At 51.8% G+C, this 57,671-nt stretch carries 50 protein-coding genes, 2 tRNA genes and 1 rRNA gene (1 of these 53 running past the window's edge); 41 read left to right on the plus strand and 12 right to left on the minus strand.

Annotation, left to right across the window (positions count from 1 at the left end; translation table 11 throughout):
- Window positions 1-149: 149 nt before the first annotated feature.
- Window positions 150-265 (plus strand): 5S ribosomal RNA (gene rrf, locus AB7038_RS12465).
- Window positions 266-773: 508 nt separating this feature from the next.
- Here the strand turns inward: rrf and umoC are convergent.
- Together umoC and AB7038_RS12475 are read right to left on the minus strand one after the other, a co-directional pair.
- Window positions 774-1,193, minus strand: coding sequence for a lysozyme inhibitor LprI family protein (umoC, locus tag AB7038_RS12470; RefSeq protein ID WP_072871990.1), 420 nt, complete (start codon window positions 1,191-1,193; stop codon window positions 774-776).
- A 56-nt stretch (window positions 1,194-1,249) separates the two neighbouring features.
- Complete coding sequence (locus AB7038_RS12475; protein WP_369453421.1) at window positions 1,250-3,130, minus strand: glycoside hydrolase family 3 protein; 1,881 nt, start codon at window positions 3,128-3,130, stop codon at window positions 1,250-1,252.
- A gap of 174 nt (window positions 3,131-3,304) precedes the next feature.
- Here AB7038_RS12475 and AB7038_RS12480 point away from each other — a divergent pair, with 174 nt between their 5' ends.
- On the plus strand, window positions 3,305-5,449 hold the full coding sequence (locus AB7038_RS12480) for an autotransporter outer membrane beta-barrel domain-containing protein (RefSeq protein ID WP_369453422.1): 2,145 nt from the start codon (window positions 3,305-3,307) through the stop codon (window positions 5,447-5,449).
- A 63-nt stretch (window positions 5,450-5,512) separates the two neighbouring features.
- On the opposite strand, the gene AB7038_RS12485 is transcribed toward AB7038_RS12480, so the two are convergent.
- Entirely contained in the window at window positions 5,513-5,956 is a 444-nt protein-coding gene (locus AB7038_RS12485) for a PACE efflux transporter (RefSeq protein WP_368889818.1), read from the minus strand.
- A gap of 107 nt (window positions 5,957-6,063) precedes the next feature.
- Between AB7038_RS12485 and AB7038_RS12490 the strand changes: the two genes are divergently transcribed.
- From AB7038_RS12490 to AB7038_RS12520, 7 genes are all read left to right on the plus strand, one after another.
- Window positions 6,064-6,960, plus strand: a complete 897-nt coding sequence (locus AB7038_RS12490; protein WP_049245686.1) for a LysR family transcriptional regulator — start codon at window positions 6,064-6,066, stop codon at window positions 6,958-6,960.
- A gap of 41 nt (window positions 6,961-7,001) precedes the next feature.
- On the plus strand, window positions 7,002-7,628 hold the full coding sequence (locus AB7038_RS12495; RefSeq protein ID WP_072871994.1) for an ATP-binding cassette domain-containing protein: 627 nt from the start codon (window positions 7,002-7,004) through the stop codon (window positions 7,626-7,628).
- Window positions 7,629-7,707: 79 nt separating this feature from the next.
- The gene (locus tag AB7038_RS12500) at window positions 7,708-9,288 is read left to right on the plus strand and encodes an alpha/beta hydrolase-fold protein (RefSeq protein ID WP_368889816.1); all 1,581 of its coding nucleotides are present in this window, start codon (window positions 7,708-7,710) and stop codon (window positions 9,286-9,288) included.
- Window positions 9,289-9,371: 83 nt separating this feature from the next.
- Entirely contained in the window at window positions 9,372-10,808 is a 1,437-nt protein-coding gene (gene phoA / locus AB7038_RS12505; protein ID WP_072871996.1) for an alkaline phosphatase, read from the plus strand.
- A gap of 328 nt (window positions 10,809-11,136) precedes the next feature.
- A complete protein-coding gene (locus tag AB7038_RS12510) occupies window positions 11,137-12,792 on the plus strand; it encodes a Na/Pi cotransporter family protein (RefSeq protein WP_368889815.1) in 1,656 nt (551 codons plus the stop codon).
- On the plus strand, window positions 12,764-13,312 hold the full coding sequence (locus AB7038_RS12515; RefSeq protein ID WP_368889814.1) for a GNAT family N-acetyltransferase: 549 nt from the start codon (window positions 12,764-12,766) through the stop codon (window positions 13,310-13,312). Before AB7038_RS12510 ends, AB7038_RS12515 begins: the two co-directional genes overlap by 29 nt.
- Window positions 13,313-13,491: 179 nt before the next feature.
- Window positions 13,492-13,752, plus strand: a complete 261-nt coding sequence (locus tag AB7038_RS12520) for a DUF1435 family protein (RefSeq protein WP_187305401.1) — start codon at window positions 13,492-13,494, stop codon at window positions 13,750-13,752.
- 36 nt (window positions 13,753-13,788) lie between these two features.
- On the opposite strand, the gene AB7038_RS12525 is transcribed toward AB7038_RS12520, so the two are convergent.
- From AB7038_RS12525 to rsmC, 3 genes are all read right to left on the minus strand, one after another.
- Window positions 13,789-13,875, minus strand: a tRNA-Leu gene (locus AB7038_RS12525).
- 48 nt (window positions 13,876-13,923) lie between these two features.
- Window positions 13,924-14,010: transfer RNA gene (locus AB7038_RS12530), tRNA-Leu, on the minus strand.
- Between the two features lie 102 nt (window positions 14,011-14,112).
- Window positions 14,113-15,126 (minus strand): 16S rRNA (guanine(1207)-N(2))-methyltransferase RsmC, encoded by a 1,014-nt coding sequence (gene rsmC / locus AB7038_RS12535; RefSeq protein WP_369453423.1) that lies wholly within the window; start codon window positions 15,124-15,126, stop codon window positions 14,113-14,115.
- Between the two features lie 91 nt (window positions 15,127-15,217).
- Between rsmC and AB7038_RS12540 the strand changes: the two genes are divergently transcribed.
- From AB7038_RS12540 to deoD, 12 genes are all read left to right on the plus strand, one after another.
- The gene (locus tag AB7038_RS12540; RefSeq protein WP_368889811.1) at window positions 15,218-15,628 is read left to right on the plus strand and encodes a DNA polymerase III subunit psi; all 411 of its coding nucleotides are present in this window, start codon (window positions 15,218-15,220) and stop codon (window positions 15,626-15,628) included.
- Window positions 15,597-16,052: a ribosomal protein S18-alanine N-acetyltransferase gene (gene rimI / locus AB7038_RS12545; RefSeq protein WP_349418951.1), complete on the plus strand. Its 456-nt coding sequence runs from the start codon at window positions 15,597-15,599 to the stop codon at window positions 16,050-16,052. The genes AB7038_RS12540 and rimI overlap by 32 nt, the downstream gene beginning before the upstream one ends.
- Before the next feature lie 111 nt (window positions 16,053-16,163).
- Window positions 16,164-17,396, plus strand: a complete 1,233-nt coding sequence (gene fliB / locus AB7038_RS12550; RefSeq protein ID WP_369453424.1) for a flagellin lysine-N-methylase — start codon at window positions 16,164-16,166, stop codon at window positions 17,394-17,396.
- A gap of 124 nt (window positions 17,397-17,520) precedes the next feature.
- Window positions 17,521-19,110 (plus strand): peptide chain release factor 3, encoded by a 1,590-nt coding sequence (gene prfC, locus AB7038_RS12555; protein WP_369453425.1) that lies wholly within the window; start codon window positions 17,521-17,523, stop codon window positions 19,108-19,110.
- A gap of 260 nt (window positions 19,111-19,370) precedes the next feature.
- Complete coding sequence (locus tag AB7038_RS12560) at window positions 19,371-19,775, plus strand: BON domain-containing protein (protein WP_004242077.1); 405 nt, start codon at window positions 19,371-19,373, stop codon at window positions 19,773-19,775.
- A 32-nt stretch (window positions 19,776-19,807) separates the two neighbouring features.
- Window positions 19,808-20,872 carry a patatin family protein gene (locus tag AB7038_RS12565; RefSeq protein WP_368889808.1) on the plus strand — a complete coding sequence of 355 codons (1,065 nt, stop codon included), beginning with the start codon at window positions 19,808-19,810 and terminating at the stop codon, window positions 20,870-20,872.
- Window positions 20,873-20,876: 4 nt separating this feature from the next.
- Entirely contained in the window at window positions 20,877-21,659 is a 783-nt protein-coding gene (locus AB7038_RS12570; RefSeq protein ID WP_369453426.1) for a TatD family hydrolase, read from the plus strand.
- A gap of 372 nt (window positions 21,660-22,031) precedes the next feature.
- Complete coding sequence (locus AB7038_RS12575; RefSeq protein ID WP_186849687.1) at window positions 22,032-23,297, plus strand: NupC/NupG family nucleoside CNT transporter; 1,266 nt, start codon at window positions 22,032-22,034, stop codon at window positions 23,295-23,297.
- Window positions 23,298-23,743: 446 nt separating this feature from the next.
- Window positions 23,744-24,523: a deoxyribose-phosphate aldolase gene (deoC, locus tag AB7038_RS12580; protein ID WP_369453427.1), complete on the plus strand. Its 780-nt coding sequence runs from the start codon at window positions 23,744-23,746 to the stop codon at window positions 24,521-24,523.
- Window positions 24,524-24,615: 92 nt separating this feature from the next.
- Entirely contained in the window at window positions 24,616-25,938 is a 1,323-nt protein-coding gene (deoA, locus tag AB7038_RS12585; RefSeq protein ID WP_368899303.1) for a thymidine phosphorylase, read from the plus strand.
- 62 nt (window positions 25,939-26,000) lie between these two features.
- Window positions 26,001-27,224: a phosphopentomutase gene (gene deoB / locus AB7038_RS12590; RefSeq protein WP_024475052.1), complete on the plus strand. Its 1,224-nt coding sequence runs from the start codon at window positions 26,001-26,003 to the stop codon at window positions 27,222-27,224.
- 68 nt (window positions 27,225-27,292) lie between these two features.
- Window positions 27,293-28,012 (plus strand): purine-nucleoside phosphorylase, encoded by a 720-nt coding sequence (gene deoD / locus AB7038_RS12595; protein WP_024475051.1) that lies wholly within the window; start codon window positions 27,293-27,295, stop codon window positions 28,010-28,012.
- An 837-nt stretch (window positions 28,013-28,849) separates the two neighbouring features.
- Here the strand turns inward: deoD and AB7038_RS12600 are convergent.
- The 5 genes from AB7038_RS12600 to AB7038_RS12620 all read right to left on the minus strand — a co-directional run bounded on the left by AB7038_RS12600 (window position 28,850) and on the right by AB7038_RS12620 (window position 37,716).
- Window positions 28,850-31,636, minus strand: coding sequence for a M16 family metallopeptidase (locus AB7038_RS12600; protein ID WP_369453428.1), 2,787 nt, complete (start codon window positions 31,634-31,636; stop codon window positions 28,850-28,852).
- On the minus strand, window positions 31,626-33,326 hold the full coding sequence (locus AB7038_RS12605; protein WP_368889804.1) for an ABC transporter ATP-binding protein/permease: 1,701 nt from the start codon (window positions 33,324-33,326) through the stop codon (window positions 31,626-31,628). The genes AB7038_RS12600 and AB7038_RS12605 overlap by 11 nt, the downstream gene beginning before the upstream one ends.
- Before the next feature lie 42 nt (window positions 33,327-33,368).
- A complete protein-coding gene (locus tag AB7038_RS12610) occupies window positions 33,369-36,149 on the minus strand; it encodes a secretin and TonB N-terminal domain-containing protein (protein ID WP_369453429.1) in 2,781 nt (926 codons plus the stop codon).
- A gap of 65 nt (window positions 36,150-36,214) precedes the next feature.
- Window positions 36,215-37,177 carry a FecR family protein gene (locus tag AB7038_RS12615; RefSeq protein WP_368889802.1) on the minus strand — a complete coding sequence of 321 codons (963 nt, stop codon included), beginning with the start codon at window positions 37,175-37,177 and terminating at the stop codon, window positions 36,215-36,217.
- On the minus strand, window positions 37,174-37,716 hold the full coding sequence (locus AB7038_RS12620) for an RNA polymerase sigma factor (protein WP_368889801.1): 543 nt from the start codon (window positions 37,714-37,716) through the stop codon (window positions 37,174-37,176). The genes AB7038_RS12615 and AB7038_RS12620 overlap by 4 nt, the downstream gene beginning before the upstream one ends.
- Before the next feature lie 192 nt (window positions 37,717-37,908).
- On the opposite strand from AB7038_RS12620, the gene AB7038_RS12625 reads away from it, so the two are divergent.
- From AB7038_RS12625 to AB7038_RS12710, 18 genes are all read left to right on the plus strand, one after another.
- The gene (locus AB7038_RS12625; protein WP_369453430.1) at window positions 37,909-38,685 is read left to right on the plus strand and encodes an energy transducer TonB; all 777 of its coding nucleotides are present in this window, start codon (window positions 37,909-37,911) and stop codon (window positions 38,683-38,685) included.
- A gap of 670 nt (window positions 38,686-39,355) precedes the next feature.
- On the plus strand, window positions 39,356-40,951 hold the full coding sequence (locus tag AB7038_RS12630) for an ABC transporter substrate-binding protein (protein ID WP_368889799.1): 1,596 nt from the start codon (window positions 39,356-39,358) through the stop codon (window positions 40,949-40,951).
- Entirely contained in the window at window positions 40,951-41,919 is a 969-nt protein-coding gene (locus AB7038_RS12635; RefSeq protein ID WP_368889798.1) for an ABC transporter permease, read from the plus strand. Before AB7038_RS12630 ends, AB7038_RS12635 begins: the two co-directional genes overlap by 1 nt.
- On the plus strand, window positions 41,916-42,722 hold the full coding sequence (locus tag AB7038_RS12640) for an ABC transporter permease (RefSeq protein ID WP_072872014.1): 807 nt from the start codon (window positions 41,916-41,918) through the stop codon (window positions 42,720-42,722). The genes AB7038_RS12635 and AB7038_RS12640 overlap by 4 nt, the downstream gene beginning before the upstream one ends.
- Window positions 42,722-43,519 (plus strand): ATP-binding cassette domain-containing protein, encoded by a 798-nt coding sequence (locus AB7038_RS12645; protein WP_368889797.1) that lies wholly within the window; start codon window positions 42,722-42,724, stop codon window positions 43,517-43,519. The genes AB7038_RS12640 and AB7038_RS12645 overlap by 1 nt, the downstream gene beginning before the upstream one ends.
- Before the next feature lie 423 nt (window positions 43,520-43,942).
- On the plus strand, window positions 43,943-44,245 hold the full coding sequence (locus AB7038_RS12650) for an urease subunit gamma (protein WP_024475040.1): 303 nt from the start codon (window positions 43,943-43,945) through the stop codon (window positions 44,243-44,245).
- A gap of 29 nt (window positions 44,246-44,274) precedes the next feature.
- On the plus strand, window positions 44,275-44,697 hold the full coding sequence (locus AB7038_RS12655) for an urease subunit beta (protein WP_004237083.1): 423 nt from the start codon (window positions 44,275-44,277) through the stop codon (window positions 44,695-44,697).
- Window positions 44,698-44,764: 67 nt separating this feature from the next.
- A complete protein-coding gene (locus AB7038_RS12660; protein WP_369453431.1) occupies window positions 44,765-46,483 on the plus strand; it encodes an urease subunit alpha in 1,719 nt (572 codons plus the stop codon).
- 56 nt (window positions 46,484-46,539) lie between these two features.
- Complete coding sequence (gene ureE / locus AB7038_RS12665) at window positions 46,540-47,223, plus strand: urease accessory protein UreE (RefSeq protein ID WP_025153859.1); 684 nt, start codon at window positions 46,540-46,542, stop codon at window positions 47,221-47,223.
- A 24-nt stretch (window positions 47,224-47,247) separates the two neighbouring features.
- Complete coding sequence (locus tag AB7038_RS12670) at window positions 47,248-47,934, plus strand: urease accessory protein UreF (RefSeq protein WP_004237086.1); 687 nt, start codon at window positions 47,248-47,250, stop codon at window positions 47,932-47,934.
- A gap of 33 nt (window positions 47,935-47,967) precedes the next feature.
- Window positions 47,968-48,603, plus strand: a complete 636-nt coding sequence (gene ureG, locus AB7038_RS12675; RefSeq protein WP_004237089.1) for an urease accessory protein UreG — start codon at window positions 47,968-47,970, stop codon at window positions 48,601-48,603.
- Window positions 48,600-49,565, plus strand: a complete 966-nt coding sequence (locus AB7038_RS12680; protein WP_015422437.1) for an urease accessory protein UreD — start codon at window positions 48,600-48,602, stop codon at window positions 49,563-49,565. Before ureG ends, AB7038_RS12680 begins: the two co-directional genes overlap by 4 nt.
- Before the next feature lie 93 nt (window positions 49,566-49,658).
- Window positions 49,659-50,651, plus strand: coding sequence for an urea transporter (gene yut, locus AB7038_RS12685; RefSeq protein WP_004237091.1), 993 nt, complete (start codon window positions 49,659-49,661; stop codon window positions 50,649-50,651).
- 12 nt (window positions 50,652-50,663) lie between these two features.
- Window positions 50,664-51,830, plus strand: coding sequence for an NAD-binding protein (locus tag AB7038_RS12690; RefSeq protein ID WP_368889796.1), 1,167 nt, complete (start codon window positions 50,664-50,666; stop codon window positions 51,828-51,830).
- Window positions 51,831-51,842: 12 nt separating this feature from the next.
- Window positions 51,843-52,925, plus strand: coding sequence for an FUSC family protein (locus AB7038_RS12695; RefSeq protein ID WP_369453432.1), 1,083 nt, complete (start codon window positions 51,843-51,845; stop codon window positions 52,923-52,925).
- Between the two features lie 40 nt (window positions 52,926-52,965).
- Window positions 52,966-53,349: a fluoride efflux transporter CrcB gene (gene crcB / locus AB7038_RS12700; protein ID WP_004237097.1), complete on the plus strand. Its 384-nt coding sequence runs from the start codon at window positions 52,966-52,968 to the stop codon at window positions 53,347-53,349.
- A gap of 170 nt (window positions 53,350-53,519) precedes the next feature.
- Window positions 53,520-53,957, plus strand: coding sequence for a hypothetical protein (locus AB7038_RS12705; RefSeq protein ID WP_369453433.1), 438 nt, complete (start codon window positions 53,520-53,522; stop codon window positions 53,955-53,957).
- Window positions 53,958-53,961: 4 nt separating this feature from the next.
- The gene (locus tag AB7038_RS12710; RefSeq protein WP_108655540.1) at window positions 53,962-54,534 is read left to right on the plus strand and encodes a hypothetical protein; all 573 of its coding nucleotides are present in this window, start codon (window positions 53,962-53,964) and stop codon (window positions 54,532-54,534) included.
- A gap of 149 nt (window positions 54,535-54,683) precedes the next feature.
- Here the strand turns inward: AB7038_RS12710 and AB7038_RS12715 are convergent, their stop codons facing one another.
- Complete coding sequence (locus AB7038_RS12715; RefSeq protein ID WP_004237098.1) at window positions 54,684-55,352, minus strand: YtjB family periplasmic protein; 669 nt, start codon at window positions 55,350-55,352, stop codon at window positions 54,684-54,686.
- Between the two features lie 101 nt (window positions 55,353-55,453).
- Between AB7038_RS12715 and serB the strand changes: the two genes are divergently transcribed.
- Window positions 55,454-56,431, plus strand: a complete 978-nt coding sequence (serB, locus tag AB7038_RS12720) for a phosphoserine phosphatase (protein ID WP_004242106.1) — start codon at window positions 55,454-55,456, stop codon at window positions 56,429-56,431.
- A gap of 25 nt (window positions 56,432-56,456) precedes the next feature.
- Window positions 56,457-57,671 carry the 5' portion of a DNA repair protein RadA gene (radA, locus tag AB7038_RS12725; protein ID WP_368889792.1) on the plus strand. Its footprint extends 174 nt past the window's final position, so 1,215 of the gene's 1,389 nt are visible here — the first part of the coding sequence; the start codon lies at window positions 56,457-56,459; its stop codon lies beyond the right edge, outside the window.

Genomic DNA, 57,671 nt, shown 5'->3' on the forward strand with positions numbered 1-57,671 from the left:
TGCGTTGAGCTGACCAGTACTAATGAACCGTGAGGCTTAACCTGACAACACCGAAGGTGTTTTGAGTTGAGAGACGAGAGAATTTTTCAGCACAGTGAAGAGACAGAAGTCATTTACTGTGAAAGCTTGTTTTGGATTAAACGAATTTGCCTGGCGGCCGTAGCGCGGTGGTCCCACCTGACCCCATGCCGAACTCAGAAGTGAAACGCCGTAGCGCCGATGGTAGTGTGGGGTCTCCCCATGTGAGAGTAGGGAACCGCCAGGTTATTATTAAGTGAAGAAGCCACCCTTTGGGTGGCTTTTTTGCGTTTGGGGAAAAGAAAAATTACAGCCTGCGCCGGATTACAGGGGTAACCTGCTACCTGTGCTGATTACATTTTATCTATCATCACAACGATATTTTCATCATCCTGATATTCTCCAGATTTTATTTACTTAAAATCACCCGGACAAACTGAATCACCTGGTCAGCAGACATCCGGATAATCAAATTAACAATGGTATCCTGCCTATAATAGGGATACTGCTCTTAACTACCTTAGTTATTTCAGGAAAAGACAGAGGGGGCGGTTACACAGCAGTAATAAATATTACCGGGGATGATCAGTATGGTAAGTAATCCGTGTCAGTATCTGATAAATACCTGATGACATTTGCAGGATGGATTTGTAAAATTAGTTAATAAAAACAGTAGGTTAATAAGGGCTGTGGTTTAAATATTCAGGTCAGTTATTTGTGTCATGAATAACATGACCTGCTGTTTTTTCTGTAAATTAATTTTCCTGCAGCTGTTTTATCCGCCAATTTGTTAATTCAATCTGACAGGCTTTCATGATATCGCCGGCACCACTACCGCCGAGAGTTGCATCATAGCGATACCGGCATTCAGCATCGCGAAAAGCAATAAAGGTAGAGTGTGACAGGTTTAGTGACTGAATAGCTTGTTCACTTCCGGCGGAATTGAGTGATGCAATTTCCTGTTTTTGCTGTGCCAGAATCGTATTCAGCCGGGCATTTGCGGTATTCAGCTTTGCATCCAGGCAGCCTGCAATTTTTGTCCGTGGTGCATCCCCGACAGACTGATAGCATTGCTCCAGAGGACTCGATCCTTTTTCCTCCGCCACTGTTACAGCAGAAAAGCTGATGCTCAGACCGGCGATACCCAATATTACAGCAGTACGGGATAAATTCATTTTTTGCTCCTTATTTCAATGTTACTGGTTACAGAGTAAATTCAACAGGTATCTTTTCAATCCTGCCTATCATAGGTTTCCCCTGTGCCATAATGGTATAAAATAATACCACTTTCCGGATCTTTAATATCTACGGGTAAACGTCCGCCGGGATAATTAAGCGGACAGGCATTTTTACCTGAGAATAACGTCCGTAAGCCACTCCGGATATTAGTTTCCAGTGCATTACGCTGACCATTTGTAATATCAAATCCGGTAATACCATAGATAGCAATATTGGCTTTTACATTACTCAGATTCGCAATATCGTATGGATCCCGTGACGATATCACGACTAAAGGCATATCTGCATTATTAGCGGAGTTGATGATAAATTGCGCATTTGTATCACGCTCTCTAAGGTTGTAGGTGACCAGTAAAATAAGATCCTGCCCGCTGATCATAGTGCTTACTCTCTTTTCAGAGAACGTTTTCTGATCCGTTTTTATTTTTTGTGTAGTGACATGAATACGGGTTTCCGTTTCCCGTGCAATATCATTCAGATGTTTTTTAATTAACTGATTACGTGGATATTCATCGGAAATTACCAGAATTTTATTCTCCGGTTTCAGTTGGTAAGGCAGGATGTCGTCATTTTTTATAACAGTAACAGCCTGTTCCGAAATCTTATTTTCCTGATTTTTATGCTGTACAGAAGCAACAATTTTTTGCGCTTTCACCGGATCTGCCGGTGCCGCGCTGAGGGCGTTATTCAGTTTCATCAGAACCACCCGTTTTGCTGATTCATCGATACGTTGCTGCAGTTCCGGATTTTTTTGTGCCTGTTCATCCAGATAGCGGTATAAAGTGGCAAGGCGCTTCACCGCTTCTTCATCCCACATTTTTACCGGCATCAGAATAATATCTGCGCCTGCGGACAGAGCGTGCTCAACGGCAAAATTGAGCTCAAAGTTATCAGTGATGGCTTTCATATCCATGGCATCTGTAATTATCAGTCCCTGAAAATGAAATTCATTGCGTAATATACCGGTCAGAATAGGTTTGGATAATGTTGCCGGTGTACCCGCTTCTGAGCCGTCACGGGTTTTTATTTTTGTGTCGTCCAGTGCCGGTACAATAATATGTGCAGTCATAACTGCGTCTGCACCATGTTGCAGTGCATAAATAAATGGCGGTAATTCTGTCTGCCGCCAGCTTTTCTCATCTGATGTGACAACCGGAAGAGCGACATGTGAATCTGCTGAGACATTACCGTGGCCGGGAAAATGTTTCAGAGCAGTGATAAGCCTGTACTGATGAATACCACGGATATAGGCGGCTGACAGGGTTTCTGTCAGCTCTTTTCTGTCTGAATAAGCCCGTACACCAATAACCGGATTATGTTGATTATTATTGATATCCACAACCGGGCCAAAATTCATGTTAAATCCCAGAGCGGATAATTCACTGCCATGAATTTCACCGGTTAATCTTGCTGATTCCGGATCACGGGCAGCACCCAGAGCCATATTTCCGGGCATTTCTGTACCGACCCGTAACCGGGTGATATAACCCCCTTCCTGGTCAGTACTGATAAATAACGGAAGACGATAACGGGAGGATTGAATATCATTAATCAGTTTTACTGTTTGCGGAGTATCAATTAAATTTTCTCTGAATAATACAACCCCTCCTAACCTGTAATGATAGATAATATCTTTGATATCGTTATTTATATTAATAACAGGAATAGGAACAGGACTCCGGAACATATCCCAATAGCGAAAGTCAAGCATCATCAGCTGACCGATTTTCTCTGTCTGGTTCATTGCTGCAACAATTTGTTCAGCTGCCTGCTCAGGATTTTTTCTCAGTGTATTCAACTCATGAGGCGTTAGTGGTTCAGCAATTACCCTGAAACTGAATAGTATTATAAATAATAATATTGATTTTCTCATAATGACATCCTTTTCATGATGTTCTTTCAGTTGTTTATTATTGCCGTCTGTTTTTATTTTCTGAGTTATCAGACTGCTAATAATTCCTTTTATCCTGATAGCGTCATCCGGCGAATTTTTGTTCTAATTTCTGTTTGTCAGCAGGATATAACGGATGAATAAGGAAATCAAAAGATGATGCAAAAGACAGTATTGGCAAATGCAATCTGCGGCGTACTTTTAGTCAATTCAATGACAGCGTCGGCGGCGATAACCTATCAATATGAAAAGGATGTGACGAATAAGACCGTTATCGATAATCAGGTTGGTATTAAGCCGGGGTCTGGTGATGACGGGAGACAGACGATTGGTAAGGGCGGAAAGTCAATCAACAGCTGGATTTTTGATCATGGCAGTGTTGAGGTGGATGATGGCGGTATCCTGGATAAAGCCAAGGTAGGTGCGCCGAGAACCGCTTCTGAACTGAACAGCGGAAGCCGTCAAAATTTATATGTGCCGGCAAACCTTGATGGACAGGTCTATATATTTGGTGGCGGAAAGGCAACGGACACGCAAATTATTGGTAAGGGAATTGTTAATGTTGATAAAAATGGTCTTGTCAGTAATACATCAGTAGGTCAAATGGGGGTTCTGCGTTTTTTTGTTGGCGGAGAAAGCCGGGGGGCTCTGAATGTTGACCGGCAGGCATTTATTATTCTGGATAATGATAATTTTTATAGTAATGACAAAAATACAGTAATAGAGAAAGTTAATCTTTCTGGTAATCTCTTAATTCAGGATAAACTAACAGAGGAAAGGAATGAGGATTATAATATAAAGTGGGAAGGTCGTGATATTAATGTTAATCCGATAAATTATTTTCAGGTCGCTAATATTGATAAGCTTCATTTAGATCATGGCTCCGTCAGTCTGAACCCGAAAATAAAGGGTGCGGATGCAATATTTAATGAATTAGTGGTAAAAAATCTCAGCGGACAGGGGGCGTTTTCATTTCATTCTCAGATTGCTGATGATGTCAGTGATAAGTTAGTGGTAACCAATAATGCCACCGGTGATTTCAGTGTTAATGTTTATGATACCGGTAAGGATATTGTTGATCCGGATGAAACAGTTGAACTGATTGAAATTAATAAAGGTGATGCTGAATTCAAACTGGCCGGAAATAATGGCGTGATTGATTTGGGGATTTATAAATACCGGCTGATTAAAGGTATAAAGAGTAACGGGAAATCAACCTGGTATTTAGCGACAAAAGCAGACCATATTCCGTACCCGGATATTGATCCTGACGGAGAAACTCAGGGCGAACCGGATATTGATAAAAACGATGAGTATATTCAGGAAATTGATACAGAAACCGGAAAGGATATTACTGATGATACCAGTATACCTGAGCTACGGGATGTACTGTCCAACAGCGCACTGGCCGGGTTATCAATGGCATCAGTGAATCGTCAGATACTGCGCAGTGAGAATATATCCGGCCCGTCACGCCGTCATATTACAGACAGTTTGTCAGATAAAAAATATGGTGCATGGGCAAATTACCGTTATGACAACGCAAAGTTCAGTGACAGTAAAAGCAGTGCGTTCAGAAACAGCCTGAATATTCTGGAAATTGGTTACGATAAAGTCAATAAAGCGCGTTACGGTGATATTGCATTCGGTTTATTTACCAGCGCAGGGAAAACCCGATCGACATTTGATTATACGCCGGGGCAGGGAAATACGGACAGTTTTGCTATCGGTGGCTATACCCACTGGCAATATCAGGATTGGTATATCGCCGGTATGCTGAAAGGCTCGCATTTTAAAAATCGTGTTAGTACTCAAAGCAGTGGTGGCGGAGCAGTTGACGGCTCATTTAAGCAAAATGCGCTGACCGTTAGTGCGGAAGCCGGAAAAAAACTGGATATTACACCGGAAATCAGCTTAACGCCTTACGGGCGGATAGATTACAGCCGTTTCAGTGAGGCAAAATATCAGTTATCGAACGGAATGGATATTCATGCGCATAACAGTGACAGTGTAAACGGGGAAGTAGGGTCACGTCTCAGCATGAAGACGAAAATTAATGACATCAGCGTCAGTCCTTTTGTGAATATCGGTGTTTCACATGAGTTTGTGAAAAATAATAAAGTGACACTGAATAAAAAAGATTTTTCCGCAAGAAATGAAACCACTACCGGTAAATATCAGATGGGGGCAACGATTGAACTGACCCCGGATACCCGGATAACCGGCAGCCTGGGTTATCGTCACGGGGATAAAAATGAATCACCGATCAGTGCTTATATCGGATTAAAAGTCAGTTTCTGATGTTTATTTTTATCAGATAAAAAGCCATACCGTTTCTCAGGTATGGCTTTTTTAATATCGTTATTAATGTGTGACTGTCTCTTCCCGGGGTAATGCAGAGGCCGGAACCCCAAAGAGTTTGTCAAATGCCCAGTTAAAGAAGAATGTATAAATCGGGATAAAAATAATCAGGGCAAAATCCAGCAGGAAAGCCTGTATTAAACTGACCGATAACCACCATGCAATCAGCGGGATAAGGAACACCACCAGCGTCAGCTGAAACAGAATGGCGTGTACGCATCTGCGGCGGAATGTCCGGATGCGGGAAATCTGGCGGGATTCCCAGAATTCAAACAATGTATTAAAGATAAAATTCCAGCTGACGGCGATGGTGGTAATTGCCAGCGCCAGCGGCCCGGTCACACCGGCTGAATTGCCGGAAAGTATAGCCAGCGCAACTGATGAAATGACCCAGCCGATGAGTTCATAAGCGGTGATAAAGACCAGTTTTCGTTTTAAACCCTGCATATTGATATCCTGCTGCTGTTTACTGTAAAGAATGCAGGGAAAGTAAATCAATAGAGATGATAATAAAAGTCAGCTACTATCAGATTTTCTGACAGGCAGGAGGGGAAATGCCGTTTAACAGTGATAATTTACAGCTTTTTCTGACAGTGCTGGAGAAAGGCTCATTTTCAGCCGCCGCAAGGGCACTGCACCGGGTGCCGTCAGCGGTCAGTATGGCGGTGAGTAATCTGGAGGCTGAACTGGGTTTTGCACTGTTTGAACGTTCGGGCAGAGCGCCGGTACCGACAGAAAGAGCCCTGGCGCTGGCACCGTATGCCAGAGAGATAACCGATAAAATTCATCAGCTGAATGTGTTTACCCGCGAGCTGACGCAGGATGTGGAGAGCACACTGGCGGTGGGGGTTGCAACCTGTGTGAATCCGCAGGATCTGTTTTCTGCACTACAGATACTGAATCAGCGTTATCCGCTGCTGAAAACGGAAATTTTATCCGGGTCACAGGATGACATTCTGCCGCTGCTGCATCAGGGGCGGATCCAGCTGGCACTGGTTTTCGGCGGGCTGTATGTGGATCCGCGCGAGCAGTTTCACTGTATCGGTCATGAGGCCCTGGTGGCCACCATTTCAGCCACGCATCCTTCTTTATCTCAGCAACAGTCTGTTTATATTGAGGATTTGGTACAGGCGAAACAAATCGTTATTGCCAGTCTTCACCATTCTCTCACTGATGTGCGTTCACAGATGGCGACGAAAACCTGGCAGACTGATAATTTTTCGATGGCTTTGGGACTGGTTAAGGCGGGTATCGGCTGGGGGAATCTGCCGGAATCGATGATCCGGGCGGAAGTGGCGTCCGGAACACTGAAGGTGCTGTCATTCCGCAATACCCGCAATGGTCTGGTGCTGCCGGTGCATATTGTCAGCCGGAAAGGGGATGTGCTTAAACGTGGTGCTCAGGAGTGCATCGGGTTGCTGACGGAAAGCCGTGTGTCTGCGGGAAATTAGTTGTTATGATAACGGGATAAATCAGCAGAGAGGAAAAGCGTATGTTTGAAATCCGCGATTTACAGGTTATCCAGGGCGGAAAAACATTGTGGAACGGCCTTTCTTTCCGGCTGAATGCCGGTGAGCGTCTGGGGATCTCCGCACCCAGCGGGTTCGGGAAAACAACGCTGGGGCGGATCCTGGCACAGTGGCAGCAACCGTATGCCGGGGAACTGCTGCTCGACGGCAAGCCGGTACCGAAAACCGGCTATTGTCCGGTACAGCTGGTACCGCAGCATCCTGAGAAGTGTTTTAATCCGTACCGTACGACCGGTGCCGGGTTATATGATGCCTGGAAACCGGATGCAGAATGGCTGGAAAAGCTCAGCATTGAGCCCCACTGGCTGGAACGCCGTCCGGATGAATTATCCGGCGGGGAACTGGCAAGAATCGCACTGCTGCGGGCATTGGATCCGCGTACCCGCTTCCTGATTGCCGATGAGGTGACCGCGCAGCTGGATGCACATATTCAGGCGCAGATCTGGCAGGTACTGATTGAAGAATCAGAGAGACGGCCACTCGGGCTGGTGGTGTTCAGTCACAATAAGGCATTGCTGGAAAAGGTATGTACATCGGTATGGGTTGCCGGAGAGCCGGAAGAGAGCCTGCTGTCTGATGTGGCGGTTTGACTTTTCCGTCCGGTGGCATAAAAATACGAAGCTGATAAATAATAATGATAATTATTACTGATTTTAAAGGATCAGCGACGTGAAAAAAACTCTGCTCTGCTGCGCGGCATTTTCTGCATTTTCCGCGCAGGCCTCTTCTTCCTGTCAGTCGCTCTCAGCCCCGGATGAGAAACAGACGATGATGATTACCGGCACGTTTGATCACAACGGACAGGCCTGTGTGCAGTTGCCGCTGTCTGAAAAACAGGTTGTGACCGCTGAAAGTGAGAATATCCGTGATTTGTCACTCTATGACAGTCAGATGACACCCCGCCGGATGCTGCTTACCGACAATCCTGTCACAGAAATGCAATCTGTGACATTTACATTACCGTTTGATGACACCTGGACGCTGACCTCACAGGGGGTACCGGGCTCTGAATGGAAGTTAGCGCTTACTAACTATCCGTATCAGCCGCTGGTTGAAAACCTCTCCCTGCCGGTGGACAGTGTTCGCCTGCAGCAGCTGATAACGCTGGTTAACGGGGGTGATACCTCGGCTTTCTGGCAGGCGGTGACAGAAACTCCGCTGGTTGAGGAGTATGACGAGCACCACAAACGGATCACTTTCCTCTGGCGTGGTGCAAAAGTGAATGCTTACATACTTGGTGCACCTTCCGGACAGCATGATCCGATGGCCAGACTGAATGATACCGATATCTGGTATCGCTCCTACATTGTTCCCGCAGAGACTGTCAGCCAGTATAAAATCGCCCCGGATATTCCGCAGCTTGACCGTTCTGTTGAAGGTGCCCGCCGCAAAGCGCTGCTGAGCACTGCACAGGCGGATCCGCGTAACCCGCTGAGTGCGGGTGCAGACGGGGCGGATGAATTCAATCGTCATGCCATTATCGCGTTAGATAACAACAGAGTATGTGACTTCCGGACGCCCGGACAACAACCGGTTTTTGGTACGGTGGCACTGCATCAGCTGCACAGCGATATCCTGAATAACCAGCGGGAAATTGCGGTGTATACCCCGCCGGAGCCGGGTGCGGAGCCCTGGCTGCTGGTGCTGTTTGACGGGCAGATATACCGCAAAAACTATCATATCGTCACATTTATTGATCAGTGGGTGAAGCGCGGGGAAATCCCGCCGCTGTATGTGGTGATGGTGGACAGTATCAGCAGTGAGCAGCGCGGCAAAGAACTGCCGCCGAATGAGCTGTTCCCGCAGTTTCTGGACAAAGAACTGATGCGGTGGCTGGCACAGCAGGGTATTAATATCCCTGCAGCGCGGACCATTGTTTCCGGCAGCAGTTACGGTGGTCTTGCATCTTCCTGGAATGCGATGAAATTACCTCACCGTTTTGGCAATGTGTTGAGTATGTCCGGCTCTTACTGGTGGTCACCGGAGGGAGAGCCGCCGGAATGGCTGATTCGCGAGTTTGCAGGTACTCACAAACTTCCGCTGCGGTTTTTCCTTGAGGCCGGTGTGTTTGAAACCCGTGCCGGTGCCGGCGGGATTTTGCATAACAACCGGGCGCTGCATCAGGTTTTACAGGAAAAAGGTTATGAGGTTACCCGTGAAGAGCGTCCGGGCGGACATGACTATGTCTCATGGTGCGAAACCCTGCATTCCGGACTGATGTACCTGACTGACACAAAGAGGTCACAATAGTGTCACGCTGATGTCATAAGAGCGGATTAGGCTGTCCTGCGTTGATAACTGACTACTTTTTATTAATGACAAGGATTCTGCTCATGCTTCATGCGACGATGAAAACACGGGTTGCAGCTGCCGTCCTGGCACTGCTGACGGGCTCTGCATTACCGGCAGTTGCAGCGGGGAATGCAGATGCGATTCTGGCACAGGATCGCGCCGCCAAAGGCAATATTACGGAGTTCGGCGGTGCGCGCCGTCTGTCATCCGATCAGACTGAGGCACTCAAAGCTGCTATCGGTCAGACCAAAGCAAAAAATGTGATTCTGTTTATCGGCGACGGAATGGGTGATTCCGAAATTACCGTGGCGCGTAACTATGCAGAAGGCGCGGGCGGCGTGTTTAAAGGGATTGATGCCCTGCCGCTGACCGGCCAGTACACCACGTATGCGCTCGACAAGAAAACACAGAAACCGAATTATGTTACTGACTCCGCTGCCTCTGCGACTGCCTGGGCGTCCGGCGTGAAAACCTATAACGGGGCGCTGGGCATCGATGTTACCGGCAAACCGCACACCACCATTCTTGAGCTGGCAAAGAAAAACGGCAAAGCGACCGGGAATGTCACCACATCTGAAATTCAGGATGCCACGCCGGCAGCCCTGATCTCACATATCAGCCAGCGTAAATGCTACGGCCCGGAAGAAACCGCAGAGCGCTGCAGTGCGGATGCACTGGAAAACGGCGGGTTGGGCTCTATCAGTGAGCAGCTGCTGAATGCCCGTGCAGATGTCACGCTCGGCGGCGGCGCGAAGAGTTTCCGTCAGACAGCCAAAGCCGGGGACTATGCCGGGAAAACCCTGGAAGAGCAGGCGGCGGCACGCGGTTATCTGGTTGTGAAAGATGCAAAATCACTGGCGGATGTAAAAGCGGCAAACCAGGATAAACCGGTGCTCGGACTATTCAGTGACGGCAATATGGAAGTGGCGTGGGAAGGCCCGAAAGCTTCCTACCGCGGTAACCTCGATAAACCTGTCGTGGAATGTAAACCAAGTTCAAAACTGGACCCTAATGCCCCGACACTGGCTCAGATGACTGAAAAAGCCATTGATCTGCTTAAAGATCATGAAAAAGGCTTCTTCTTACAGGTGGAAAGCGCCTCTATCGATAAACAGGATCACGCGGCAAACGCCTGCGGCCAGATCGGCGAAACTGTCGCGCTGGATGAAGCTGTGCAGATCGGTATGGAATACGCGAAAAAACATGGTGATACGCTGGTGATTGTCACCGCTGACCATGCTCATTCCAGCCAGATTATTGAAGCGGATGTAGTCTCACCGGGGCTGACTCAGGCACTGCTGACCAAAGACGGCAGCGTGATGGCAGTTAACTACGGTAACTCGGAATCAGATTCGCAGGAGCATACCGGTGCCCAGCTGCGTGTGGCAGCTTACGGTCCGGGTGCGGCGAATGTGGTGGGTCTGACGGATCAGACTGATTTGTTCTTCACCATGCGGGACGCGATGGAACTGAAGTAATCTGCGGTACCTGATATTCACACTGTTCTGAAGTGCTTTTCTTCATGTTGATTGTATCATTTTGCTGATTTCAGCAGTGGCTGCCGCCGGTACTCTGTGCCGGCGGTTTTTTATTATTTTTTGTAACATGATGATTTTTGAAATATATTTACCATAAGGTATACTTATCCGATGTCCCGGCTCCGGGACAGATATCCTGTATTCCGTAAAACTGTGTGTTTTATGCGATTTTTTTCTTCTGATGGCGGCGGTGTTTATTACCATTATCACATTGTGGAACAGTACCTGTGTGATATACCGTTGATCTGATCGTTTTAACGGGACCCTTATGCTGACATTACTCCATCTTCTTTCATCGGTTGCGCTGCTGGTCTGGGGGACACACATTGTCCGGACAGGGATTATGCGTGTCTTTGGCGCGGATCTGCGGCGGCTGCTCGGAAAGAGCATCCGGAAAACATCACGGGCGTTTCTCGCCGGTCTGGGGGTAACTGCGCTGGTGCAGAGCAGTAATGCCACCGCATTGCTGGTGATCTCGTTTGTGGCGCAGGGCATGATAGCGCTGCCGCCCGCCCTGGTGATTATGCTGGGGGCGGATGTCGGGACGGCACTGATGGCACGGGTGCTGACGTTTGATCTTTCCTGGCTCTCACCACTGCTGATCCTGGCGGGGGTCACTACGTTTCTGAGTCAGAAAAAGAGCCGGACAGGGCAGCTCGGGCGGGTTGGTATCGGGCTGGGTCTGATTATCCTGGCGCTTCAGCTTATTGTTGCCTCCGCAGAGCCGATTACACAGGCATCCGCTGTTCAGGCTATTTTTACTTCACTGAGCGGGGATGCGGTGCTGGCGCTGCTGGTGGGGGCATTATTCGCGATGGTCAGCTACTCCAGCCTGGCCGCGGTTCTGCTGACGGCCACACTGAGTGCCACCGGTCTGGTGCCGCTGCATATCAGTCTGGCGATTGTCATCGGCTCCAATCTCGGCAGCGGGTTCCTGGCCATGCTGAGCAGCCGCGGTCAGAATGCGGTTGCGCGTCAGGTGGTGCTCGGCAGTATGCTGTTCAAACTGATTGGCTGTGTGCTGGTGCTGCCGTGGGTGAAACCGCTGGCGCTCTGGGTCGGCCAGTACAATCTGCCGGCGGCGGAAGTCGTTATTTATTTCCATGTGGTCTATAACCTGGTCCGCTGTGTACTGATGCTGGCATTGGTGAAACCGATGGCGCGGCTGTGTCAGCGGCTGATCGCCGAACCGGAGGCGGAAGAGGACAGTGCAGCCCCCCGTTATCTGGATCAGAGCGCGCTGGATACCCCGTCTCTGGCACTGGCTAATGCGGTGCGGGAAACCCTGCGGCTGGGGGATGTGATTGAACAGATGCTTCAGCGTTTTGACAGTCAGCTGGCGGGAAAAGGTGAGCAGAAACGGCTGATCGGCCACCTGGAAGAAGAAGCGGAGCTTCTGCACAGCAGTATCAAGCTCTATCTGGCACAGCTACAGCAAACCGAACTGGGGGAAAGCGATTCCCGGCGCTGGGCAGAGGTGATTGATACCGCGATGTCACTTCAGCAGTCCTCCCTGATTATCGGGCGGATGTCCCACGATGTGGCGAACCAGACAACCGACCCGCAGCGTATCTTCTCGAAAGACGGCTACGGTGAACTGACTACCATGATGTCGCGGTTGCAGAATAACCTCAATCTGGCGATGTCAGTGTTTGTTTCCGGGGATGTGGATAATGCGCGGCGGCTGCGCCGGGCAAAACACCGGTTCCGTCTGCTTAATCAGCGTTACTCTTTTGCCCATGTGGAGCGGCTGCATGTCAATAATCTGCAGAGCATCGGCAGCAGCCGGTTACATATCGGGCTGCTGGGGGATATGAAGCGTCTGAACTCTCTGTTTTGCTCTGTGGCATATCATGTGTTAGAAGGTGTCGCAGATATAAAAACAGAGACAACAAATGATGACACTTCTCACGAGACAGCTTGAGCGGCAGGAAATACCGCAGGTCTGGTCAATCGACCGGACTGAACTGATTGAACATCTGTATCTGCATCAGCACGGGGAGCTGGTGCTCTCCGCGCAGCGCTTTGACATGCGCGACTGGCCGGAGGGCGAGGCGGAGCATTACACGCCGATCCTGCTGGACAGTTTTGATCGCGGCGCACCGTTTTCCGGGGTATTTGACGGAGAGACGCTGGTGGCTGCTGCCAGTGTTGATCCGCGCCCGGTGGCATTTGAGGAAGATGAAACGGCGCTGCGTCAGCTCTCCTTCCTGCATATCAGTAAGGCGTACCGTGGCCGGGGGATTGGCCGTCAGCTCTTTGTCTGCTGTGAAACGGCAGCAAAAGAGATGGGCGCAAAGGGATTTTATGTTTCATCCATTCCGTCAGAAAATACCGTGCATTTTTATCAGCATCTGGGATGTGAACTGATCGCAAAGCCGGATCCGGCGCTGTTTGCCCTTGAACCGGAAGATATTCATTTTGTGTTTCTTTTCCGGAACTGATCATTTAACACATTAATATCCGTTCAATTTATAGACGCATTAATTATAGGTGTATGATTTTCAGGTATATAATCATGTGCCTTTTTTGCATTTTATGCGAAAAATCGGTTGCAACAGGCGGCAGATTACTTATGATAACGGGAATGATTCTCATTTCGTTATTGTAAGGAGTGGCTGTGATGCAAATCAAACACCCGCTTTCATCGTTTTTCTGGCAGCAGTTAACCGGGGTCGGTGGCATGATGCTGGCGCTGATACCGGTCGTGTTGTTTTTATCACAGGGGCATGAACAGAATGCTGCCCGTATTGCGTTAGCAGTGGTGATCCTGCTGACAATGCCGATGCTGTATAACCGTGTACTGCGTCATTTCCTGCTGATACCGGCAGGGATTGCGTTCGTTCTGGGAAGTCTGCTCTGGTTCGAGCATCTGAGGATGTGATATCCGGGAGGTGGTGTCAGAAGATTGTCATAACAGTGGTGCGAAGGGGGGGACTTGAACCCCCACGTCCGTAAGAACACTAACACCTGAAGCTAGCGCGTCTACCAATTCCGCCACCCTCGCAGGTACTGTCATTCAATCTGCTGTCAATTGTGTGTGATAAGATCTGATTGGTGCGAAGGGGGGGACTTGAACCCCCACGTCCGTAAGGACACTAACACCTGAAGCTAGCGCGTCTACCAATTCCGCCACCCTCGCAATTCAGAACTATCTTGTAACTGATAGCATGGAGGCGGATTTTAGCGGTTTTATCCGCGCCGTCAATAATTTTTTATCAAAATTGGTGACTTCGCTTACTTATTAGGCATTTGTAGCCAGGTAGACCTTAAATTTACCGGTTTGCGCCAGAACCTTATGCTGACCAAATGTGCTGTCCAGCAGATCCGGATACGGTAAAAAGGCGTTGGCCACGATACACAATTTTCCGCCGCGGTTCAGGCGGGCTTTGGCACCGGAGATAAGGCGCTGTGCGGCACTGTAGCTGGTGTTCAGACCGTCATGGAACGGCGGGTTGGCAACAATCCAGTCATAACGGTCACTGATATCCGAATACACGTCACTGGCGATCACGCGGCCTTCCAGCTGGTTCCGTGCCAGTGTTTCACGTCCGGCTTCAAGGGCGGCGGCTGAGACATCACTGAGCGTCAGGGTCAGTCCCGGGTTACGTTTTGCCAGTACGGTCGCGATAACGCCACTGCCGCAGGCAATATCCAGCAGTGACCCGGTCACCGGCTGATTCAGTGATTCCAGCAGCAGTGCACTGCCGACATCAATATTGTCCTGGCTGAATACACCCGGCAGCGTCACGATTTGCGCCCCTTCCGCAGTATAACTGCCGATCCAGTCTTTCAGGGCAAAGTGTGCCTGAGTGGTCAGCTCGCCGTAATAGAGGCCGCAGCGGCGTGCGCTGTCAATTTTGCGCAGTGCGGTGAACGGTTCTGTCATTTTTTCCGCGCTGCGGACACCACTGCGGTTTTCACCGACAATAAAAATATTACTGCCAACCGGCAGGCAGGAAAAAATTTGTGTCAGCTGGAACAGCGCTTCCTGTTTACTCTTCGGCCAGAAATAGATCAGTGTGTCGCACTGTGCGGCGGCTTCCGGGCTGACGGTCAGCGCAAATGCGGTGCGATCACCCAGCGGGGCACGCAGGGCCTGCCATTGATGATACTGGCTGGTGCTGACATACACTGACTGCGCGGAAAGCTGTGCAGCAAGGGGATCCTGAATGTCCCCGGCAAGCAGGACACGGCTCCCGGTAAATTCGTCTGCATGACGTAAAATCACTTCACTGGCCGGGGTAAGCATGGACATCCGTTAACTCCTGTAAATCATAATTCGGCAGCATTGGCGCAGGCAGCGCGCTTTGCTAAGATAGTGTCGTTTGTTATTTCAGGGATACATTATGACGCGACGAGACAGAATGCTGGCTCAGATGGGGATCACCCACTGGACACTGCGTCAGCCGCAGCGCCTGAAAGGGGAACTGTCTGTACAGATCCCGGCTTCGGCACGTCTGCTGATCATAACCGATGAGCAGGCAGATCTCACCTGTGATTTACTCAGCGATATATTCCGCAGCCTGAATATCACCGCGGATGATGTTTACTGCATCACACCGGATAATGTACAAAGTATCCCGGCGCAGACAAACTGCCTGTGCTGGCTGCCGGGAACGGAAGCTGAACTGCCGGATTCACTGCCTTCATTACACTCCCCCCGTCTTGCCGACCTGTATCAGGATGCACAGGCAAAACGCGGATTATGGACACAAATTTATCATTATGACCAAACTGTCACCGCTGCTTCCCGCTGATTTTGCCGCCGCATTCCGTATTGAACAGGCCGCTCACGCTTATCCCTGGAGTGAAGCCACATTCCGCAGCAATCACGGCGAACGCTATCATAACCTGAAACTGGAAACAGACGGGGAACTGGCCGGATTTGCCATCAACCAGACGGTACTGGATGAAGCAACGCTGTTTAATATTGCGGTTTCACCTGACCATCAGGGAAAAGGTTATGGCCGTCAGTTACTGGAAAAAGTGATTGAAGACCTGACAGCAAAAGGGATTGCGACACTCTGGCTGGAAGTCAGGGCATCAAACAGCCCGGCGATTGCGTTGTATGAATCGCTCGGTTTTAATGAAGTCTCTGTGCGGAAGAACTATTATCCGGCGGCACAGGGTAAAGAGGATGCGCTGATTATGGCGCTTTATCTGAGCTTCGGAATGTCATAGCGCGAAATGTAATAGAGCGATAAGTCAGATAAAACGGCGTTTTTTTATCCCTTTCGGTAATTTTCTGCGTGTTACTGTGATGGTATATATTTATCACAGGCGCGCCTTGTCATGTTTATCCGTAAAATTGTCACACCGATGTTTATCCGGCGCTTTGAATGCGTCGGTTCCGAATGCCTGTCACACTGCTGTCAGGATTGGTTTATCAGTATTGATAAAAAGACCTATAAAAAATATCACAGTGCTGACAGCATTGAAATTAAACAGATTTCCCGGGAGCATGTCCTCAAGTCAGAACGTGCCGGTGCTTATGCGTATATCCGGCTGACGGAAGAAAAAACGTGTCCGTTTCTGACGGAGAAAAAGTTGTGCGGGATCTACAGCAAGCTCGGCCCTTCGGCAATGAGTGATACCTGCCGTGAGTATCCGCGCAGTGAAATAAAATATCAGAACGCGACGTTTAAACGTTTGTCACTTTCCTGTCCGGAAGTTGTCCGTCAGTTGTTGTTTTCCGCCGATGCCATGCAATTGACAGAAGAAGAGCAGTATCTGAAAAAAGTACCGCAGGATGCGGTACTGACTGATCCGCAATACCTGGTGTACCTCTGGTGTCTGAATCTGGTGCAGGCTCCGTCGCCGGAGTTTGAGGATAACCTCTATGCCGTTATGCAGCTGCTGACGTTTATCAGTAGGCTCAATTATGACATTGAAGCGAATTTTGATCGTATTCAGGGCGTGTATGAATTTCTGCTCAATGCAACAGAAAACGGGGAACTGACGGCGGAGCGCAGAGCACTGCCGCACCCTGTCAGTTTTCAGACCGCAGTATTAAGTGTTTACGGCAAATTTATTCCGACCCTGTCCCGCAGCGGCAGTTTTTTACTTTCCACTTATATCAACACGCTCACACAGCTGGGGCTGGATGAGCAACAAACCACAGAACGCACGGAAGAAAACATGGCGCGTCTGCAATCGGAATGGAAAATACAGCAGCAGAGCAGTTGTCTGAATCAACCGTACACACTGCGTAATCTGTTTTCCTATCTGCTGTATCACAGTCAGTTTCCGCACACGGCTAATTTCGCCGGTGATGTTACCGGTTCCCGCAATGCCTTGTCTCACTTCAGTCTGCTGGTCATGGATTATTTTTACTTGCGGACCAATCTGGCGGCGCTGGCGGCCACGGAGGAACGGGCACTGCAAGAGAGTGATGTTCAGCTTTTGCTGGGCGCCTATTTCTCACTGAAAATGCATGTGAGTGATATTAATGCAGATTTACTGGCACTGATGGAACGTTGTCAGATGAGTGACGCAATCGCCTGTATCTGCCTGCTGGATAACTGACGGAGCCGGATTTTCAAGCTTTTGTTGTTTCACGGGGCAAACCGGGCGAAAATAAGCACCATTAATGAGAAATCAGAGGCGGAAACCGTGTGTTTCTGCCTCGCAGCCCCAGAAGAACGCCCAGATGTCAAATAATGCATTTTTACAGGAAGTGGCCAAACGCCGCACCTTTGCGATCATTTCGCACCCCGATGCCGGTAAAACCACTATTACCGAAAAAGTCCTGCTGTTCGGACAGGCTATCCAGAAAGCAGGTACAGTCAAGGGCCGCGGCTCTAATCAGCACGCCAAATCTGACTGGATGGAGATGGAAAAACAGCGCGGGATCTCAATCACCACATCCGTGATGCAATTCCCGTATCACGATGCCCTGGTGAACCTGCTGGACACCCCCGGGCACGAAGACTTCTCCGAAGATACCTACCGCACCCTGACGGCGGTGGACTGCTGCCTGATGGTCATTGATGCGGCAAAAGGGGTTGAGGATCGTACCCGTAAGCTGATGGAAGTTACCCGTCTGCGTGACACGCCGATCCTGACCTTTATGAACAAACTTGACCGCGACATCCGTGACCCGATGGAGTTACTGGATGAGGTGGAAAACGAGCTGAAAATTGCCTGCTCGCCGATTACCTGGCCTATCGGCTGCGGTAAGCTGTTCAAAGGGGTTTATCACCTGTACCGCGACGAAACCTATCTGTATCAGACCGGCCAGGGGCATACCATCCAGGAGGTCCGTACCGTAAAAGGGCTGAATAACCCGGATCTGGATGCGGCTGTCGGTGAAGAGCTGGCAGCACAGCTGCGTGATGAGCTGGAACTGGTACAGGGCGCATCCCATGAATTTGATGAGGAACTGTTCCTCGCCGGTGAACTGACGCCGGTCTTCTTCGGCACCGCGCTGGGGAACTTCGGGGTGGACCATATGCTGGACGGCCTGGTTTCCTGGGCACCGGCACCGATGCCGCGTCAGACGGATGTCCGCGAAGTGACAGCAAAAGAAGAAAAATTCACCGGTTTTGTTTTTAAAATTCAGGCCAATATGGATCCTAAACACCGTGACCGCGTGGCTTTCCTGCGCATTGTCTCCGGTGTGTATGAAAAAGGCATGAAACTGCATCAGGTCCGCCTCAAAAAAGATGTGGTAATTTCTGATGCGCTGACCTTTATGGCCGGAGACCGTGCGCATGTGGATTGCGCCTATCCCGGTGATATTATCGGGCTGCATAACCACGGTACTATTCAGATTGGTGATACCTTCACGCAGGGTGAGATTCTGAAATTCACCGGTATTCCGAACTTTGCACCGGAACTGTTCCGCCGTATCCGTCTGCGTGATCCGCTGAAACAGAAACAGCTGCTCAAAGGGCTGGTTCAGTTGTCTGAAGAGGGCGCGGTGCAGGTCTTCCGTCCGCTGGCCAACAACGACCTGATTGTCGGCGCGGTGGGTGTGCTTCAGTTTGATGTGGTGGTTGCCCGTCTGAAGAGCGAGTACAACGTCGAAGCGATTTATGAGGCGGTTAACGTCTCTACCGCCCGCTGGGTGGAGTGTGACGATGTGAAGAAACTGGAAGAGTTCAAACGTAAAAATGAACTGCATCTGGCACTCGACGGCGGCGATAACCTCTCTTATATCGCACCGACCATGGTGAACCTGAATCTCACCGCAGAACGTTATCCGGGTGTGAGTTTCCACAAAACCCGTGAACACTGACAGAAAAATGACGCGCCTCCGGGCGCGTTCAGGCCGTTGTCAAACCCGCAGGGATTGGCGACGACCGACAGAGGTTGTAAAAATAAACCAGGAAAATCAATCTATTGATTTTCGGCTGATAACACAAAGCAGGAAAAACCACGTTTTATCCTGCTTTGTCAGCAATCTCACGCGCCTCCGGGCGCGTTTTTTTTATGCCGGAGTTAAGATACACTGACAGACAGATGATGTTCATCATAAAAATGAAGAAGGAGATGATAATGCGCAATACCATGAAATCACTGGCCGTCCTGCTGGTCAGCGGCGCGCTGTTCAGTGCATCCGCCATGGCGGGGGAATCTCTGAGCCAGAAAGCCGGTCAGGCGTGGGACAGTGCTTCTCAGTCTGCGGAAGATTTGGGTAAGCAGGCTGAACAGAAATTTGATGGTGCGGTAAAAGATGCCTCGCTGCTGGTGGATGACAGCACGATCACCGCCAAAATCCGCGGTCAGCTGCTGAGCGCGGATGATATTGACAGCAATGATATCGCCGTGAAAACCATTAACGGTACTGTGTATCTCTCCGGGTTTGTTACCACGGATGCGCAGCGTACAAAAATTATCGATATTGCCAAAGGCGTTCCCGGTGTCCGTGCCGTGGAAGTCAGCATCGGGCAGTATAAATAACCGGCAGGTAATCTGCGCCGGGGGAAGACAGGATGGGAACGTATATCCCGGTAACACCCGGGAAAATCGCACCGCTGGCCTGGTTGCCTGATCCGCTTCAGGAGACCGGTAAACTGGCGCTGGTCTGTGAAGGCGGCGGCCAGCGCGGGATTTTTACGGCCGGGGTGCTGGATGAGTTTCTCAAAGCCGGATTTAACCCGTTTGATTTGCTGATAGGCACCTCTGCCGGTGCGCAGAACCTGTCGGCCTATCTGTGCGGTCAGCGCGGCTACGCCCGTCATGTCATCACCCGTTACACCACCGACAAACAATTCTTTAATCCGCTGCGTTTTATCCGCGGCGGAAATCTTATCGATCTTGACTGGCTTATTTCTTCAACCTCTGCGGAATGTCCGCTGAATATTGCGCATGCACTGCGGCGCTTTGAACAGGGGCAGGAATTTTATATGTGTGCCAGCCGGGCGGATAATCTGAATGCCGCGTATTTCAGCCCGCAGGCAGAAGACTGGCTGGAATATATCAAAGCTTCCAGCGCCATCCCCGGATTCTACCGTGAAGGGGTGGAGATTGACGGCATCACGTATCATGACGGCGGTATCAGCGATGCGGTACCGGTTATTGAGGCATGGCGGCGGGGCGCGACCCGGATTGTGGTGATCCGGACAGTGCCGTCACAGCTCTATTACACCCCGGAATGGGTGAAACGGATGGAGCGCTGGCTGGAAAAAAGCCATCTGAAACGGATGGTTGCCATGATGAAACAGCACGCCAAAAGTTATTACCGGACACAAAAGTTTATTCAGTCACCACCGCCCGGGGTTGAAATTGCTGAAATTTATCCGAATGCACCACTGGCAAGTAACGCGCTCGGCAGCCGGGTAAAAACGCTGATGCAGGATTACCGGCTGGGCCGCCGCAGCGGACGTTATTTTCTGGCAACACTCGGTGAGCGCTGGGCATCGTATGAACCGGTACGAAGTTCCGTACTGAGGGTTCCTCCCGCATCCAACGACAGCGACTCACAACTGCCGGTCACTGACGGCACCGCCGCTGTATTACATTCACCGGAACGCTCACCGGAAAGGCCGGCGGACTGAATAAATGCAATTTATTGATACCCACTGCCATTTTGATTTCCCGTTTTTTACGGATGATCTTACCCGCCACAAGGCCGCCGCGGCACAGGCCGGGCTGACCGATATTATTATCCCGGCGGTCAGTCACTGGAACCTCACTACTGTCGCCGGGTTGTGCCGGACATCCGGAGATACCTTTCCCCGTCTGCATGCGGCATTTGGTCTGCATCCGCTTTATATTGCGGAACACACCCCTGAACATCTGGAACAGCTTGAGTCGCTTATCACCGGAAGCGGGACAGAATGCGTAGCGGTCGGGGAAATCGGGCTGGATCGCTATATGGCGGATCCGCTGTGGGATAAGCAGCTGGATTTTTTTATTGCTCAGCTGAAACTGGCCGCGCGGACAGATAAACCGGTTATTCTGCACTCCCGCAAAACCCATGACACGCTTGCCGCTGTTCTGCGCCGCCACCCGGTACCCCGCAGTGGTGTGGTTCACGGCTTTGCCGGCAGTTTTGCCCAGGCGGATGCCTTTGTGAAGCTGGGTTATTACATCGGGGTCGGCGGGACGATTACTTACGACCGGGCTCAGAAAACCCGGCGGGCAATTTCACAACTCCCGCTCTCTGCGTTGCTGCTGGAAACCGATGCGCCGGATATGCCGCTCAGTGGTTTTCAGGGGGAACCGAACCGGCCGGAGCGGATTGTCCGCACGTTTGAGGTGCTTTGCTCTCTGCGCAGTGAGTCTCCGGAGGAGATTGCTGCTCAGATTTATCGCAACAGCTGTACACTTTTTTCCCTGTAATCATCTGATTAAGATTCCTGAATCGATTTTCCCGCGATTTTGTCCTGTTACGGCCTGCATTCTGTGTGTCAAATCACCTGAAATCACTTACAATTGTAAGCGTATGTTATTTCATGTTCGTCATCTGGTTAAATACCCGCCAATTCCCGGCTTTACGGGAGGATTTTCAGATAAAAACAGTTGAATAATGTGATTATCATCATATTTTTGTATTTTTTGTTACTTTTTTCAGTCGTTATTTGTGACGCAAGTTGATTGTTCACCGGACTGACCGGGTATAATCAGCGCCACAGGGTCCTGCTCTGAGCTGCATGCGGAACAGGGCTATTAATCTTCATTATCGTGAACAGGGATACTTCCATGCAACTCCTTATGAGTCTGGTCGGGATGGCTGTACTGATCTTTATCGCAGTACTGTTTTCCAGTGATCGCCGGGCAATCAAGCTGCGTACTGTTATCGGCGCATTTATTATTCAGGTGCTGATCGGCGCACTGGTTCTTTATGTCCCGGTGGGACGCAAAATCCTCCTGGCAATGTCTGACGGTGTCGCCAGTGTTATCGGCTACGGCCAGAAAGGGATGGACTTTATTTTCGGCGGCCTGGTATCCGACAAAATGTTCGAGGTATTCGGCGGCGGCGGTTTTGTCTTTGCTCTGCGCGTTCTGCCGGTTATTGTTTTCTTCTCCTCACTGATTGCCGTTCTGTATTACCTCGGCATTATGCAGCTTGTGATTAAGATCCTCGGCGGCGGCTTACAGAAACTGCTGGGCACTTCCCGTACCGAATCCCTGTCCGCGACAGCCAACATCTTTGTGGGACAGACTGAGGCTCCGCTGGTGGTACGTCCGTATATCTCCGGAATGACCAATTCAGAACTGTTTGCGGTAATGTGTGGTGGTCTGGCATCCGTGGCCGGCTCTGTTCTTGCCGGGTATGCGCAGATGGGTGTTCCGCTGGAGTACCTGATCGCCGCATCCTTTATGGCAGCGCCGGGCGGTCTGCTGTTCGCGAAACTGATGGTACCTGAAACTGAGCACTTTGATGATCGCACCGAAGCGATGGCCGGTATGGCGGAAGAAGAGCGCCCTGCCAACATTATCGATGCGGCGGCAAGTGGTGCCTCTTCCGGTATGCAACTGGCGCTGAACGTGGGTGCAATGCTGCTGGCGTTTATCGCGCTGATCGCCTTAATCAACGGTATCCTGGGCGGCGTCGGCGGCTGGTTTGACTATCCGCAGCTGTCACTGGAACTGATCCTCGGCTGGGTCTTCTCGCCAATCGCATTCCTGATCGGTGTGCCGTGGAGCGAAGCCATGACCGCCGGTTCGTTCATCGGACAGAAAATTGTGGTCAACGAATTCGTGGCCTTCATGAACTTCGGTGAATACATGAAGCCGGATGCACAGGTGATTGCTGCCGGTTTACAGCCGCTGTCTGATCACACCAAAGCGATTATCTCCTTTGCCCTGTGCGGCTTCGCCAACCTGTCTTCTGTTGCTATCCTGCTGGGCGGCCTGGGCGGTATGGCACCTAACCGCCGTAAAGACGTGGCACGTCTCGGTATGAAAGCTGTGATGGCCGGTACTCTCTCCAACCTGATGAGTGCAACCATCGCCGGTTTCTTCCTGGCGCTGTAATGTTCTTCCTGCACAGGTGAACCCGGTTCACCTGTGCACTTCACCGATTCAGTGTACTTGTCTTTCTGTCACTCCCTGTTTATCCCTTTCCTGCGCTATACTATGCCGTGAATATGTGCTGTCATTTTGCGCATACCAGGCCATTAACGTGATTTTTATCACATAATTGTATGTATTGATGTAAATGCTGTTATATAAACGTGATGAAAGGCACGTATTATAGCGCCGGGACATGCTCAAATACGGCATGGATACCCTATAACGGATTCGGTGATTCTGTTTACCAGTCACCTGTATTACAGCGCGGTGAGAAGGATCTCAGCGTTAACTCTTATCTTAAGAGAGACAACGTCTTCACGGAACCAAGTCCCGCTCGCCAACACATTTTGCATCGTTCAGATATTGCGTCTGCCCGGCAACGGCGCAGACATACGTTGGAGAGTTTTATGACCGATTTAACCGCCGCAGCGCAGCGCGCGCTGTCCTTAATGGATTTAACCACCCTGAATGATGATGATACTGACGCGAAAGTCACCACGCTGTGTCATCAGGCGAAAAGCCCGGCCGGCCAGACTGCGGCCATCTGCATTTATCCGCGTTTTATCCCGCTGGCCCGTAAAGTTCTGCGTGAGCAGGGTACGCCGGAAGTGCGTATCGCGACGGTCACCAACTTCCCGCACGGTAATGATGACATTGAGATTGCACTGGCTGAAACCAATGCTGCGATTGCTTACGGCGCAGATGATGTGGATGTGGTGTTCCCGTACCGCGCACTGATGGCCGGTAATACACAGGTTGGTTTTGATATGGTGAAAGCCTGCAAAGAAGCCTGTGCGAAACACAATGTGCTGCTGAAAGTGATCATCGAAAGCGGTGAGCTGAAAGATCCGGCGTTAATTCGTCAGGCATCCGAAATCGCCATTAAAGCCGGTGCTGATTTTATTAAGACCTCCACCGGTAAAGTGCCGGTCAACGCCACGCCGGAAACAGCGGAAATCATGATGACTGTGATCCGTGATATGGGCGTTGGTAAAACCGTTGGTTTCAAACCGGCCGGTGGTGTCCGTACTGCGGAAGAAGCCGCACTGTATCTGGCGATGGCTGACCGTATCATGGGCGAAGGCTGGGCTGACTCCCGTCACTTCCGCTTTGGCGCATCCAGCCTGTTAGCCAGCCTGCTCAACGCACTGGGTTACGCAGACGCCAAATCTGACAGCAAGTATTAATCTCGCTTTCCGGGCCGCTTTTGCCGCCCGGCTTTCTGATTAACCCGGCACCTCCGGTGCCGGGACGGATCAGGTATTTTAAGGAGATCTCTGTGTTTCTGGCTCAGGAAATCATTCGCAAAAAACGGGACGGACATCCGCTCTCTGATGAGGAAATCCGTTTCTTTATTAACGGCGTGCGTGATAACTCAGTCTCTGAGGGACAAATTGCCGCACTGGCGATGACGATATATTTCCATGATATGAACCCGCAGGAGCGTGTCTCGCTGACATTGGCGATGCGGGATTCCGGCTCGGTGCTGGACTGGAAAAACCTTGATTTACCGGGCCCGGTTGTGGATAAACACTCCACCGGCGGCGTGGGGGATGTGACCTCCCTGATGCTTGGCCCGATGGTGGCTGCCTGTGGCGGCTATATCCCGATGATCTCCGGCCGCGGCCTGGGACATACCGGCGGCACGCTCGACAAACTGGAAGCTATTCCGGGCTTTGATATTTTTCCGGATGATGAAACCTTCCGCCGTATTATCAAAGAGACCGGTGTGGCGATTATCGGCCAGACCAACTCACTGGCGCCGGCGGACAAACGTTTCTATGCGACCCGCGACATTACGGCAACCGTGGACTCCATTCCGCTGATCACCGCCTCTATCCTCGGCAAAAAACTGGCCGAAGGACTGGATGCGCTGGTGATGGATGTGAAAGTCGGTTCCGGGGCATTTATGCCGACTTATGAATTATCAGAGCAGCTGGCGCAGGCGATCGTACAGGTTGCCAACGGCGCGGGCTGCCGGACCACTGCACTGCTGACCGACATGAACCAGGTGCTGGCATCCAGCGCCGGTAATGCGGTGGAAGTGCGTGAAGCGGTGCGTTTCCTGACCGGTGAGTACCGCAATCCGCGCCTGTATGAAGTCACTATGGCGCTGTGCAAAGAGATGCTGGTTTCCGGCGGACTGGCGGCTGACCGCACAGAGGCGGAAGCAAAATTACAGCGTGTGCTGGATAATGGTAAAGCAGCGGAAGTTTTCGGACAGATGATTGCCGCACAGCGCGGACCGGCTGATTTTATCGAGCGTTATCCGCACTATTTGCCATCGGCAGTGCTCAGTAAACCGGTCTATGCTGAGACCGAAGGAATTGTGACCGCAATGGATACCCGCGCACTGGGGATGGCGGTTGTCTCTCTGGGCGGCGGACGCCGTAAGGCCAGCGACCCGATTGACTACAGTGTCGGGTTAAGTGATATCGCGCCGATCAACTGTGTTGCTGACGGACAGATGCCGCTGGCGATGATCCATGCCAATAATGAAGATGCGTGGAATGAAGCGGCTCAGGCAGTGCGTCAGGCGGTCACACTCAGTGAGAGCCCGGTTACAGATACCCCGCTGATTTACCGCCGGATCAGCGAATAAGAACAATTTTGTTATTCACGCGGAGCCCTGCATCCTGACGTGATCTGACACAGGAGAGAAGTATGAAACGTACATTTATTATGGTGCTGGATTCATTCGGTATCGGTGCTGCACATGATGCCGCTGATTTCGGTGACACCGGCGCTGACACGTTAGGTCATATCGCACAGGCCTGTGCCCGCGGTGAAGCAGACAAAGGCCGCAAAGGGCCTCTGCATCTGCCGAATCTGTCCCGTCTGGGGCTGGGTAAAGCCGCAGAAGAATCCACCGGACACTTCCCGGAAGGTCTGGATAAGAATGCGGAGATTATCGGCGCATACGGCTATGCCGGTGAGTTATCCTCCGGTAAAGATACCCCGTCCGGCCACTGGGAAATTGCCGGTGTTCCGGTTTTGTTTGACTGGGGCTATTTCAGCGATCATGAAAACAGTTTCCCGCAGGAATTACTGGATATTCTCGTTAAACGTGCCAATCTGCCGGGTTATCTCGGTAACTGCCACTCATCCGGTACTGTGATTCTGGATCAGCTCGGCGAAGAGCATATGAAAACCGGCAAACCGATTTTCTATACCTCTGCGGATTCCGTTTTCCAGATTGCCTGTCACGAAGAGACGTACGGCCTGGAGAAACTGTATGAACTGTGTGAAATCGCCCGTGAAGAACTGACCAAAGGCGGTTACAACATCGGCCGTGTGATTGCACGTCCGTTTACCGGCGAAAAAGCCGGTTCATTTGAACGTACCGGTAACCGTCACGACTACGCGGTAGAGCCGCCGTCAGCCACTATGCTGCAGAAGCTGGTGGAAGAGAAGCAGGGCGAAGTGGTCTCCATCGGTAAAATCGCGGATATTTATGCCCATGTCGGTATCACCAAAAAAGTAAAAGCGACCGGCATCGATGCGTTGTTTGATGCATCACTGGAAGAGATGAAACTGGCGGGTGATAACACCATCGTGTTTACCAACTTTGTTGATTTCGATTCCTCCTACGGCCACCGCCGTGATGTGGCGGGTTATGCTGCTGCACTGGAGTTGTTTGACCGCCGTTTGCCGGAAATGCTGAAGCTGGTGAAAGAGGACGATATTCTGATCCTGACCGCAGATCACGGCTGTGACCCGACCTGGCCGGGTACCGATCACACCCGCGAACATATCCCTGTGCTGGTGTACGGGCCGAAAGTTAAACCGGGCTCACTGGGCTATCGTGAAACCTTCGCTGACATCGGGCAGACTGTTGCATCCTATTTTAATTTATCCCCGATGGATTACGGTAAAAACATGCTGTAATGTGTCTCTTTTTTCGGGCAGGCTTTCAGTCTGCCCTTTCCCTTTGGATTGACTGAAAGGATTTTTTTATGGCTACCCCTCACATTAATGCCGAACGTGGTGATTTTGCTGATGTTGTTCTGATGCCCGGCGATCCGCTGCGTGCGAAATACATTGCAGAAAATTTTCTGGAAGACATTAAACAAGTCAACAATGTGCGTGGCATGCTGGGTTTTACCGGAACCTATAAAGGCCGCCGTATCTCCGTGATGGGTCACGGTATGGGGATCCCGTCCTGCTCTATTTATGCCAAAGAGCTGATCACTGAGTTTGACGTGAAAACCATTATCCGTGTCGGCTCCTGCGGGGCTATCAGCCGTGATGTCAAACTGCGTGATGTGGTTATCGGCATGGGCGCGAGTACGGATTCCAAAGTGAACCGTCTGCGCTTCAAAGATAACGATTTCGCGGCTATCGCGGATTTCGGGCTGGTACGTAATGCGGTTGAAGCGGCAGAAACCGCCGGGATCCCGGCGCGTGTCGGTAATATCTTCTCTGCGGATTTATTCTATACACCGGATCCGCAAATGTTCGACGTGATGGAAAAATACGGCATTCTGGGCGTGGAAATGGAAGCCGCCGGTATTTATGGTGTAGCGGCAGAATTCGGTGCGAAAGCACTGACTATCTGCACTGTTTCTGACCATATCCGTACCGGTGAAAATTTACCGGCAGAAGAACGTCAGACGACTTTTAATGAAATGATCACTATCGCGCTGGAATCTGTTTTACTGGGCGATAAAAAGTAATTTATTTCAGTCATTATAAAAACCGCTGCCGGCATTATTTTTCGGCAGCGGTTTTTTTTATTGTTTACTGTTATCCGGTTCGGTATAAACTTCTGAAACACCATTTCCTATCGCAATTTTAAAACTAAAATCACAGGTTTTATTGAGAATTTTGGCACAGGCTATGAATATAATTAACGTCAATAATACTACTATAAAGGATAAACTGATTGTTCTTGCGGCGGATATTATAAAGTTAAAAATAATTATGGATAATTCTGGTATTTTTATCATATTAAAAGGGCACGTGAGTAAGTTAATAAGAAAGTAAAATAAGGTGCCTGATTAACCGCTACCTGTAACAGAGAGAAACGGGGGGATTTCTCCCCCCTCAGCACTAGCTGCCCTTATGAGGTGGCTGCGCCTGTACCAGTATATTCGAGCTATCAAAAGATAGCGACAAATAGCCTGTTATGTTAATTGTGACTGTAACGAAAAACATAAAGCAGAGTATAATTACAGTTGAATCTTTAACAGGTAATCTGGTCATTTCTCTTGACTCCTTTAATTTAAGGAGGCAGAATCCCTATTGTTCTGGTAGAGATTCGGCCCCGGTTTATGTTGAAAAACGTAATCGGGGCTTTCTTCTATCCGGAACAGGGAAAATATAACCTGATCCGGACAGAATCAGGCACCCGCAGAAAATATAACAACTGTGTTTTTCTTTATCTCTACCCCATTCGGGGGATAATACGGAGATATATCACAAAATATATTCTCATTATCCGTTAATACAATGATTGTTATTTTTTTCATTTAACGGAAATAATAAAACCGCTGTTAAGCGGCTTTATTTTATTATGGTGGTGTAAGCATAAATAATTTTTCATTCTCACCGCTGTAGCGGGATAATACCCGGTTTATATCCTCTGCAGTAATCTGATTAATTAACGCCTCTTCTGCGGTTATCCGCGTAAACGCATTATCGTCCCCGGCAATCTGCGCCAGTGATTCTGTCCAGAATGCAGCACTCTGGTAAACCTGCTGTTTTTCCAGTAACCAGTTGGCTCTGGCTTCTTTCAGGGCATTGTCACTGACACCGTCTGTTTTCAGGGTTTTCAGCACATTCCGGCTTAATGCCGTCATCTCTGCGGCGCGCTGAGGATCGGTGGTGAAATTCAGCCGGGCGCTGTAGTACGGCGACGGCAGTTTTGCCAGCATAGAGGAGAAACTCAGGGCATAAATACCGCCCGCCTGTTCCCGTAATGCACCGCGTAACTGTTTGCTGATGATGCTGTCGGCCAGTTGCAGTGTCAGGCTTTCTTTCTGTGACCACTGCGCCGGAGCGGCATACTGAATACTTACCATGGTTTTATCAGAACTGGCTATCGGGTAAGTCCGGCTGAAGGATTGCATTTTGGGTGCGATAGCCGGATCCCGCCACTGCAGGCGCAGCCCGGAAGCAGGCAGGGTGGCGATCCATTTCTCAACAGCCTGTTTTATCTGTTTTTTATCTGCCGCACCGCTGATCACCAGTGTCATGTCCTGTACCGGGCTGAGCAGGAGACGGTGATTTTGCTGTAACTGTGCGGCAGTAAACTGACGCCAGCCGCCGTTTTCATTTATTACCAGACGTTCGCCATTAGTATGGCTTTCGCGGTTGATGGCATCCAGGAAGCGGCGCTCCACCGGGGTGCTGTTCAGGCTTTCCAGCGTCAGCTGCTGATTGCGGCGTAATTTTTCGCCGCTGAACTGTGGCTGTGTGATCTTCAGATGCAGCAGTTTCAGCAGGGTATCCAGCTCTTCCGGCGGCGCTTCACCCCGGAATCCGTGGTTCAGCAGTTCGCTGTATGGCCGCAGACTGAGGCTGTGCTGTTTGCTGAATAAGGCCAGCTCACGGGCGCTCAGCTCACCGTAGCCGCTGCTTTCCGGTAGTTTCAGTGCCCAGTCGGTCAGTCCTTCCTGTCCGGCCGGCTCCAGTGAACGGCCGCCCGGAATGCGCAGATTGATCTGAATATTATCTTTCAGGCTTTTATCCTGATGCACAATCACCCGCAGACCGTTGGATAACTGCCACGATTCTGTGGACGGCAGCGGCAGTGCCTGCTCCTGAACGATAGTACCGGCTGCTGCCGGGGTAACATTCAGCGCAACCTGCCGCACGGTCAGGGAAAATGGCCCGGGATCGGACTGCCGGATCTGCTGCCAGCGGTCAGTGAACGCTTTCTCATCAAAACGGGCCTGTTCGCTGTCCGGCCCGAGCAGTGCCAGCCATGGTGATGCCTGATTCAGAAATCCGTTCACATGGGTTTTCAGCGTATCCGGCGTGACCGGTTTGAGCAGTTCCCATGCCGTGGTGAGCTGCTGACGCTTGTCCTGAACCGGCATTCGGTATTCCAGTGCGGTGGTGATGGTATCGGCGAGATAATCATTGCCGTAGCGGGATTCCACGGCAGCCTGCTGACTGAGTTTCGCCAGCAGACTCTGCCGGGCATCGTCCAGCTCTGCCTGTGTGACGGGCTGTGTCGCCAGGCGCTGAATTTCTGTCCACAATAAGGTGATACTGCCGGGGTAATCCGCGCCCTGCGGATGCACTATCATCAGTTGCTGAAGGCGGCGGCTGTCCAGCATAGCGCCCTGCGGGTTGATACTGGCGGCAGGCAGCTGTCCGTTATCCACCAGCGCAGTCAGGCGCTGATTGAGGATAGTCACCCAGAGATTATCCAGCAGGTCATCATATTGCCCGTCACGGGTATTGAGCGGTGCGCGGATATCTCTCTGCAGCGCGAACTGCATGATGCGCTGTCCCTGCTCCTTATCAAAGATTGGCTTTACCAGCAGCTCCGGCTGTGGTGCAAAACGCTGACGGGCCGGATCATCCTGTGCGGTATCTTTTTTGGCGGGCTGATTAAAATACGCCTCTGCCAGATTACTGACTTCATGGCGGTTAAACTGTCCGATAACCACCAGACTCATCCGCTGTGGCTGGTACCAGGTCTGATAATAGTCTTTTGCTGTGCTGACCGGCGCATGGCGGATCACATCCAATAACCCGATCGGGTCACGCTCCGCATAGAGACTGCCCGCATAGCGCAACTGCTCAAGGGCATTATTGATGCGGAAGCCGATGCCCTGGCGCAGCCGCCACTCCTCAATAATCACGGAGCGTTCTTTATCAAACGCAACAGGGTCAAAGGTCATGCCCTGTGCCCAGTCGGCGAGCACCTGCAAACCGGTCTGAATCTGTTCCGGCGTGGCCTGCGGCAGTGACAGTTTATAGACAGTCGAATTGAGGCTGGTGGCGGCATTGACATGGCTGCCGAGGTTCAGTCCCTGTTTTTCCAGCTGTTTAAAACTCTGCGTGTCCGGGAAATGCGTGGTGCCTTTAAAGGCCATATGTTCGGTGAAATGCGCCAGGCCGCGCTGCTCTTCTGTTTCCTGTAATGAACCGCTTTCCACCAGCAGCCGCAGCTCTGCGCCGGGTTGCGGGCGTGACAGAAGATACACATTCATGCCGTTTGCCAGGCGAATGTGCTGTAAATCACTGCGCTGCGGCAGCGGACGGTTATCTGTACCGGTTGTGCTGACAGCGGTACAACCGGTGAGGATCAGCACCACACCGGCAAAGGTCAGTTTATAATGCATATCGGACTCCTGATGTGCAGGTGGCGGCAGGGGAGGACAAGGCGATCACGCGATCTGCCTCCTGCTGAAGAAAACGCTGGTGGCTGACCAGCAGAAGTGTGCTGTCCGGCAGACGCTGACGGAGCAGACGGATCATGCGGACCGCATTGTCATCATCCAGTGCGGAGGTAATCTCATCGAGCAGCATCAGCTTCGGCTGACTGAGCAGCAGACGGGCGATCAGCAACCGCTGCTGTTCACCGCCGGACAGGCGCTGACGCCAGTCGGCATCGGTATCCAGCTGTGGTATCAGTGCGGTAAGCCCGGTAACGTCCAGCACCTCGCGGTACGCTTCCGGCGTGAACTGTGCGGCGGCATGCGGATAGGCGAGCAGGGATTTCAGTGTCCCGGATGGCAGATAAAGTGACTGCGGCACCCACATCACATCCTGTTCACGGCTGATATTGCCCCGGTAATAAGGCCAGTGGCCGCTGAGCGCGCGCAGCAGGGTCGATTTACCCAGCCCGGAGCGGCCGCTGATAATGGCAAATTCCCCGGCGTGCAGAGAGAGTGAAAAATTCTCCAGCAGCGGACGGTTATCCGGCAGCAGAATATCGGCGCAAACATCCAGGCGTACTGCGGAGTGACAGGTTTCGGTGACATCAGACACCGCGTCATTTTCCAGCAGGCGGACGAAATGGTACAGACGGGTTACCGTCGCCTGCCAGGCTGCTATCTCTTTATAGGCAAAAATAAACCAGCCGAGTGACGTCGCGACACTGCTGAATGCCTGACGCAGCTGCATTAATCCGCCCAGCATCAGTTCCCCGGCGAGGAATTTCGGCAGTGCAAACAGGATCGGTGCCAGCGCGGTTACCTGCTGATAACCCACGGTATAGAATGATAAATTCCGCTCGCAGCGGATCAGCTGATTCCAGTTGGCTGCCACCCGGGCAAAGCGGGCCAGTAACTGCTGTTTATCCTGCAACTCCCCCCGCTGCCCGGCAATGGCATCACCGTGCTGTCTGCGGGTGATCAGTGCCGCACGGTAATCCGCCTCACGCTGCTGTTTTTCCATATTCAGTTTGCGCAGCGGCCCGCCGATAAGCTGTGTCAGCGCAATACCCACGAGCGTGTAGGCGATACAGGCCCAGAACATATAGCCGTCGATGCGCCAGTCAGTACCGGCGACAGAGAGCATAATACTGCCGGAAAGCTGCCAGAGGATGGCGGCAAAGGAAATCAGGGTCAGCAGCGAATGCAGGAAGGTGATCAGCAGACTGAGGGTGGATTCCACCAGCAGGCGGACATCCTCGGCAATCCGCTGATCCGGGTTATCCGGCTCGCGGGCGGTCAGGCGCAGCAGGTAATGACGGCTCTGCGGCGACAGCCAGCGGCTGAGGATCTGTTCTGTCATCCCCTCCCGCCAGCGGATAGCCAGTTTCTGCCGGAAATACGTACCGAGCACCACCACCAGGATCAGTCCGCTGACCAGCACGACGAAAAATTTGATCAGCTGATACAGCGCCGCGCCGTCCAGCTTTTGCAGTGCATTGTAAAAATCCCCGTTCCACTGGTTCATGCGGATATTGAACCAGACGGAAGAGAGTGTCAGCCCGAGAGACAACAACAGTAAGAACCAGCAAAACAGGGCGGCACGCCGCCCCCAGAACGGCTTCACCAGCCAGAAAAATTGTTTTATTGTTTTCATTGATTATTCATAACGTTAAGAGACATTGCTCACATGCTCAGATTAAAAATCGTAATTCAGCTGTAACCAGAACTGACGGCCCGGATCATAGGCAATCACCTTGTTACCGGCATAGATAAAGGTATCCGCGACATTTTTGTTATTCAGGACGTTATTCACTTCCAGCGAGACAGACGCGCCGTAAGCAAACTCCGGTTTCCAGTTCACGCGGGTATCCCAGGTGAATTTGGATGCGAAATGCTCTTTCTGATAGACACGTAACTCGCCGTACTGCGGATCACGGACCACTTCGTTGTCATGACGGACAGCCTGATTACGCGCGCCCCACCATTGCAGGCGGTTGTACCAGGAAATATTGTAGTTATCCCAGTCACTGGTCAGCTCAACGTTCAGCTTCAGCGGTGAGTTAAAGTTGCTGGCAGGCAGATCACTGACATCGATCACTTTACCGCCGTACATCACTTTGTCGGAGTTAATAGCAGTGCCCGGCTCAAAGAAGGCATAGCCCTGGTCAGACGGGAAGTTGGTTTTGGTATCCTGCCAGACGATTGAAGAGGTAAAGACATGGGTTGCCTGTCCCCATTCCCACGGCTGGCTGTTACTGACGGCCAGGGTGACGGAGTCATGCTTGCTGCGTCCGGCATTATCAAAGGTTCGGATTTTTCCTTTATCGGAGTATTTATCCGACCCGGTCAGGTTGTTGTATTTGGTGCGGCTGCGGACTTCATCGTAACCTTCACGGTGGACATAGGTCAGGCGCCAGGTGGTGCTGAGGATTTCCTGTTGCAGGCCGAGGGAAATCTCATCGTTATACGGGGTTTTCAGTGAATCCAGGCCTTCATAATCATTGGTTTTATCCCAGGTCGGATCCATGCCCATAAAGCCGCACATATAGCATTTTTCCAGCCCGGCATTCTGCGCACCGTACAGGGCGTAGGTCAGCATAGAGCGGCCGTAATAACGGTTGGCACCGGCGATCAGCAGTGTTTCTTTATTGCCGGACAGATCATAAGTGGCGGCCAGGCGTGGTGCGACATTGGTGCGCTGAACAAAATCATCCCGATCCACGCGGATACCCGGACGCAGTGTCAGACGGCCAATCTCAATATTGTCATCGGCAAACAGCGCGTAGTTGTTATAACTGACAGAGGCTGTTCCCGGCAGGAAACGGTGGATATTGGTCATCTCCATGCCCATATCCGCATAAGTGGCTTTGTCATCACTGGTGTGATAATGCGATTTATCGCGGATATAGCGGCCTTTGGTATGGGTGGATTCCATCCCGAGTGTCGGGCGGTGTGTTATTCCGAACCCTTCTGCCGGCAGGAAACGGGCAACGGCTTTGGTGGTGACATTGTCCTGCTCTGTCCGCAGATCACCCAGTCCGCCCATTTTGGTGTTAACAATCGTTTTGCCGTCCGGTAACCGGTTCTTCATTTCATAGAAATTCTGCTCGTCATTCACGCGGTTATCTTTCAGTTTCTGATAACCCAGGGTGAATTCCAGATCAGCCAGGCTGGTCTGGTGCTTCAGAACACCGGTCACACCTAATCCTTTGTGGTTATTGTCATAACCGGAGTTGGCAATATTGGAGGCGAATAAACGGGCTTTATAATCGGAGTAATTCAGTGAAATATCGGCGGTGGTGACCGGCGAAAGATCCATCGCATACTTCACAAACAAGTTGTCTGAGGTGCGTTTCTGGTTGCGTTTGCGCTTATCAAATTCATAACCGACCAGATCATAGCCGTCCATCACTGCCATCAGTACCGAGGTATTGGCCGGGATGGTGGAGGTTCGGCGGGAGGCAGATACCGTGAGGCCGCTGTTTTCGGTTACACCGACTTCAAACCAGCCGCCGAAATCGTGTTTGTTATATTCATTCTGGAAACGGGCCGGGTGGCTGATATCATTTTTTGATGAATCAATCGGCTGTGAGGAATCCTCAAACAGATGATTCCAGGCGGAGCGGGTGGTGCGGTAATACATATGGCCGCTGTTTTCGCCGTTCCAGCGGCGGCTGGTGACATCCACACTGCCGCCGGTAAAACCGCCGAACTCCACCGGGATGTTGTTATCGTAAACCGTCACGCTGTCGATCAGACGGCTGTCGATATACATGCCCTGGTCGCCGCTGTCCAGACGGGTGGAGGTTTCGCCCAGGGTATCTTTTGCCGGGTCGAAATCGTTGTTAAAACTGATGCCGTCAAGTTTATAGGCGTTCTGGAAACTGGACGCGCCGTGAATGGAAATCCGTGACGGTTTGATTTCGCCCTGATTGAGGGACGAGCTGTCATTACCGGCGAACTGCACCGCCGGATTGGTGCGCAGCAGCTCCGTGACGTTGCCGTCACCGGTATTGCGCTGGCGGATCTCCTCCGCAGTAATGTATTGCGGGGCCGACATGACATCGGTGGCCGGATGGTAAGCCAGTTCGCCCTGAACCCGGGTTTCCGGGATTAAAATGGTTTCCGCTTCCGTGGTCAGCGGGCGGATAACATAGCTGCTGCCCTGCTGTACCAGTGTCAGGCCGGAGCCTGCCAGCAGTGTCTGAATGGCGGTCTGCGCGGAATAGCTGCCGTGCAGAGCCGGTGCCCGCAGTGCGCCGAGCTGCCCGGCATCATACAGTAACTGGATTTGTCCCTGCTGCGCGATGGTGTTCAGCGAACGGCTCAGTGCCTGTTCCGGCAGATCAAGCGTGAGATCCGCCGCTCCTGCCGGTGCCGCTGTCAGCCCGAGTGCCAGCACAATGGCGGAACTGACAGCCCTGATGCTGAATGGTGATGGTTTTATTGTCATTTTTATCATTTCCGGAAGTGTCATAGTTATCCCCTGTATCAGAAGACGCGGAAATGAGAATTATCCTCACCTGATAATTATTCTTTTTTTCATTTATTTTTATTTTTCTTCACAATCAACAGGCTGCCGTCATGCAGTTCTGTAACTTCAACCGGTAACAGCAGCGGCAGTGCGGTGAAAAAGGCATCAGTTTCGGAGAGGGTGACCCGGCCGGAGACGGTCAGATCCGCCGCATTGGCGGCAAGTGAGACGGGGCGGTTGCTGTATGGTGCGAGGCGGTCAACAACATCACGCAGCGGGGTATCGGTGAGGGTGATTTGTCCGTTGCGCCATTCCCCGGCCTGTTCCGGCGGGATATGGCTGAGCAGCAGAGCCGATCCCTGCGCAGGGCTGACGGCTTTATCCCCGGCACGCAGATACACCGGTTTTTCATCCGGCGTATCCCGCAGGGCGACAATCCCGTTTGCCACAGAGACCGCCACTTCCGTTCCCCGGCGGCTGACATCAAATTCCGTACCGACAACGGTTATCTCTCTGCCGTCCGCGCGGATAACAAACGGCCGCCACGGGTTGGATTTCACCTGAAAAAAAGCGGTACCGCGCACCAGGGAAATGCGGCGGTGCGTCTGTTCGTAGGCAATATCCGCTTCGCTGTCACGGCTGAGAAAAATACGGCTGCCGTCCGGCAGGATCATGGATTTGCTTTCTGAGGCGGTGGCGAGCGTCAGGTTATCCATCAGCAGGGCGGGTAACTGACTGTAGGGCAGAAACAGCATCACCAGGATAAACAGCCCGGCGAGGGTATGGCGCAGCGGACGCAGAAGCGGAAAAGCCCCGGCGGGTGCCGGCTCCGTGATTTCCGGGCGCGGCAGGGCCGACATCTCCCGCCACAGCAGCGCCATATCATCAAACGCCTGCCGGTTTTCCGGGGAAGCTGCCAGCCATGTCTGTAGTTCCCGCTGCTGCTGTGCCGTCATGCTCTGGCTGTGCCAGCGTGTAAACCACAATGCGGCGGCGTCTTCCCGTTCGTCCTGCTCCCGCCGGTCTGTCATTCCCCGTCCTTCTGTTCTGCGGCATTCATGGCGCGTTTACATTGCAGCAGGGCGCGGGCGATATGCTTTTCCACCATACTGACAGAAATATCCATCCGTTCGGCAATGTCACTTTGCGAAAGTCCGTCAAACCGGTAAAGCACAAAGGCTTCCCGCTGACGGGGCGGCAGTTCATTCAGCACCTGATACAGCCGGTCCAGCCGCTGCCGGTGTTCGAGCTGTATCTGTGGATCAGCGTGTGCCTGTGTCACTTCCGCGGTCAGTGAATCATCCCACTCACTGACCTGATCGCGGCCCTTCCGCCGGCTGTGACGCCAGTGGTCGGTCAGCACATTGTTGGCGATCTTAAACAGGAACGCGCGGGTTTCCTGCACAGAGGTCTCGTTGCCGCCTTTGAGCCAGCGGGCAAACACATCCTGCGACAAATCCCGTGCATCCTGACTGTTGCCCAGCCGCTTATGGAAGAAGCGGACAAGCTGATGGTAGGTTGAGTGATAAGCGCCGGCGATAAGCCTGCTTACCGATTTTTCAGTCGTCATTTTTCTGGTGTGTATCGAAGTCATCGTAATTGAAGGAGTCATTACGCATTGCTTAGAAAAATCCAAAAAATCTCATTGTTGTTATTTGAATTATTATTTAATAATAAAAAGCAATATCATTTGCGTTATCATTATGCCTGTAATTTTACAAATTGAAATACGTGAATAACGATTAAAAAAGTGAGTTGAGTGATGTTGAATGTGGCTGCGGCCTGTTATCAGAACAGGCGATATTCAGTCGGCGGCACCGCTGCCAGTGTGGGGGCTCACGCGCTGCTGCTGGCACTGTTTCTGGGCTGGCTGAGTTTTTCAGCGGACGAGCCGAAAGGTATGCTGCCCCCGGCGTTTGTACTGATGCCGGGAGTTTATCAGCTGGAAAGTGCACCGCCGGAAAAGGCGGAAGGTGTCAGACAGGTGATGTCACAACCGGCACCACAGCCGGTGGCTGAGCCGGAGCGGGAATCTGCTGTCGATAAACTGGCGGTTTCTGATCAGGGCACATGGACGCGGAAAGCGGAGAAACCAAAGAAAAAAGCAGAGAAAAAGCCTGTAACGGAGATCAAAATGCCGGAAACGGATAACCCGTCCCCGGTACTGGCAGAAAGTACTTCCGCGCCGCGTCAGGGCGACAGTTCCGCGAGCCGTGCGGATTTTACCAGTCATGCGCCGCAGCCGGTCAGCGGCAGTACCGGCTGGGAAAGCACAGTGTATTCGCATCTGGCGAAGTACAAACGCTACCCGCGCGCACTGCTGCGCTATAAATCCACCGGCGTTTCTCATGTGAAAGTGACACTGAACATGCAGGGAAATGTTGTTTCTGCGGAGCTGGTTAATTCATCCGGCACAAAATTGCTGGATAAAGAAGCGCTTGCCACCGTACAACGGGCATCACCTTTCCCGCTGCCGCCACAGGAACGCGGCAGAAACGGCCATATTGAGATAGTCACTCCCATCGGTTTTTACCTGTAACCAGCAGACAATTCCCGAAGTTACGTTTTTATTACCAGGAATTGTCTGTATTTTCCGCGTTTTTATTTCCTCCGTTATCTTTTCTCTGCTTAATATTTCGGTTTTTCTGTGGGTTTTCTTAATTTATCTGAATGAGTTTCAGTTACTCATATTGCAACAGGCGCAGTAAAGCGAGTTCAGACCTGGATAAAATCCTGTGATGACGTGTCATGATTATATTTTCCGAAAGAAAATAGTTAATTTTATTAATTAATAATGCTGAAGAGAATTCAACCGTTATAATCAAAAAGAGTGTGCTAAGCTGTTAAGAAATGTGTGACTGTCATGCTGATAATATTGCCTGCGAGCCCGTGTGTAAGCATCATAATACCTTGGCAAATAATCATTTTTAGTCTGTTTACGGGTAGATTGTTACAAAATATTTCATTCTGAAATTATCAGAGAAATATGTAATGATGTTATTATTCAGCAGCATTATTTAATAAAAGAATTTAATATATGAGAAATCCGATTTTTACCACGATTCATTAATATGCATCATTTTCGGACGTGATTTTAGTGGTATAAACTCTGTTTTCTTTGGTAGATTAATTTTTTATAGGTGATTTTGCGTAACGCCGGATTAACTCAAAATTAAACATTGTCAATTTTAGTTAGGTAAGGACAAGTAATGACTAAAAAGTCAGTTTTTGCAAGAACACTCGTCTCTCTGCTGTTAGGTACAGCAATCAGTGCTTCAGCGCTGGCTGCGGCAGAAAATACCGGTCATACATTGCGGCTGGCCATCGGCGCAGAACCGACAGAAGGGTTTGACCCGATGCTCGGCTGGAGCCACGGCAGTTATCTGTTACTGCACAGCCCGCTGCTCAAACAAAAGGCCGATCTTTCCTGGCACAGCTATCTGCTGGACAGCTACGACCACAATGCCGACGGCAAAGAGTGGACACTGAAGCTGAAAAAAGACCTGAAATTCTCTGACGGCTCCCCGCTGACCGCCAAAGATGTGGCGTTCACCTATAACAATGCGGCCGCCGGCGGCGGCAAAATCGACATGGGTAACTTTGCCAAAGCGGAAGAAATTGACCCGCTGACAGTGAAAATTACCCTGTCCGAACCTCAGAGTACGTTTATCAATGTGCTCGGCTCTCTCGGGATTGTGTCCGCTGATAAATATGATGCCAGAGAATATGCCCAAAAACCGGTGGGTGCCGGGCCGTACCGTCTGGTGGCTTTCCAGCCGGGCCAGCAGCTGATTGTTGAGGCTAACCCGTATTACGCGGGGCCGAAAAATGACTTTAATAAACTGGTGTTTGTCTTCCTGGATGAGGATGCCGCCTTTGCTGCCGCACAGAGCCGTCAGCTTGAGGTTGTCCGCATTCCGCCGGTGATTGCCGCGACCGCCGGTGATGTCAAAGGGATGAAACTGGTGGAGCGCGCCAGCGTGGAAAACCGCGGTATTGTCTTCCCTATCCCGAAAGCCGGTGAAAAAGATGCACAGGGTTACCCTGTCGGTAACGATATCACCTCTGATGTTGCCATCCGTAAAGCTATCAACTATGCGATTGACCGCAAACTGCTGTCTGAGCAAGTGATGGAAGGGTACGCCGTACCGGCCTTTACCGGTGTTCACGGCCTGCCGTGGAACAACCCGGAAGCCGCCTTTAAAGATGGTGATGCGGAAAAAGCAAAACAGATCCTGGAAGAAGCCGGCTGGAAACTCAATAAAGACGGGCTGCGCGAGAAAGACGGCAAAGTCGCCAAACTGACGCTGTGGTACACCAGCGGGGATACCACCCGCCGTGACCTGGCACAGGCTATCCGCGCCTTCCTGAAACCTGTCGGCATTGAACTGGATTTACAGTCCGGCAGCTGGGAAACCGTCGAACGCCATATGCACGCCAACCCGACACTGTTCGGCTGGGGCAGTCTGGATCCGATGGAGTTAGTCCATCACTACAGCAGTAAAGCGGCGGGCGTGGAATTTTACAACCCGGGCTATTACAAAAATCCGCAGGTGGATGCCATCCTTGAAAAAGCCATGAGTGCACCGGACCAGGAAGCGGCTATTCCTGTCTGGCAGCAGGTGGACTGGAACGGCAAAACCGGTACCGGGATTAAAGGGGATGCCGCCTGGGCGTGGCTGCTGAATGTGCAGCATACCTATGTGGTGAGTGATTGTGTTGATTTGGGCAAGGGTGCACCGGAGATCCACGGATCATGGTCACTGCTCAACAGCGTGGATGCCTGGGCCTGGACCTGTAAATAATGCGCAGTGCCCTGTTCCTTTTCGTGCGGTTTGTTTGTCTGCTGACGGTCACGGCGGCGGGGGTGTTTATCCTCCTCAGTTATTCGCCCATTGACCCGATCAGAGCCTATATCGGAAATGATCTTCTGCATGTGCCGCCGGAGCAGTATCCGGCAATCGCTGCCCGCTGGGGGCTGGATCAGCCGCTGTGGCAGCGGTTCTGGATCTGGTTCTCACAGATGCTGCGGGGTGATCTCGGTTACTCCATGCTGTATAACGCGCCGGTGTCAGAGGTGATTTCGGCGCGGCTCGGGCCGTCACTGGCACTCCTTATCAGCGCCTGGCTGCTTTCGGGCATTGCCGGGCTGCTGCTGGGGCTGGTGGCCGGGCGTTACCTGAACCGCTGGCCGGACAAAATTATTTCGGCGCTGTCGTATCTGCTGGCTTCGATACCGACATTCTGGATAGGGCTGCTGCTGCTGTCGCTGTTTGCGGTCACCCTGAACTGGGCACCAATCTGCTGTGCCTGGCCGATGGGCGAGGATGCGGACACGGCAACCGTCGGGCAGAAAATTCATCACCTGATTCTGCCGGTGCTGGCACTGGGCTTACTCGGTGTCGGTAATATTGCCCTGCACACACGGGCAAAAGTGGCGGAAGTGATGGGGACCGAATTTATCCGTTATGCGAAAGCGCAGGGGGATAAAGGCTGGCCGATGATTAAATTTCATGTGTTGCGTCACGCCATTACCCCGGCACTCTGTTTACAGTTTGCCTCTGTGGGGGAACTGCTGAGCGGTTCGCTGCTGGCGGAGAAAGTGTTCGCTTATCCCGGACTGGGACAGGCGACGATAGACGCAGGGCTGCGGGGGGATATCCCGCTGCTGATGGGTATTGTGATGTTTTGCGCGATCCTGATTTTTATCGGTAACAGCACGGCGGATATTTTACTGCGCCGCGTGAATCAGGGAGTGATCCGCGAATCATGACACATAACCCGAACCGTGCGCTGTTAAAACTGACGGGCACATTACTGATGCTGATCCTGCTGGGCGTGTATGCCATCTGGATCACACACACTGATATTGATATGGATTTCCTGGCGCGGCGGCAGGCACCGTCTGTCACGCACTGGTTCGGCACTGACAGCCTGGGGCGTGATCTGTGGGATCGCACCTTTCAGGGCATGGCAACCAGTCTGCAGATCGGACTGATTTCCGCCCTGACCAGCGGGCTGGTGGCGCTGACGATGGCCGGGTTATCAACAATTAATAAAGGAACAGATTATCTGGTGCGCGGGGTGATTGATGCACTGCTGGCACTGCCGCACCTGCTGCTGCTGATTTTAATCTGTTTCACTCTGGGCGGCGGAAAATCCGGCGTGATCTGGGCGATAGCGCTGACACACTGGCCGAAACTGACGCTGATCCTGCGCTCGGAAATCCTGCGGGTGCGGGAAACGGATTATGTGATGCTGGCACAGCGTATGGGAAATTCACGGCTGTATTGCTGGCGTCATCATTATCTGCCAATGTTATTACCGCAGTGGATTGTCGGTACACTGCTGATGTTCCCGCATTCGGTACTGCACAGTGCGGCGCTCAGTTTTCTGGGCTTCGGGCTTGCGCCGCATGAGGCATCACTGGGGATCCTGTTGTCAGATGCACTGCGCTATCTCAGTACCGGTGCCTGGTGGCTGGCATTTTTCCCGGGACTGGTGCTGGTCGGACTGGTGTTACTGTTTGATCAGTTTGCGAAAGCCTTACAACAGCTCTGGCTGAGGATCGCATAATGCTGAAATTTGACCGGCTTGCCATTGATGTCGCGCAGTTCAGCTGGCTGCGGAAAAAACGCTGGCAGCCGCTGCTGACAGATATTTCCCTGGCGGTTCAGCCCGGTGAGCTGGTGGCGCTGGTCGGCAGCAGCGGGGAAGGCAAAAGTCTGCTTCTGCAGAGTGCGCTGGGGCTGCTGCCGGACAATATGCGCTGCCGGGGGGCTATCTCGCTGGCGGGGGAAACGCTGACGGAAGAGAGCAAGCAGCTGCACCGCGGCAACACCCTGTGTTACGTGCCGCAGGGCGTGAGTGCGCTTAATCCGCTGGTGCGGGTCGGCCCGCAGCTGGAACGCGCGGCCACACTCAGCGGTATGCATGTGAAGATGCACGACGTGGCGCGCCAACTGCAACGTTATAACCTCCGGCCTGAGCTGACGGATGCGTTTCCGAACCGGCTTTCAGGCGGGATGGCAAAGCGGGTGCTGACCTGCGGCGCGACGCTGACCGGAGCGCAGTATATTTTGGCGGATGAAATTACCTCCTGGCTGGATGATGAACACGCGGGGCAGATACTTGCGCACCTGAAAGTGCTGTGTGCGGACGGGCGCGGCGTATTGTGGGTCACGCATGATCTGGCGATGGCCGCCCGCTTTGCTGACCGGATTGCCGTGCTGCGTCACGGGGTTTTACAGGAAACACTGACGTCGCAGGCATTACTGAACGGGGAAGGCAGCCTGTGGCTGCAGTCACTGTGGGACGCACTGCCGGAGCACCGTTTTCTGGCGGGGCGGAAATATACCGGAATGAGGCAGTAATAAGAATGACGGATGAATACAGGTGATAATCCGCTTTTATTCGTCCGTATCTGAGTATTTTTTATTTATTTGCTGAAAATCAGCAGGGTTATTTATTTTTTATTTAAACACAGTAGCGGATATTAATTCATTTATATGCGGTAACGGAAACTCCGCATAGTCTGAAAGGGATCTGAACCTCGTTTTCTTATCAGGAGAACAGCGGTGCATGATTTATTTTTTTATGGCTGATTAACAGCTTACATTTTTCACACTTTAGTATTTCCGGGTGTGCGCCTGCGCATGTCCGGCGGTCAGTGGCGGATTGTGTCTGCATTCAGCGGATGCGTCACTGAAATAAAAACTGAAATCACGGTATCCCGGAATACTGATAATCCGGATTGCTGTCTGATGACTCTGTTTTCATTCAATTGTGGAGGCGTTATGCAATTAACCCCGAGAGAAGTTGAAAAGCTGATGGTATATACCCTGGCGGATGTCGCGCAGCGACGCCGTGCCAGAGGGGTAAAACTGAATTACCCGGAAGCGGTCGCGATTATTACCGTGACAGCCCTGGAAGGCGCCCGTGACGGCAAAACAGTGGAAGACGTGATGAAAGAAGCTGCCACTGTGCTGACCAAAGCCGACGTGATGGAAGGGGTGGATGATTTAATCCCGAATGTGCAGGTTGAGGCGATTTTCACAGACGGCAGCCGTCTGGTGACGGTTCATAACCCAATCAAATAAACGTACAGCAAAAAGGTGAGGTTCTGATTATGAGTAATACAAAACAACCCACGCCGTTAGGCGGAGTCATTTTTGCGGATACCCCGATTGAATTTAATACCGGTAAACCGGAAACCAAAATTAAAGTCCGTAATACCGGGGATCGTCCTATTCAGGTCGGTTCGCATTTTCACTTCTTTGAAGTGAACCATGCCCTGGAATTTGATCGCGAAGCGGCTTACGGCAAACGCCTGAATATTTCATCCACCACCGCAATCCGTTTTGAGCCGGGTGATGAAACCGAAGTTTCTCTTATTCCTTACGGCGGTAAACAGACAGTTTACGGGTTTAACAACCTGGTGGACGGCTGGGCCGGTAATAATGTGGCCACCAGCGAACGTCCGGCAAAAGCGATTGCCCTGAACGAGGCAATTGCCCGCGGTTTCAGCCATAAAGCAGAAGCGAAGAAGTAATTCTCCGTCCTGACACGATTTTCCGGCAGTGATGCACAGGCATCCTGAACGAAATAAGGAACACGTTATGCCACAGATTTCCAGACAAGAATATTGCGGCCTGTTCGGGCCGACCACCGGAGACAAAATCCGTCTCGGTGATACTGATCTCTATATCGAAATTGAAAAAGACTTACGCGGTTACGGCGAAGAATCTGTTTACGGCGGCGGGAAATCCCTCCGTGACGGGATGGGCGCGAACAACACGCTGACCAGCGACAACGGCGTGCTAGACCTGGTTATCACCAACGTTACGATTCTGGATGCCAAATTAGGTGTCATCAAAGCGGACGTGGGTGTGAAGGACGGTAAAATTGTCGGTATCGGCAAGAGCGGTAACCCGAACCTGCAGGACGGTATCACTCCGGGAATGGTTGCCGGTGTGGCCACCGATGCTATCTCCGGTGAGCATCTGATCCTGACAGCGGCGGGTATCGATACCCACATTCACCTGATCTCACCACAGCAGGCTTATGCGGCGCTGTCCAACGGTGTCACCACCTTCTTCGGCGGTGGTATCGGGCCGACAGACGGTACCAACGGGACAACGGTTACCGCCGGTCCGTGGAACATCCGCGCGATGCTGCGTTCACTGGAAGGTTTACCGGTTAACGTCGGTATGCTCGGTAAAGGTAACTCTTTTGCCCGCGATCCGCTGGTTGAACAGATCATTGCCGGTGTTGCCGGTCTGAAAGTTCACGAAGACTGGGGTGCAACCTCCAACGCCCTGCGTCATGCCCTGCGTGTGGCGGATGATTATGATATCCAGGTTTCTGTCCATACCGACAGCCTGAACGAAGGCGGTTATGTGGAAGATACCATCGAAGCCTTTGAAGGCCGGACTATCCACACTTACCACACCGAAGGTGCGGGCGGCGGTCACGCGCCGGATATCATCAAAGTGGTCAGCCAGCCGAACGTGCTGCCGAGCTCCACTAACCCGACACTGCCGTACGGTATCAACAGCCAGGCAGAACTGTTCGACATGATCATGGTGTGTCACAACCTGAACCCGAATGTCCCGGCTGACGTTTCCTTCGCGGAAAGCCGCGTGCGTCCGGAAACCATCGCAGCGGAAAACGTGCTGCATGATATGGGGGCAATCTCCATGTTCTCCAGTGACTCCCAGGCGATGGGCCGTGTCGGTGAGAACTGGCTGCGTGTGATCCAGACCGCTAACGCCATGAAAGCGGCGCGCGGCAAGCTGCCGGAAGATGCGGCGGGTAACGATAACTTCCGTGTTCTGCGTTACGTGGCAAAAATCACCATCAACCCGGCGATTGCCCAGGGTATCAGCCATGTGCTCGGCTCAGTCGAAGTCGGCAAAATGGCGGACCTGGTCCTGTGGGATCCGCGTTTCTTCGGCGCGAAACCAAAACTGGTTATCAAAGGCGGCATGATCAACTGGGCAGCCATGGGTGACCCTAACGCCTCCCTGCCGACACCGCAGCCGGTCTTCTATCGTCCGATGTTCGGTGCGATGGGTAAAACCCTGCAGGATACCTGTGTGACCTTCGTTTCCCGGGCAGCACTGGAAGATGGTGTGAAAGAGAAAGCGGGTCTGGAGCGCGAAGTTGTCGCGGTTCAGGGCATGCGCACCACCACTAAACGCGACCTGGTCCGTAACGGCGAAACCCCGGATATCGAAGTGGATCCGGAAACCTTCGCGGTGAAAGTTAACGGGGAACACGCGACCTGCCAGCCAATCTCGGTGGCGGCGATGAACCAGCGTTATTTCTTCGGCTGATTGACTTCCCCGGCGGGTGCTGTTCAGCCCGCCGGGCATAACAAAAAGGTAATTCCATGATCCTCATTGAGCACATTCTCGGCAACGTCAGAAAAGATCAGGCGTGGGCTGATAAAGCGAACGACATGACGGTGGATATGCTGATCCTCGATCAGCGTGAAGCCCAGAAAAGCCGCTGCCGTAAACACACCCAAAACGGGCTGGATATCGGGATCGCGCTGGATCGCAACGTGCTGTTGTCTGACGGAGATGTGATCCACACCGATGACGCCGCCAATACGATGGTTGTTGTCCAGATCGATCTGCGTGATGTCATGGTTGTTGATCTTAAACGTCTTCAGGGCAGCACGCCGGAAGAGCAGATCCGCATCAGTTTTGAACTGGGCCATGCGCTCGGTAACCAGCACTGGAAAGCCGTTATCAAAGAAAACAAAGTGTATGTCCCGCTGACCGTCAGTGAAAAAGTGATGGAATCGGTGATGCGCACCCACGGCTTCGGCAATGATACGTTTGCCTTCGTCAAAGGCGAAACCATTCTGCCGATCCTGACCAACTCAGAATCCCGCCTGCTGTTCGGCGGCGCGGAAGAGACAGATACTCATGTGCATGTGGCACATAACCACGGGCACTCACATTCACACGGGCACGATCACGGGCACAGCCATGATCATGACCACAGTCACGACCACGGACACAGTCATGATCATCACCACGATCACGACCATGACCACAAACACTGACAGACCGGAACGGGAGAACGTGTGATGAAAGCGGCTGATCTTATCCGGATCATGCAGTTTGGTGATTCGGCACTTCCCGTCGGCGCCTTTACTTTCTCAAACGGTGTGGAATCGGCGATTCAGACGGGTGTGGTACATGATGCCGAAACCCTGAAAGGCTTTGTCCGCACCGCGCTGAAACAGGCGGCGAGCGGTGATGGTATTGCCGTTGTCGCGGCACACCGCGCAGTGCTTGCCGGTGATAACGATGCCATTCTGCGGGTCGACCGGGCGGTGAATAACCGCAAACTGAATGAAGAAGCCCGCCTGATGGCAACGCGGATGGGGAAAAAACTGGCAGAAATTTCTGTCCATATTTTTGACGATCCGCTCGTGGCATGGTGGCTGGCACAGATTAAAAGCGGGGACACCCCGGGCACTCAGCCTGTTACTCAGGCCATTGTGATGGCGGTACAGGGTATCGGCGAACGCGAAGTGGTGGTTATGCATCAGTACGGGATCGCAATGACGATCCTCAGCGCCGCCATGCGCCTGATGCGGATCACGCACTTTGAAACACAGCACATTTTATTTGAGCTGAACAACGACATTGAAACCTTCTGCGATATCGCAGCCTGCGGCGACATTGAACAGATGTCTTCCTATGTGCCGGTGATCGACGTCCTTGCGGCAGTTCATACCAAATCTTTTGTCCGCCTGTTTATGAACTGACAGGCGGCTGACTTATTTTCCGGGAGTATATTGATGAAAAAAATGACACGGATCGGCATCGGCGGCCCTGTTGGCTCAGGTAAAACGGCGATTATTGAAGTGATCACCCCGATCCTGATCGAACGCGGGATCAAGCCGTTAATCATCACCAATGACATCGTGACCACCGAAGATGCGAAACAGGTCAAACGCACCCTGAAAGGGATCCTCGATGAAGAGAAAATTCTCGGCGTTGAAACCGGTGCCTGCCCGCACACCGCCGTGCGCGAAGACCCGAGTATGAACATTGCAGCCGTGGAAGATATGGAAGAGCGCTTCCCGGACAGCGACGTCATCATGATCGAAAGCGGCGGCGATAACCTGACACTGACCTTCAGCCCGGCACTTGCTGACTTCTATATCTATGTTATCGATGTGGCGGAAGGGGAAAAAATCCCGCGTAAAAACGGCCCGGGCCTGGTGCAGGCGGATATCCTGGTCATCAACAAAATCGACCTCGCGCCGTACGTCGGTGCCAGCCTGGAAGTGATGGAAAGCGACACTAAAGTGGTGCGCGGTAACCGTCCGTATGTCATGACCAACTGCAAAACCGGCGAAGGCGTGGTGGAGTTGGTGGATATGATCATGGATAAATTCCTGTTCACCCACCAGGCGGGAGCAAAAGCATGACACAACTGAGGGCTGAGATCGCGGGGACGCCGACACGTCTCCGGGCTCATCTCTTAGGGGAAAAGGCGCCGGAAATGGCGCCTTACCAGGATGAGCCAAAACAGATGCAAAGTGGTGCCATCGGGAAAAGCGGCTATCTGAAACTGCGGTTTGCCAAACGGGAATACCGCAGTGAAATGGTGGAAATGGAGCGCCGTGTGCCTTCTCTGGTGCAGCGCGCGTTGTACTGGGATGAAATGATGCCGCAGATGCCGTGTGTCACTATGATTTCCACTTCCGGCTGCCTGTTACAGGGCGACCGCCAGGCGCTGGATCTGATTGTGGAAGAGGGGGCGTGCGCCCATGTCACCACGCAGTCCGCCACCAAAATTCACATGATGGAGGCGAACTACGCCACGCAGTACCAGAATGTGGTAGTGGAAGCCGGCGGTTATCTGGAGTTTATGCCGGATCCGATTATCCCGCACCGTAATGCTCGTTTTTTAACGGACACACAGATCACGGTTGATCCGACGGCAACGGTGATCTACTCCGAGATCCTGATGTCGGGGCGGAAATATCACCATCCGGACGAACAATTCGGGTTTGATATTTTTTCCTCAAAGATCCGGGCGCAGGACAATGAGGGAAAAGAATTATTTGTTGAAAAATACATTCTGGAACCGAAAAAAGAAGCACTGAATGTGGTCGGCGTGATGGGGGGGTTTGATGTTTTCGGTAACGTGATTTTACTGACACCGAAAGAGCATCATGCCCGTATCCTGGAGCGTCTGGAAGCCCGTTATGACACGGATGAAGAGGTTGCATTCGGGGCGACGCAGTTGCCGAACGAGTGTGGTCTGGTCTTCAAAGTGCTGGGAATCGACAGCCCGAAAACTAAGGAAGCTGTCCGTTATTTCTGGCAAATCGCCCGGGAAGAGATCCTCGGCATCACATTGCAGAAACCGTTCCTGTGGCGCTGATGCGCTGCAGGATGACACCGGTGGTTACTCAGGGGACTGGTTATTATCAGCATAATCAGTCCCTTTGTCCGGTTTACCTTCAGGGGAAAGACGATGGCAACTTCAACAGTCAGTCAGAACGGCTGGAATAAACTGGCCGGATCCAATCCTGTCATACATTTTATTGATATCACGCTGCGTGGTTGTGCGCAGGTGATGTTTCAGAACAACCCGCTGACCGGGCTGTTCTTTTTCGCCGCTATTTTTATCGGTGCATACAGTGAAGGTATCCCGGCGGTCGGCTGGGGCTGTCTGCTCGGTACTGTGGTGTCCACGCTGACGGCGTATGTCAGCAAAATGGATGTCACCTCACTGCGTGCCGGGCTGTACGGCTATAACGGCTGTCTGGTCGGTGTGGCGCTGCCGACCTTCCTGGATAACACACCGTTTATGTGGGCGGCCATTGTGCTCGGCAGTATCGTGGCGGTGATCGCCACCATCTCACTGACCGATTTCCTGAAAAACTGGAAAGTGGCGGCGCTGACCGCGCCTTTCGTACTGGTGACCTGGACTATCCTGCTGGCCAGTTACAGTTTCTTTGGTATCAAAGGCGTCAGCCTGCCGGGACCGGCACTGCCGGATCAGTATGTGGCACCGATCGCGGGGATCCCGTATTCCGATCTGATCCCGGATATTTTCCGCGGTGTGTCAGAGGTCTTTCTGCTGAGCAGCATTACCGTGGGGATCCTGTTTGTGATCGGTCTGGCAGTCAGCTCGGTGTGGGCGGCGGTCTTTGCGGTCTTTGGCTCACTGCTGGCTTTCGGTGTGGCATCTTTCCTGAAAGCGGACTTCGGCAGTGTGCATACCGGGCTGTATTCCTTCAGCGCGGTGTTAACTGCGATCGCACTGGGCTCCACATTTAACAAACCGAGCTTCAAAGTGCTGGTGTATACCGTTGTGGGTGTGATTTTTACGGTGTTTGTCCAGGGCGCGCTGGATGTGGTGGTCTCGCCGTTCGGCATTCCGACACTGACCATGCCGTTTGTTCTGGCCTCCTGGCTGTTCCTGGTACCGAATCAGGACATCATGCCGGAACACCGTCAGTAAAAGGGGAGAAATATGCAGAGTAATCTACTGAAGGCAGGGTTACATAAATTACTGAGTCTGCGGGTGATCCTGTCGGTGCTGCTGTTTATTGACGCGGTGATGATCCTGTCGCCGGTGCTGTTTTCCTATAGCGGGGATATTGCCTGGCAGGACGGCGGTTTCACCGCGTGGTTACAGTCGCTCGGGTTTATAAAACTGCTGGATATTCCCCGCTTTATGCTGGGGTTACTGCTGGCACTGCTGGCGCTGCTGATGCTGACCGGCGCACGTATCGCCTGGCTGTTCTCCCTGTTTATCCTGCTCACGATGGTACTGATGGATCTGGGGCTGGCCCGGGAATACTCGCTGCAGGGACTGTTCTCGCTGGCTCTGCTGATTGCGTCCGGCTGTCTGTGGCGGCAGTTCCCGCATCACAGTCTGACCAGTGCCGGCGTGGTGGCGATCAGCAGTATTATCCTGCTGGTAGTGTATTCCGTCTTCGGCACCCTGTATCTCGGCAATGAGTTCCAGCCGCATGTCACGGATATCTCAGCGGCCTTCTACTTTGCCCTGGTCTGTATGACCACGGTCGGCTTCGGGGACATCATCCCGATCAGCGTGGAAGCGCGGATGTTTACCCTGACGGTGGTGGTGTTCGGTATCACGATTTTCACCACATCCATTGTGTACATTGTGGGTGTCGTCCTGCGCGGCACACGCGAGATTGTCAAAAAGAGGTTGTTACACATGAAAGAGCATTATGTTGTTATCGGCGCGAATCCGCTGGCGGTCAATATTTATAAGGGACTGAAAAAACGCGGTTTGCAGGTGGTGGTGATCTGTTCTGATGAGGACAAAAAGCACTTCCCTGACGGTACCGTGACCGTAGCCGGTGACAGTGCGGATGCCGTGACTCTGAATGAAGCCAATGTCAAAGATGCCCGCTGTGTGATGGCCATCAGTGATAATGACGCGGATAACACCTTTGCGCTGCTGGCGGTGAAACAGCTGGCCGGTGAAGGGGTGAAAACTGTGACTGTGGTGAATCAGGAAGAGAACCGCGACAAAATGCGCCTGCTGCATGCGGATATGACCTTCTCCCTGTCACAGCTCGGCAGTGAAGTGCTGATGAAAATGCTGTGCGGCGAGAACATCAATAACAGCGTTATGGCTGACATCTTATTAGCCAAAGCGCCATAAGCAGGGCCGGTTGTGAAGCATAAAGAAAAAAAAATAAATCTGAGCCACGGGATCTCCCGGGCTCAGTCATTCTTCTATTCCCGGTTTAAACAGCTGCACGGCATCCGCATTGCGCTGGCGTTTACACTGACATTTCTGGTGTTCCGGGAATTACACAGCGATAAGCTCGATTATATCATCATGACACTTATCTCTATCCTGATGCCGATGCCGTACTGGGGAAATGTGCTGATCCGCTCGATGCAGCGCACCCTCGGCACGGTGATTGGTTCGCTGATAGGGATGCTGCTGCTGTACACGGAAACCCACTCTTTCCCGCTGATGCTGGCGCTGGCGACGATTGCGATGTTTGTCTGCGGCCTGATCGCACTGGGCAAAAACATGTATGTCGGGATGCTGATCGGGATGACCATCAGTATCGTTGCCACCGCACCGGTCGGGGATATGGACTCCGCGCTTATCCGTTCGGCGCAGACCGTGGGCGGCTCGATTCTGGCACTGGTGTTCTCGGCGATCCTGCCGCTGAAAGGGTTTGTGTTCTGGCGGATGAATATCAGCACCATTCTGCGTGATATTGCCAGGTTATATGATGAGCACATCATGAAACTGAGCAGTACCGACCCGGAGCGGTGGGATAATCAGCTGAAAGACACGTTATCCACACTGCTGACCTGCAATACCTATATTGCACCGGCCGTCAAAGAGACCCATGTTCCGGCTGCCACCTTTACGGCCATTCACGGGCGCATCCGGCGGCTGGTGGCGATTCTGGAACTGCTGACCGATACCTTCAGTAAAAACTACTTCGCTCATGCGCTGAACACCGAAAATCCCTACATTGTGCAGCTGCAGAAAAGTAACAGTGAGATCATGAAACTGCTCTCTGATATCTTTGTGCAGGGGAAAGACGATGACACCATGGATAAACTCCAGGCACTGCGTGCCAGCACACATGAGCTGCATCAGAAGATCAATGCACAGCCGGAAAGTAATTCGGCGGATGCCATGATGGTCGGGATGAGTGTGGAGGTTATCAAACTGCTGGATGAAGTGTGCGGACTGGTTCAGGTTGACATTTTAAAGAAATGCGCATAAACACAGAAACATTGAAACAAAAATGACGTAAGGTTTTTCTATGTTAAATGTGATCCTCAGCATTTCCGCAGGATCAGTACTCGGCGGCCTCGGCCGCTGGGTGTTGAGTAATAAATTCAACCCGGTGCTGGCAATGATGCCGCTGGGGACGTATCTCGCCAATATTATTGCCGGTTATATTATCGGGCTGGCAGTGGCGTTTTTCTCTTCTCACCCGACGCTCCCGGCAGAATGGCGGCTGTTTATTGTCACCGGGTTCTGCGGCGCGTTATCGACATTCTCTACCTTCTCACTCGAGATTGTGCAGGCTTTCCAGGCCGGGCGCATCCACCACGGTATGGCAGAAATCGCCCTGCATGTGCTCAGCTCCCTGCTGATGACCTGGCTCGGCCTGCTGACCTGGCAGGTGTTGCAGCACCGGTAAAAGAAATATTTAAAGATAAGGGGGGGCCGGGAGAGATTTTCCGGCTTTCTCACCTCTGCTATTAATACGACAATTATTCTGGTTTAGGATAAATCACCCTGTTAATGATTTTAATTTATACTTATAATTTTTATTATTATCTATTTCTATGTCATTAATAAGGATTTTATATGGCCATTAAAAGATTTTATTTCTCTCAGCTTGCCGACTTAAGAATAGAAGGTGTTGGTATTCATGCCAGTTACGGAATCACACTAATAGTAAATGAAGAAGATAATAATAACGGAAAGAGAATAAGAGTGTCAGCATTAGGTAAAAGTAATGCGGCGAAAGCAGCAGGTTCCGGTAAGTTATTATTCTGGTGTGTAATAACAAATAATTTAAATCATAATAAGTATATTCCGGAAATGAAAAAAGGTGAATCATGGGCAATGGGTGTAGATGATATACCTATCGGTAGTGTTGACTTTGATTTCATAAAATCAGCGATAACACCGGAACTAACAGTTGAATTTGGTTACGTCTATGACGCAGGGTATGCCGGTAATGTAGTTCCTTTCCCAAGAAGTTCAACAAAAACGATAAAATTAAATAAATTTAAATGGTGACAATATGATTTTGATAAAATCAAAATGGATCATTCTGGTATTCTCATTATTTATATTATCAATGAATATAAATAAATCATTGGCAAATGAAAGTGATAATAATGGTGTGAAAGTTGCATCTGATTTAATCATGAAGTTAACATTTGCAGATAGCATCGATAAAAAGAATGAAATTTTAAATGAAATAAAAAAAATAAAAGAAGAGAATAAAACAGATATGAATGTGGCTAACATTTATATCAGTGGGCTGGTCGGTGAAAAACAATATGATCTCGCATTATCAGAAATAAATGAAATTAGTAATGATGATAAAGAAGGTCGGTTTTTTTTGTTAAAGTGCATGCTAATGGACAGGCTGGAAAAAAAAGAAGTAGCTGACTGTTATACATCATATATAGAAATCAAAAACAAAAAGAAAGAAAAAGATATTGATTATATAATGGCTCTGTATTTATCGGGGAGTCCGAAGTATCAAACAGAAAAAGAAGAGTATATAAAAAACAGTAAGTTTGCAGATGATCTTCAACCATTGGATACAAAAAGTAAAAGAGACGTTTTATCAGAACTATTCCCGTAAAGATCGGTACTGGCGGGATTATCGTGGTTTAATTATTCCGGACGATATTTTATTTTTCGGATTTCGCAGACTCAGTGAGTACGCCGGATACCAGCGTACTCACTGAGCAATCATATCTTTCCGGGCCCTCACGTCCGCTTTTGGGGAAATTATTCTCCTTTTTCTTTCTCTTCTGTTTTCTTCCCCGGCTTCTCATCTTCATTTTTCAGATTGGCAGTCAGCAGATACAGAGATTGCTGCCAGCGGCTCGGGGTCAGCTGCAGCAGATTATTGGCGAGCACAAAGCCGATACCGAGGGCGAGAAGTAACATCACCCGCAGCAGATTGGTGGTGTTATCCACCTGGGTGGATTCCGTGGCCAGACGGTGGGTATCGATGGTCAGGCGCAGAAAGCCTTTCGGGCCTTTTTTTCCGGGGATGGCGGCGACAATCTGGTGATTAAAATAACTGCCGGCTTTTTGTCCGTCCAGCGCCAGGCGATCGCGGACAGTGATACTCTCGCCGCTGCCGGCTATCTGTACCCCGTCATCCTGATATACTGTGGCATCAAGAATGCGGCTGTTGGTGGTCAGCTGCGCTAAATTTGCCGTAATTTGTTTCTTATTGAGCACTTTCCCGTTATCGTCTATAGCATCGGAAAGGTTAAACGCCACCTGTTGTGCCAGCGAATAGGCCAGTTCATTAAACTGATCCATTGACGACTGCTGGTGGACGCGGCTGAAATAAGACACACCCTGCAGCAGACAGACCATCAGGGCGAGACAAATCAGAATAATGGCTGTTTTATGCAGCCGGAATGTTAACTTCGTTTTGGCCATTGTTTATCCGTTTTTCCGTTGTCGCCACCATATTGCCAGAAGCGGAAATTTTTATCTGCTACCATCATGAATATTATCAGGGATTATAGGAGTATCTGTTGATGTCGACGAGTCTGACCTACTGTTATTTGCCGAATGAAATCCATAAGTGGCCGGGCCTTCCTCTTTCCCTGAGCGGAGATGAAGTGATGCCGCTGGACTACCGGGCGGGTGACAGCGGCTGGCTGCTGTACGGGCGCGGACTGGATAAAGCGCGGATCAGCGATTTCCAGCACCGGCTGGGTGCGGCAATTGTGGTGGTCTCGTCATGGCGGATCGATGACTATCAGGTGGTGCGGATCGCAGGCAGCCTGACCGGGCGTATCAAGCGGGTAGCGGATGAGTTTCAGATGGATGTCGTGCCGCTGGGTAATATCCCGAAACTGCGCTCCCCGGGATTATTGATGATGGATATGGATTCCACTGCGATCCAAATCGAATGTATCGATGAAATTGCCCGGCTGGCCGGGGTCGGTGATGAAGTTGCGGAAGTGACGGAAAGAGCGATGCAGGGCGAGCTGGATTTCAGCGAAAGCCTGAAAGCGCGTGTCGGCCTGCTGGCCGGGGCGGATGCCGCCATTTTACAGCAGGTACTGGATACACTGCCGCTGATGCCGGGGCTGACCAGCCTGGTGCGCAAACTCCAGGCGATGGACTGGCATGTCGCGATTGCCTCCGGCGGATTTACTTTCTACGCCAATCATTTAAAAGATTCTCTGCGCCTGATTGCCGTCTATGCCAATCAGCTGGAAATTAAAGACGGCAAACTGACCGGCAAAGTCAAAGGCCCGGTGGTGGATGCCAAATACAAAGCGCAGGCACTGGTGAAACTGGCGGAATTTCTCAATATTCCTTTAGAGCAGACCGTGGCGATCGGTGATGGTGCCAATGACCTGAAAATGCTGAAAAAAGCCGGTCTCGGTATTGCCTTTCACGCCAAACCGAAAGTCTATGCACGGGCGAAAGTGGCTATCCGCCACGCTGACCTGATGGGGGTGATGTGCACCCTCAGCGGTGGTCTGAAACACGAAGAACGTTAATTTATCAGTTATTACGGGGTCACGAGTGGCAAAACCAGCAAAACGCGCCTTTGTCTGTAACGAGTGCGGGGCGGATTATCCCCGCTGGCAGGGGCAGTGCACCGCGTGTCAGGCGTGGAATACCATCACGGAAGTCCGGCTGGCTTCTGTCTCATCATCTGCGGCACGCAATGATCGCCTCAGCGGTTATGCAGGGCAGAGCGGTGTCAGCAAAGTACAGAAATTGTCGGAAATCAGTCTTGAGGAACTGCCGCGTTTCTCCACCGGTTTCAAAGAATTTGACCGTGTGCTGGGCGGCGGTGTGGTGCCGGGCAGTGCCATTCTGATCGGCGGTAATCCGGGCGCCGGGAAAAGTACCCTGCTGTTACAGACCATGTGTCAGCTCGCGGCGCAGATGAAAACCCTGTATGTCACGGGGGAGGAATCCCTGCAGCAGGTGGCGATGCGGGCACACCGCCTCGGGCTGCCGATGGGCAATCTCAATATGCTGTCGGAAACGGCGATTGAGCAGATTTGCCTGATAGCAGAGCAGGAACAGCCGAAGCTGATGGTGATTGACTCCATCCAGGTGATGCACATGGCGGATATTCAGTCTTCGCCGGGCAGTGTGGCACAGGTGCGCGAAACCGCGGCCTATCTGACCCGCTTTGCCAAAACCCGCGGCGTGGCGATCATTATGGTCGGTCACGTCACCAAAGACGGCTCTCTGGCCGGGCCGAAAGTGCTTGAGCACTGTATTGACTGCTCGGTCATGCTCGACGGCGAGGCCGATTCCCGTTTCCGCACACTGCGCAGCCATAAAAACCGCTTTGGTGCGGTGAATGAGCTGGGCGTGTTTGCCATGACGGAGCAGGGGCTGCGCGAGGTGAGCAACCCGTCTGCCATTTTCCTGAGCCGCGGGGATGAAATTACGTCCGGCAGTTCGGTGATGGTGGTCTGGGAAGGCACACGTCCGCTGCTGGTGGAAATCCAGGCGCTGGTGGATCACTCGATGATGTCGAATCCGCGCCGTGTGGCGGTCGGGCTGGAGCAAAACCGGCTGGCGATCCTGCTGGCTGTGCTGCACCGTCACGGCGGATTGCAGATGTCGGATCAGGATGTATTCGTCAACGTGGTCGGCGGGGTAAAAGTGACGGAAACCAGTGCGGATCTGGCATTGCTGCTCTCGCTGGTGTCCAGTTTCCGTGACCGGCCGATCCCGCGTGATGTGGTGATCTTCGGCGAAGTCGGGCTGGCGGGG

The organism is Morganella morganii, assembly GCF_041099235.1.
Classification (GTDB): Bacteria; Pseudomonadota; Gammaproteobacteria; order Enterobacterales; family Enterobacteriaceae; genus Morganella; species Morganella morganii_E.

Coding starts and splice junctions, on each gene's coding strand:
- AB7038_RS12705 (WP_369453433.1), top strand. CDS start 53,520: ATGGCCATTAAAAGATTTTATTTCTCTCAGCTTGCCGACTTAAGAATA.
- AB7038_RS12610 (WP_369453429.1), bottom strand. CDS start 36,149: ATGACACTTCCGGAAATGATAAAAATGACAATAAAACCATCACCATTC.
- AB7038_RS12495 (WP_072871994.1), top strand. CDS start 7,002: ATGTTTGAAATCCGCGATTTACAGGTTATCCAGGGCGGAAAAACATTG.
- AB7038_RS12520 (WP_187305401.1), top strand. CDS start 13,492: ATGCAAATCAAACACCCGCTTTCATCGTTTTTCTGGCAGCAGTTAACC.
- ureE (WP_025153859.1), top strand. CDS start 46,540: ATGATCCTCATTGAGCACATTCTCGGCAACGTCAGAAAAGATCAGGCG.
- rsmC (WP_369453423.1), bottom strand. CDS start 15,126: ATGTCCATGCTTACCCCGGCCAGTGAAGTGATTTTACGTCATGCAGAC.
- crcB (WP_004237097.1), top strand. CDS start 52,966: ATGTTAAATGTGATCCTCAGCATTTCCGCAGGATCAGTACTCGGCGGC.
- yut (WP_004237091.1), top strand. CDS start 49,659: ATGGCAACTTCAACAGTCAGTCAGAACGGCTGGAATAAACTGGCCGGA.
- AB7038_RS12600 (WP_369453428.1), bottom strand. CDS start 31,636: ATGCATTATAAACTGACCTTTGCCGGTGTGGTGCTGATCCTCACCGGT.
- AB7038_RS12655 (WP_004237083.1), top strand. CDS start 44,275: ATGAGTAATACAAAACAACCCACGCCGTTAGGCGGAGTCATTTTTGCG.
- AB7038_RS12620 (WP_368889801.1), bottom strand. CDS start 37,716: ATGACGACTGAAAAATCGGTAAGCAGGCTTATCGCCGGCGCTTATCAC.
- deoB (WP_024475052.1), top strand. CDS start 26,001: ATGAAACGTACATTTATTATGGTGCTGGATTCATTCGGTATCGGTGCT.
- serB (WP_004242106.1), top strand. CDS start 55,454: ATGTCGACGAGTCTGACCTACTGTTATTTGCCGAATGAAATCCATAAG.
- AB7038_RS12515 (WP_368889814.1), top strand. CDS start 12,764: ATGATGACACTTCTCACGAGACAGCTTGAGCGGCAGGAAATACCGCAG.
- AB7038_RS12615 (WP_368889802.1), bottom strand. CDS start 37,177: ATGACAGACCGGCGGGAGCAGGACGAACGGGAAGACGCCGCCGCATTG.
- AB7038_RS12485 (WP_368889818.1), bottom strand. CDS start 5,956: ATGCAGGGTTTAAAACGAAAACTGGTCTTTATCACCGCTTATGAACTC.
- AB7038_RS12540 (WP_368889811.1), top strand. CDS start 15,218: ATGACGCGACGAGACAGAATGCTGGCTCAGATGGGGATCACCCACTGG.
- rimI (WP_349418951.1), top strand. CDS start 15,597: ATGACCAAACTGTCACCGCTGCTTCCCGCTGATTTTGCCGCCGCATTC.
- AB7038_RS12575 (WP_186849687.1), top strand. CDS start 22,032: ATGAGTCTGGTCGGGATGGCTGTACTGATCTTTATCGCAGTACTGTTT.
- prfC (WP_369453425.1), top strand. CDS start 17,521: ATGTCAAATAATGCATTTTTACAGGAAGTGGCCAAACGCCGCACCTTT.
- deoC (WP_369453427.1), top strand. CDS start 23,744: ATGACCGATTTAACCGCCGCAGCGCAGCGCGCGCTGTCCTTAATGGAT.
- AB7038_RS12690 (WP_368889796.1), top strand. CDS start 50,664: ATGCAGAGTAATCTACTGAAGGCAGGGTTACATAAATTACTGAGTCTG.
- AB7038_RS12565 (WP_368889808.1), top strand. CDS start 19,808: ATGGGAACGTATATCCCGGTAACACCCGGGAAAATCGCACCGCTGGCC.
- AB7038_RS12630 (WP_368889799.1), top strand. CDS start 39,356: ATGACTAAAAAGTCAGTTTTTGCAAGAACACTCGTCTCTCTGCTGTTA.
- AB7038_RS12710 (WP_108655540.1), top strand. CDS start 53,962: ATGATTTTGATAAAATCAAAATGGATCATTCTGGTATTCTCATTATTT.
- phoA (WP_072871996.1), top strand. CDS start 9,372: ATGCTTCATGCGACGATGAAAACACGGGTTGCAGCTGCCGTCCTGGCA.
- AB7038_RS12645 (WP_368889797.1), top strand. CDS start 42,722: ATGCTGAAATTTGACCGGCTTGCCATTGATGTCGCGCAGTTCAGCTGG.
- AB7038_RS12715 (WP_004237098.1), bottom strand. CDS start 55,352: ATGGCCAAAACGAAGTTAACATTCCGGCTGCATAAAACAGCCATTATT.
- AB7038_RS12490 (WP_049245686.1), top strand. CDS start 6,064: ATGCCGTTTAACAGTGATAATTTACAGCTTTTTCTGACAGTGCTGGAG.
- AB7038_RS12625 (WP_369453430.1), top strand. CDS start 37,909: ATGTTGAATGTGGCTGCGGCCTGTTATCAGAACAGGCGATATTCAGTC.
- AB7038_RS12635 (WP_368889798.1), top strand. CDS start 40,951: ATGCGCAGTGCCCTGTTCCTTTTCGTGCGGTTTGTTTGTCTGCTGACG.
- AB7038_RS12570 (WP_369453426.1), top strand. CDS start 20,877: ATGCAATTTATTGATACCCACTGCCATTTTGATTTCCCGTTTTTTACG.
- AB7038_RS12605 (WP_368889804.1), bottom strand. CDS start 33,326: ATGAAAACAATAAAACAATTTTTCTGGCTGGTGAAGCCGTTCTGGGGG.
- fliB (WP_369453424.1), top strand. CDS start 16,164: ATGTTTATCCGTAAAATTGTCACACCGATGTTTATCCGGCGCTTTGAA.
- AB7038_RS12670 (WP_004237086.1), top strand. CDS start 47,248: ATGAAAGCGGCTGATCTTATCCGGATCATGCAGTTTGGTGATTCGGCA.
- deoD (WP_024475051.1), top strand. CDS start 27,293: ATGGCTACCCCTCACATTAATGCCGAACGTGGTGATTTTGCTGATGTT.
- AB7038_RS12650 (WP_024475040.1), top strand. CDS start 43,943: ATGCAATTAACCCCGAGAGAAGTTGAAAAGCTGATGGTATATACCCTG.
- ureG (WP_004237089.1), top strand. CDS start 47,968: ATGAAAAAAATGACACGGATCGGCATCGGCGGCCCTGTTGGCTCAGGT.
- AB7038_RS12480 (WP_369453422.1), top strand. CDS start 3,305: ATGATGCAAAAGACAGTATTGGCAAATGCAATCTGCGGCGTACTTTTA.
- AB7038_RS12680 (WP_015422437.1), top strand. CDS start 48,600: ATGACACAACTGAGGGCTGAGATCGCGGGGACGCCGACACGTCTCCGG.
- AB7038_RS12640 (WP_072872014.1), top strand. CDS start 41,916: ATGACACATAACCCGAACCGTGCGCTGTTAAAACTGACGGGCACATTA.
- AB7038_RS12475 (WP_369453421.1), bottom strand. CDS start 3,130: ATGAGAAAATCAATATTATTATTTATAATACTATTCAGTTTCAGGGTA.
- AB7038_RS12660 (WP_369453431.1), top strand. CDS start 44,765: ATGCCACAGATTTCCAGACAAGAATATTGCGGCCTGTTCGGGCCGACC.
- AB7038_RS12560 (WP_004242077.1), top strand. CDS start 19,371: ATGCGCAATACCATGAAATCACTGGCCGTCCTGCTGGTCAGCGGCGCG.
- umoC (WP_072871990.1), bottom strand. CDS start 1,193: ATGAATTTATCCCGTACTGCTGTAATATTGGGTATCGCCGGTCTGAGC.
- AB7038_RS12510 (WP_368889815.1), top strand. CDS start 11,137: ATGCTGACATTACTCCATCTTCTTTCATCGGTTGCGCTGCTGGTCTGG.